We start from the raw sequence: 57,671 nt of genomic DNA, 5'->3' as shown, positions 1-57,671 counted from the left end.
GGCTCTGGCTACCCGGGTACCTCGGCTGGTTCGCGGTCGGGATGGGTTTCGCGTTGTGGCAGGTGGCTCGGAGCTCCGGCCGGTTGCAGGCGTCGCCGCTGGACACGCTGGCCAAGGTCCCTGGGACCGTCTGGGGCGCCGCCGCCGCGCTGCTGGTGATCGCGGCCACGCCGCTCGCCGGTCCGTACGCCCTCACCCCGCCGAGCGCGGCCCAGGCGTTCGTGAAGAGCCTGCTGTACACCGCGATCGCGGCCTGCGTGGTGTTCCCCGCGATCACGCCCACCCGGCGAGCGGCCGCGGTCCTCGGCGGCCGGGTCGGTCACGTCGCGGGCGACATCTCGTACGGGGTGTTCTGCTACCACCTGGTGGTGCTCGTCCTGGTCGAGCGGCTGTTCGGTGTCGAGCTGTTCACCGGCCGGTTCGCGGTGTTGTTCTGGCCGACACTGGTGGTGTCGATCGCGGTGGCGGCCGCGAGCTACTACCTGATGGAGCGGCCGATCATGCGGCTCGGCCGACGGGACCGGACCTACGACGTGTCGCCGGTCGGGCGGGACAGCAACGCGAGCGAGAGTCCGAGCAAGGTGGATCCCTGGACGACTCCGGACGTGACGCCCGCTCCCCCGTCCGGCCAGGGCTGAACGGCGGCGACCAGGGCACCGAGCAGGACGACCCCGGCCAGGACGCCGATCAGGGTGATCCGGCGACCCGCCAGGTACCAGGCGAGCACCGCGCCGATCACGGTCGCGGCCAGCCCGGCCCAGCCGGCGATGAAGGTGCCTGCGGCCACCACGAGGACCGAGGCCGGCCAGGCGCCGAGCCGGGTCGCCTCGCGGAGCCGGTGGCCCGAGTGCCGGGCCGCGTGACGCCGGGCGAAGACGGTGAGGCCGGCGACGAGGATCAGCCCGGCGAGACCGACCAGGAGGCCGGCCCGGTAGGTACGGTCGGGCATGAACCGGGCCGTGACGACCTGCTCGCTGCCCGCCGGGACCAGCCAGCCCTGCTGCCAGCCACCGACCCGGATCGCGACCAGCTTGCGGCCGCTGCTGTCGTACGCCTCCCAGCCCGGGTTGAAGTTCTGGGTCACGGTGAGCACCGACGGCTCCTCGGCCGGCGGGACCTCGACCGTCAAGCGGGCCGGGTCCCGGCGCCAGACGTTCAGGTCCTGCACCACGGAACCAGCAGGCTTCGTGAACCCGCTCTTGGTGAACTCGGCCTCGACCGGGACGAAGTCCTTGCTCGCGACGACGTCGATCGTATGCCGCCCACCCTGCAACGGCACGCCGTCACCCCCGCAGAGCGTGTACGTCACCGGGCGCCGCTGCAGGACGTCCCGCATCGTCGCCTTCACCTGCGTCGGCGCCGGTACGCCGTCCACGCGCACCGACGGACCGAACCCACAGGCCGCTCCCGTGGCCGCGCCGGGGTCGACCGCCTTGCGCAGATCGTTCGCCCCGAGGACCCGGACCTCGGCCACGCCGACCGGGAGCGTCCGGGTGTACCCGCTCGCCGAGTCCACGTCCACCAGCGGCTTCGTCGCGGTGAACCCGAGCTCGACCGTCCGGACCGCGCGGAACCGATCGGGGAAGGTCACGAACCCCTCGTCGGTCACCGCGAGCGTGACCGGCTCACCGCCGTCGAACCGGACCGCGACCTCGCTCGGCCGGGACGCGGCCAGGTACGGATCGCTGAGGAACTGCAGCCCCTGCAACTTCCTTGCCCCCGGCAACTGCAAGGTCAGCCGCGGCCGGGTGTCCCCGGCCGCCGCGATCCACCCGGTGCCGAGATCCTGATCGACGACAGCGCCTGGTCGTCCCTCGGGCGCGCTCACCGCTCGCGAGGACGCGGTGGCCGTGATCGAGCCCGGCACGACCAGCAACCGCTCCAGCGCCTCGCCGTCCCGTGGGAGTGCGGTGCCGCGCAGTTCGTACGAGGCACCGGTGGGCAGGTCGACGCTGCGGTACAACCCGGTCGGCTCCTCGGAGTCCTTGCCGAACGCCGAGCGGCACAACGGGCGTACTCTGGCGTGCAGGCAGCCCGATCGGCCGGCCTGCTGGTTACGGAAGACGAGCGCGTCCGGCTGCCGTTCGAGCCCACCCGGAACGGTCAGCCGGCTCGCCGGCGTCAGGCCGGGCAGCGCGATCTCGGCGATGGAGACGCCGTTCGGGTTCTTGCCGTCGGTGACACCGACGCTCAACCGCAGGCGCTGGGTGAGGCCGTCCGGCGCGGGCACGGCCTGCGGCTCGTCGTTCGCCGCGACGACCGTGGTCAGCGAGCCGTTGTCCGTGTCCACCTTCAGGGTACGGACCGGATCGGTCGTCGGCGTGGCCAGCGAGAACTGCACCTTGAGGTCGCTCACCTTGCGCGGCGCGACGAAACTCAGCTCGATCCACTCGCCGCCGCTGCGCCCGTACGTGCCCGAGATCCACCGCGTCGACGGATCACCGTCCACGGCCGCGAACGGCCCGTTGCCCGGCCCGGTCCGCAACGTGGCGTCCGCGTCGGCGGCCGACGAGGACGCGCGGACGTCGGCGACACCACCCGCCCACGATCTCGTCGTCCTGGCCGCGTCGGGCGCGAAGTCGTAATCGAGCGATCGGCGGCCCTGCCGGCCGGGATCGTCGGCGGACATCACGGCCGAGTAGTTCTCCGCCGGACGGCCGAACGACACCTCGCGCCGCTGCACGCCGTCGGTCTGGACGAGCGGAAGGTCGAGGCCGTTCGCGTCCGCACCGAGTACGGCCTCGCGGTCGCCGCCGATCGCGGTCAGAACGTCGGGCACGTCCTCGGGAGCGCCGCGGACCTCGACCAGCTGGGACTGCGGGACGAGTCGCGCGGCGCCGACCTCGCCGACATCGAAGATCTCCACACTCGGGTACGGCAGCCGGGTGCGCTCGTCCAGCGTCACGCCGGGCTGCTCGATCGGGCTGCCGACGACGGGACCGAACGACGCGACCCGCTGGACCCCGGACTCGGCCAGGCTCTCGTGCACGGCCAGCGTCGGCGTCACCTGGGCGTCGTCCCGCAGATCGTTGCGGACCACCACGTACCGCACCCCGGCACGCTGCAAAGCCTGCGGCAACGTCCGGTCCCCTACTCCCGAACCGAGGCGTCGCTCGATCTCGTCCAGCCAACGGGTCGCACCCGCCGAGCCGAGCGGTACCGCGTCGCGCACAGCCATCGGCCGCTTCAGCAACGCCTGGAACGGCTCGTCCTTCGTCGATCCCCACCCGAAGTCGGCGAACGACGCCGCCGGGACGACAAGGACGCTGCCCGTGGTCGACTGCCCGTCCAGCCAGGCGGCCGCCTCACGCCAGTGCGCCGGGATCGCGTCGTACCCCTCGGGGCGCGGCAGCTGCGCGAAGATCGCGGGCGTGGCCACCGACACGACCAGACAGGCCGCCAACGCGGGCACGATGCGCCTGTGGACGCCACGGGCCGACAACCAGGTCGTCAGGCGAGTCAGGGCGTGCGCCGCGGCCAGCATCAGCGGCAACCGCACGACCAGCTCGAACTTGTGGGTGTTGCGCAACGCGGCGAGCGGGCCGTCGAGCAAGTCCCGCACAGGGCCCGACAGCGGTGAGCCCGCGTGGCCGATCGTGAGTAGCAGCAGGCCGACCAGGACGGAGAGCTGCAGGAAGCCACGGTGCTTCAGCGAGCCCATCGCCAGACCCACCAGGCCCAGCAACGCGACCGCGGCGGTCGTGAGGATCAACGCGGGCTGCGTGACGTACAACCAACCGGCCGGCCACGTCGGTCCGTCGCCCGTGGAGAGGAAGTTGAGCCACTGCGACGTCCCGCGGAACGACTCGAACACGCTGGCCGATCCGGTCGTCACGGCGGCGTCCTCGATCCAGTCGAGGAACGGCGGGCTGTACCGGCCGAGCAGGAGCAGCGGCACCATCCACCACACCGACACGGCGGCCACACACCCCAGCCAGGCGACGGCGAGCTTCACCGTCGAGCGGTCCAGCTTCCTGGTCGCGATCCACAGCGCGGGCAGGATCAGGGTCGCTCCGGTGGCTACCGCGTTCACGCCACCGACCAGGGCGAACGCGGCCGCGGACCACCCGACCCGCCACCACCCGGACCGGGCCCGTGGACTCACCAGCGGCAGCAGTACCCACGGCGCCATCGCGATCGGCCACACCTCGATCGAGGTGATCGCCACCTCGCCGAGCATCCGCGGACTCACCGCGTACAGGAACGCGGCCACGAACCGCGCCCATGGTGCGCCGTACCCGAGGGCGCCGGCCAGCTTCCACACCCCGATGAACGCGACACACAGGACCAGCGACCACCACAGCCGCTGCGTCACCCAGTCGGGCACGGTGAGTGCGTCCAGCAACCAGTGGAACGGCCCCATCGGGAGCAGGTAGCCGTACGCCTGGTTCTGCAGTTGCCCGAACGCGCCCTGCGGGTCCCACAGGTGCAGCGACCTCGCCAGGAAGCCACCGGGTCCCGCGGTGAGGTCCAGCTTGGTGTCCGGCACGATCTTGCCGGGTGCCTGGTGGAAGCAGAGTGCGATCAGGACCAGGCAGCCCAGGACCAGCCGCGCCGCCCAGACCACCTGTTCCGTACCGCCGGTCTTCGGTCCCTTCATCGGCGCCGCAGAACCAGGACGAGATTCCAGGTCGCCACCTCGCGCACCCCCGGCACCGCGAGGACCCCGTACGCCCAGCGCGGGTGGTAGCGCGGGAAGGCGGCCACCAGTTCGGCGTCACCGCACTGCCGGGCCCAGCGCAGTCCGCCGGCGACCGTGATCGGGAACAGCGACTCACCGAACACGTTCTTCGGCCGGTGCCCGGTCCGTCGCTCGTACCGTCGCGCGGCCCGGTGTCCGCCGAGGAAGTGCCAGGGCGCCGTCTCGTGGCCGCCGTGCGGACCCCACCAACCGGTGTACGAGAGGAAGACCGTGCCGCCCGGCTTGGTCACCCGGACCAGCTCGTCGGCCATCAACCAGGGATCCGGGACGTGTTCGAGCACGTTGGACGAGAAGCAGATGTCCACCTGCGCGTCCCCGACCGGCAACGCCATCCCACTGCCGAGGACGGTGCCCGGGGCCGGCTCACCACGGCCGCTCAGCTCCCCGAGATCCGAGTCGATCGCGTAGTACGTGGCACCCGCGGCCCGGAACGCGTCGGCGAAGTACCCGGGTCCGCCGCCGACGTCGAGCAGCACCGAGCCGCGCAGCTCGGCGTACGCGGACAGCTGGCCGGCCGAGTCCGCGGCGAGCGTTCCGTAGAAGCGATCCGGGTCCGTCTGCTCGACCCCGAACGCCCGGAACAACCGCACGGCGCGACCCAGGTCGGCGGTCCACCGCGGGGTGGTCGGCGGGCTCGAGATCGCTTCGGACACAGGCGGGACGATAACGGATCTCGCGACCTCTGGCGGACATCGTTACTGCCTGGTAACCTCGCCGCCCATCACCCGGGGGCGGAACGACGTGAGGTGGGGGTAGTGGGGTGCGTGCATCCAGCGTGCTGATACTGAACTGGCGGGACACGACGAACCCGGAAGGTGGGGGCTCCGAACGGTACGTGGAGGAGGTCGCGAAAGGCCTTGCCGTACTGGGCTGGTCGGTCACCGTGCTGTGCGCGGCGTACCCGGGCAGTCCGCGCGAGGCGAACCGGGACGAGGTGCGCTACCTCTACCGGGGCAGCAAGGTGACCGTGTACCTGCGCGGCCTGCTGCACACGTGGTCGCGCCGCCCGGACCACGTGATCGACGTACAGAACGGGTTGCCATTCTTTACCCGCCTCGTACGTCGTGACGGCGTCGTCGTCCTCGTCCATCACGTCCACCAGGAACAGTGGCCCGTGGTGTACCCGGGCTGGCGCGGACGCTTCGGTTGGTGGCTGGAATCCCGCGTGGCGCCCCGCCTGTACCGCGACTGCCGGTACGTCACGGTGTCGTCGGCCTCACGGGACGAGCTGCTCGATCTACGGGTCGACGCGGCGCGGATCGACGTGATCCACAACGGGACCGACCCCGCACCGGCACGGCAGTTACCGCAGGCCTCCGTACCGACCGTGGTGTGCGTGGGCCGCATCGTGCCGCACAAGCAGGTGGAGCACGCCGTGGACGCGATCGGCGTCGCCCGTCGAACGATGCCGGACGCGCGGTTGATCGTGGTGGGCTCCGGCTGGTGGGAGGACTCGCTGCGCGCGTACGTCCGCGAGTGCGGGCTGGAGGACGCGGTGGAGTTCCGCGGCCACGTCAGCGAGGACGACAAGCACGCGGCGTACGACGAGGCGTGGGTGCTCGCGTTGCCGAGTCTCAAGGAGGGCTGGGGTCTCGTCGTCGGCGAGGCCGCGGGACACGGCGTACCGACGGTGGCGTACCGGAGTGCGGGTGGGCCGACCGAGTCGGTACGGGACGGACGGACCGGCGTCCTGGTCGACGACCGGGCCGAGTTCTGCGCGACGATCACGCGGTTGCTGGCCGAGCAGGGTGAGCGTCAGCGGTTGGCGGCGGGGGCGCTCGCGACCGCTGGGGCGTTCACGTGGGCGGCGACGGTACGGTCCTTCGACCGGATCCTCACCGGACTACCGGCTGCCGAGCCGGAGACAGCGGCGGCCGAGCAGGCGGCCGAGTTGGAGACAGCAGGGCCGGCCGACGTTCCCGCCGACCGGCCCGTGCCGCTCTGAGTTACTTGTCGCCGTAGTTCACGATCGGAACGTCGGCCTGCCCCTGGGTCTGGCCCGGGGGCGGCGCGGCCGGGTCGTCCTGCACGGTCTGCACGACGCCGACCACGGTGGTGGTGGCTACAGCCAGGCCGGCGAGCACGGCCAAGGCAGCACCGATCACTGTTCCCATGAAGCGAGTCCCCTCCTCGAACAAGTGCCCGGATGCTAGCAACCGGCCAGTAACTTTCGCTAGAGGCTGGAGCGTCGGCGGTGAAGATCACCGGCCAGGCCGGCGATCGCGGCGAGCAGGACCGCCACGGCAGCCGCCCACGCGGTGAAGACGAAGACCGCGACCCAGGGCGCGACGCGTTGTGGCGTCGGGGTTCCGTCGAGGCGATAGACCGCCACGGTCGGCCCGGTGAACACCTCGCTGAGACGCGGGATCAGCTGCCGCGGCTGCGGGCCACCGGCCTCGCGGTCGACGACGATCCAGCCGACGCCTTGGCCGAGCAGCTCGGAGGTGGGATCCGCGCCGGTCCGCACCGCCGTGCGGAGCGCGGTTGCGACGGCACTCGCCCGGGGATCCTCCCCCGCGAGCCGGTGGCCGCCGACGATCAGCTCGTCCGGGACCACGGCCGCCCGGTCGAAGTACCGCGGCATCGGGTCGAGTACGGGACGTCGCCCGTTCCACGTCGGCGCGCGGTACGACTCGAACGGCCACGGGATGAACTCGCCCGACGGCCCGCCCGCGGCGATGACGGTCCGCGCCTGCTCCCAGTCGGCCGGGTACTGCGAGACCTTGAGGCCGGCGCCGATCAGCTGCGGGAGAGCGGCGATCGGGAGCAGCGCGGCCGTGGCTCCGACCAACCACTTCAGCGGCGAGACCTTGAGCAGCGCGGCGACAGCGGCACCGAAGCCGATCGCCTCGAGCAGAGCCAGGGGGCCCAGGAAGCGCTGGCCGTCGCGGAACAGGCCCGCACCGGGGACGCGGTCCACCACGGTCGCGAAGGCGCTGGGTGCGAGCACACCGACCAGGCCGATGCCGACCGAGAGGACCGCGGCGAGGATCAACGCGATGACGATGCGGTCGCGGCGGTACCACAGGACGACGCCGACCACCGAGGCCGCGAGCATGACGAAGGCGAGGACGACGGGGACGAGGTCGCCGCGGCTGCCGGGAACCACGTTCGCGTTCCACACCCCACCGAGGGTGAGCAGGGTCGGCAGTACTCCCCCATACCCCTCGTCCCTGGCGGCGAAGGCGGGGACCGAGGCCGGGTCCGTGGTCGCTGCCGTCGTTCTGGCGAGGCCGGCGACGAGCCAGGGCAGGTTCAGGACGAGTGCGCCGACGAGGGGCCACCGCTTCGTACCGCCCGGCCAGAGCACGATCAGGCCGCCGACGAGCAGGCCGACCACGCCGCCCGACGCGGTGAGCGCGCAAAGCGCCGACGCGATCAGGAAGCCCGCCCACCCGTCACCGCGGCGCAGCTTCAACGCGGAGCGGACGAGCCACGGCAACGCGGCGTACCCGATCAGGAGCGCCCAGGCACCGAGCCGGAGCCGCTCGGCGACGAACGGGTTCCACACGTACAGCGCGACCGCGGCCGCGCCCGCGAGGGGGCCGCCGAGGCGGAGGTCGCGCCAGAGCGCGGTGACGCCGAGTCCGGCCAGTAACGGGACGGCTACCAGGACCGATTTGTTCAGTGCCTGCCCGCCGGCCAGCTCGTCGAGCAACGCCACGACGACGTCCGAGGGAACTGCGCGCGGTAAGGCAGTTGTGACACCGAAGAGGTCACGCCGTAGCGTGAGGTCAGGCACGAAGACGAGGTCGTAGCCGACCACGTACCCCGGAGCGAGCAGCGGAGCGGTGATCAGGACAGTGAGCAGGACCGGCCAGCCCCACGGCGCCAGCCGGGTCGACGGACCGGCCGACCGCCCCCGGGCGCGCCTGACCGGCCGGGTGGTTCCCCCCTCCACGACCGCCTCCTCGCAGTACTGTTCGTCCGCAACCTACCCGCCTGACCGACCTACCAGCAGAACAGAAGCCGGATGACCTCAGACACGACACCCGATCAGCAGCCGGCCACGGCGCCGAAGCTGTCCTTCCTCCGCAGCGCCACCGTGGTCGCGGTCGGTATGGCCATCATGAACGTGGCCGCCTACGGTTTCACCCTGGTTGCGGTGCACCGGCTGGTCCCGTCCGAGTTCGGCGCGGTCACCGCCCTGCTCGGACTGCTGCTGATCGGCAACGTGGCGGCCCTCGGCCTGCAGGCCTCCGGCGCGCGCCGGATCGCGACGCACACCGGCGCGGGCGAGGCGGCACTGGCCGACTCGATGCTCAAGGCCGGCCGGCTCGCGGCCCTCGGCCTGACCGTGTTCTGCCTGCTCATGACGCCGCTGATCATGTGGCTGCTGCACATCGACTCGCTGATCGCGGCGCTGCTGGTCGCTCCGACCCTCGGCTGCCTGACGATCATGGGCTCGCAGCTCGGCGTCCTGCAGGGCGGCAAGAACTGGACCGAGCTGGCCGCCGTCTACACCGCGACCGGTATCGGCCGGCTGGTGTTCGGTGGCGGCGCGCTGTTCGTCAGCCAGACCCTGACCGCCGCGATGGTCGGTCTCGCACTCGGCGCCGCGGTGCCGCCGCTGCTGGGCGGCTTCCTGCTGCGCGGATCGACCGGCGGAACGCCCGAGCAGGTCAAGGAGGTGTTGCGGGAGACCGTCCACGGCACGCACACCCTGCTCGCGTTCTTCGTCATCGCCAACGCCGACGTACTGCTCGCGCGTGGTCTGCTCGACCAGCAGCACAGCGGGTACTACGCGGCCGGCGTGATCGTGGCGAAGGCGTGCCTGTTCCTGCCGCAGTTCGTGATCGTCATCGTCTTCCCGTCGCTGGCCACGTCGCCCGGCGACACCCAGCGCCTGCGCCGCGCGATCCAGGCGGTCGCGGCGCTCGGCGTGTGCTGCGTACTAGGTGCCCTGCTGCTGCCGGACGTGGTGGTCAAGGTGGTCGGTGGTGAGGACTACGCCCCGGTCGGGCCGATCGCGTGGCTGTTCGCCCTCGCCGGTTCGTCGTACGCCGTGTTGCAGCTGGTCGTGTACGCCGCGATCGCCCAGCAGGAGAAGCGGGCCGCCGTCCTGATCTGGATCGGCCTGGTCAGCCTGGCCGTCGCCACCCTGATCATCCTCGGCACCGACATCGCCACCGACCTGACCGGCGTCAAGGTCCTCGTCGCGATGACCAGCACGTGCGCCTTGGCCCTCTCCGCCGCGCTGGCATCCGGTCTCCGGCGGCATTCCGTCGCCGATCAGGCGCCCACCGCCTGATGCGGATCTGCGTCCTCACGGTCAACCACGGCACCACACCGTACGCCGAACTGCTGTTGGCGTCCCTCCAGCACCACCATGACCGTGAGGACCTGGACGTCGTCGTTCTCGACAACACGTCCGACGAGCTCGACCGGCTGAACCGCTTCGCGTCGGTCGAGGTCGTCCAGACCGGGTACACGACGAACCACACGCTCACCACTCACGGCGAGATCCTGCGCGACGCGGTCCTGGCGAGGCCGGCCTACGACGCGTACCTGTTCGTCGACTGCGACGTGTGCTTCGTTGCCGACCGCACCATCGACGCGATGGAAGCGGAGCTCGCGGCCGACCCCGACGCCTTCGCCGTACAGGCCCGCTGGATCACCCACCAAGGCGACGAGCTCCACCCCACCGACAATGCGCCGCCGGTTGCCTACGTCCGGGAGTCGGTACGCAACAGCCCGGACGCCGACTGGCCGGCTCCGCTCGAGTACGCGCTCGCCATCCAGCTCAACGAGCGGGTCCACCCGTTCTGCGCCCTGGTCCGCAACGACGATGCGTTCCGGCTGACGGTCGAGCACGTCGGCCTCTCCCCCGCCGCGGTGCAGGCCGAGCGTGGCGGCAAATGGTGGGACACGCTCGGCCTGCTGACGCAGGTGATGAAGACGCACGGGCGGTACTGGACCCTGTCGGAGCAGGGCGTCCTCCACTTCGGCAATGTCAGCTGGAGTCCGGACTGGGCCGCCGAGAAGGCGGCCGCCCGGGACCAGCTGCTCGCGAAGTACCGCTGACCGCGTCGTGCAACACGGCGGAGGCTTTCTGGGCCAGTAGATCGAATCCGCAGGCGCCTGCGATCGACAGTGCTTCCTCGGCGGCTCGGGTTGCCGAGAGCGAGTCGCCGGCGGTGAGGCGTGCGGCGGCGAGGCCGACGAGTGCGCGGGCCTCGATGAAGGGGTAGACCTTGCGAGCGATCGCGAGGCTGTCGTCGAACCATTGCCGGGCCGCTGTTGCGTCGCCGAGAGCGAGATAGGTGTGTGCCACGGTCGCCGCGGTCTGCGCGGTCGCCTTCCGGTCCCGGACTGTGGTCGCCGGTTCGTGGGCGCGCGTGGCGACCTGCAGGGCGGTCACGGCGTCTCCCCGTTGCAGGTGCAGGCTGCTCCATTCGTCCAACGTCGACAGCTCGCCGCGAAGGTTGGACTTCTTGCGGTACTCCGCGAGTACTCCGGTCAGCAGTGCGGCAGCCCGCGTCTCCTCACCGGCTTGACGCAGTGCGCTCGCCAAGTTGCCGCGGTTGGCCAAGGCCGACAGCTCTCTGCCGTGCGTCTCGTTGATCTCGAGTGCCGACGTCAGCAGCGCGGCGGCGTCCCGGAGCCGCCCTTGGTCCAGGTTCATGACTCCGAGCGCGTTGAGCGCGACCGCTCGCACATGGCCTGCCTGGTCGTACTCGGTCAGCTCCAGCGCACGATCAAGCCAACGGCGCGCGCCCGCAAGCCTGCCGTGCTCCAGGTGGAGCCACCCGATGTGGTGGGACAGGTACGCGGCAGCCGTCGTCCATCCGGTGGAGAACGCGAGCTGTTCGCCGGCAAGACAGTCGGCCAACGCCTCGTCGTCGCGGCCGACCGACCAGAGCGCCTGGCCACGGCTGATCAGCATGGCGGTCCGCGCGATGTCGTTGCCGGCCTTGGTGGCGGCCCCGAGCCCGGCTTGTGCCGCGTCCAGCCAGCCATCGACGTGCCGCCGGATCAGGAAGTAGCCGCGCAGCTGGTCGGTGATCCGCCAGGACAGCGAGGGGTCCGCAGATCCGGCGGTGGCGCCGACCACGGTGAGCAAGGCCGGTAGCTCGACATCCAGCCAGGAGAGTGCGTCCGTCTCGGCCGCGAAGAACGCGTCTCGTTTCGGATGCCCGGCGAGCCGGACGAGCTGGGGATACGCCCATTCCATCGCCGCCGTCGCGGTTTCGGCGTACCAGGCGTACAGCCGGGCGCGCGCGGCGTCGGCCTCGCCGTCGTCGGTCAGCAGCCGGCGAGCGTAGAGACCGAGCAGATCGTGGAATCGGTAGCGATCCGGCGCGTACTGCATCACCATGTTCGCCTCGAGGAGGTTCTCCAGCAGGCGGTCGGCCTCGGCCGGACGCAAGCCGAGCAGCACAGCGGTGCCGTCGGCACCGAAGTCGTCGCCGGGATGGAGACTGCACAGCCGGAACGCGCGCTGCGCCGACGCGCTCAGGTCGGCGTAGCTGAGCTGAAAGCTGTTGAGCACACTCGACCCGTCGGTCGAGAGCTCGGCGAGCCGGTGGTTCTCGTCGCCCAGCCTGCGGGTCAGATCGCTGATCGTCCACGCCTGCCGCGTGGCCAGGCGCGCGCTCGCGATCCGCAGGGCCAGGGGCAGCCGGGCACAGGCCTCGGCGAGCTCACTCGCGGCGGCGGGGTCGGCGTCGACCCGCTGAGAGCCGGCGGTCGCCGCGATGAGGGCGACCGACTCCTCCTGGGCGAGCGGCCCGAGGTCGACCACGACCGCCCCCGCGAGGCCGTGCATCCGTCGCCTGCTGGTCACGATGACATCGCTGCCGCCCGCGCCTGGCAGCAACGGCCGGACCTGGTCCGCGTCGTGAACGTTGTCGAGGAGAATCAGCATCCGCCGATCGGCCAGCTCGCTGCGCAACAACGCCGCCGCTTCGGCCTGGTCGATCCCGATCTGCCGACTCGGTACGCCCAGGGCCCGCAGGAACCGCCCGAGCACCTGCATCGGTTCCGGCGCGGTCTCGGTGGCGCCGCGCAGATCGGCGTAGAGCTGCCCGTCCGGGTACTGCCCGCGCAGGCGCTGCGCGGCCGCCAGGGCCAGCGCGGTCTTGCCTACGCCCGCGATCCCGTCGATCAGGACGATCCGGCCCGCGGCCGGTCCCCGGCCGTCGGCCGGCCGGGCGAGAGCGGCCTCGACCCTGGTCAGTTCGCCGGACCTACCGATGAAGTCCGGCGGCGCGGCAGGTGTCTGCTGGACCGCGATCGGCCCCGCCCCCGGCCGCCGGCGCCAATCCTGCCGGCGGAGTACGGCGAGCTGGACCGACCGTAGTGCCTCGCCTGGGTCGATGCCGAGCTGCTGGGCAAGCGCGCCCCGAATCTGGTCGTACGCCGCGAGCGCCTCCGCCTGGCGACCACTCGCAGCCAGAGTCAGGATCAGCTCGACGTGCAAGGGCTCGTCCAGCTCGTACCGCCGCGCAAGTGCCCGCAACGGGGTCAGCACCTCGTCCGGCTTGCCGAGATCGCGAGCAAGTCCCGCGAGCGAACGGACGGCTGCGGCGTAGTCCGAAACTGCCGCGGCGTAGAGAGGGCTCGACGCCACCCGGTCGGCGTCGAGGTCACCGCGCCACAGCGCGACGGCATCCGCGAGCCGGGCGAACGCGACTTCCGGGCCACCGTTCGCCGTCGGTGTGGTGAGCTCCCGGAACGCCAGCAGATCGAGGTTGTCGGCACCGACCACGAGCCGGTACTCCTTCTGGCCGCCGACGAGAACGCTGCCGCTGCGCGCGCTGGAATCCAGCAACCGCCGCAACCTGGTGACGTGAGTGTGCAGCAGACTCACCGCGTCCCGGGATTCCCCCGGTCGCCACAGCAGCTCGACGAGCTCGTCCTGGGCGACCGCCGCGCCGGCCGCGAGCGCGAGCCGCGCGAGCAGTGTGCGTTGCCGGTCGGAGCCGAGCGGAGCCAGGACGTCGCCGTGCCAGACCTCGATGGGGCCGAGCACGCGGATACGCAGCGGACCGCTGCCGATCGCCGTTACGCCATGCCGAGCTACCTGACGGATTCCCGCACCAGCGTGAAGGATCGCGACATCAGCCTCGGTCAACCCCAGTGCGCTGGCGATCGCCTGCACCGATTCCCGCTTCGGGATTCTCGTCCGGCCCTGCTCGAGATCGCGGATCACCGACAGGCTCAGCCCGGCCAGGTCGGCGAGTTGCCGTTGGGTCATCCCGGTTCGCTGCCGATGAGTCCGCAGCAGCCCACCGATGTCGGTATCGATCACTCGCACCTACCCGGGGCGGACAGACGGTCGATCTGCGATTTCGTGGTGCCCGTCCATCGTAGCGACGCCCGCGACGGCTGGAACCCCCGAAGGCGCGCCAGGTTTGGGGGTGGTGGGAGTACCGGAGGAGTACTGGCGGAGTACTGCCAGTACGGCGCCAGCAGCGATCCCTAACGTCGACACCGAGTTGCCCGCACAGCGGGCGCGCACCGTCCGAGGTCGAAGGAGACGTGATGGGTACGGAAGTGACAGTGGGGTTGTCGCGGTCGGCTGACCTCCGGTTTCGAGCGAAAGCGGCGGCGTTGCTGTGCGCCGTACTGGTGGCGATCGGCGCGATCCCCCCAAGTCCGGCGGCCGCGGCCGAAGCCGGGACGAGCGCCGTCACCTTGTGCGATGTGGTGCTGGAGTACGGCGAGTCCGGGAGCTGCGTCGAGCGGTTGCAACGGCGACTCAACGAGCTGGGTCTCAACTGTGGCAACGTTCTGGCCGTCGACGGCGTGTTCGGGACGGCGACCCGGATGCGGGTCTTCGCCTTCCAGGGCCGGAACCGGCTGGACCTCGTCGGCGTGGTCGGACCGGTGACCCGGGCCAAGCTCGCCGACCCCGACGAGGGGCTGGCCGTCGCCTGTGACGCGACCGTCGAGAGACAGATTCGCGCCGTCTTCCCGGCCTCGATCGCGAACAAGGCGGTGCGGGTCGCCCGCTGTGAGTCCGGGCTCAACCCGATTGCCGTCGGCCTGAACACCAACGGGACCAAGGACGTCGGCGTTTTCCAGTTCAACACCGGCGGAACTCTCCAGGAGTTCCTGCCGGGACGCGACACCGGCGAGAAGATCGACCGGGCCCTGAGCTCGGCCGACAACATCCACGCCGCCTACGACCTGTACCGCGCGCGCGGCTGGCAGCCGTGGACCTGCCGCGACGCCTGACCGTCCAGCTGTACCCGCAGGGAACCCGCCCGAAAGGAACCGCATCATGCAATGGAAACGTGCCAGACGCAGTATCACGACCTTGGCCCTGGCCTTCGCCACCGCGGTCGCCGGCGCCGTCATGGTCGCCTCGCCCCCGGCGTACGCCGACGGATTGGCCAACCCGAGCGGAACGCTGACGGTCGAGTGTCCGGGCGCCAGCGCCTTCGTCCAGGTCGACTGGCTCGGCCCGAACCGGGTGACGATCCGCTGGCGCCTTGAAGACACCGGCACCGCGACCAACATCTCCCCGGTGATCCGTATCCAGGCGGTCGACGGAGACGGCACCGTGGCACCGATGACGTTCCCCAGTGGGGACACCTTCTTCGTCCTCCGGGGCGGCAACGGCCACAGCGAGGTCGGCCTGAAGGCGGACTGGAACCCCGGCAACATGGCGGATCTCAACCATCTGAAGGTGAAGGTCCAGAACGGAACGACCGACCAGGGCACCTCCTGCACCGAGTCCCGCAACATCTTCAACTGGAGCAGGATCGCTTACAACATCGCCCTCAGCCGGGAGGCCAAGGGCTACCGGCTCGGCGGACTGGGACCGGACTTCTACGACTGTTCCGGGCTGACGCTGACTTCGTACAACGCGATTCCGCTCTTCAACGACTTCAACCTCGGCACCGTCCGTACCGCCGAAGAGATCTACGACTGGGCAAGGACGCACACGTCTCCCGCGAAGGTGTACGCGAAGCGGGTTCCGCGGGCGGACGCGAAGGTCGGTGACCTGTTCTTCTACGAACGAACCGCCGCCAACGGCCGCGACATCACCCATGTCGGCTTCTACGCGGGCAACAACACCCAGTACGACGCCCTCAGCCCCGAGGCCGGGATCGACACGCACGACATCAGCAGTAGTTACTGGACCAGCAGGCTTGTGGAGGTCTACCGCATCCTCGGCGTCTCCACCGACGGCTGACGCACGCCTCGGTGCCCCGCCCGAACCACCGGGCGGGGCACCTGGAGCCGCGATGCACTCACCAGAGGCTGGACTTGGCGAAGCGGCGAGCCAGCGTGTTGGCGACGACCAGCAGGACCAGGCCCACCAGCGAGCGGAACAGGCCGATCGCGGCCGCGTAGCTGAACTGCGGGATCTGGGACACGAAGCCGAGCTTGTAGACGTAGGTGTCGATCACCTCGGACGTCTGCAGGTTCAGCGGGTTCTGCAGCAGCAGCACCTTCTCGAAGCCGACCGACATGATCGAACCGATGTTGAGGATCAGCAGGATCACCGCGACCGGCCGGATCGCCGGCAGGTCGACGTGCCAGACCCGGCGCAACCGCGACGCGCCGTCGACGATCGCGGCCTCGTGCTGCTCCGGCGACACGCTGGTCAGCGCGGCCAGATAGATGATCGCGGAGAAGCCCATCGTCTGCCAGGCCGCCGACCAGACGTACAGGTGCCGGAACCAGTCCGGGTTGCTCAGCACCTCGATCGGGCCGACCCCGAACAGGCCGAGGAACTGGTTCAGCACGCCGGTGTTCGGGTCGACCAGGACGACGATCAGCCCGACCACGACCACGGTCGAGATGAAGTGCGGCGCGTACGTGATCATCTGCACCGACCGCCGGTACCAGCGCCGCCGGGCCAGGTTCAGCCCGAGCGCGAGGATGATCGGCAGCGGGAAGGTGACCAGCAGCTCGTACCCGTGCAGGACCAGGGTGTTCTTGATCAGCCGCCAGAACTGGTACGACTCGACGAACCGCTCGAAGTGCTTCAGCCCGACCCAGCGGCTGCCGAGGATCCCGTCGATGACGTTGTAGTCCTTGAACGCGATGATCGCGCCGTACATCGGCCAGTACGCGAAGATCGCCAGCCAGACCAGCGGCAACGCGAGCATCAGGTACAGCTGCCAGTGCTTGCGCATCCGGGCGCGCAGACCGAGCGTGTGCTTGCGAACCGGGCGGGGCGCGGTGGTCGCCGCCGGGGCCCGCTCGAGCATTTCGGTGGCCATGGCGTCAGCCCTTCAGCGAGCCGACCATGGCCCCCTTGACGAAGTGCTTCTGCACGAAGGGGTAGATCAGCAGGGGTGGGATGGTGGCGATCACGATCAGCGAGAACTTCAGCTGCTCCTGGAGTTCCTTCATCCGGACCAGCTCGGCGACGTCACGGACCTGGGACGGGTCGACGTTGCTCTGGACAAGGATCTGGCGGAGTACCAGCTGGAGTGGGAACAGGTGCTCGCTGGTCAGGTAGATCAGCGCGTTGAACCACGAGTTCCACTGCGCGACCGCGTAGAAGAGCAGGTTCACCGCGATGATCGGTTTGCTCAGCGGCAGGACGACCCGCCAGAAGAAGCCGAGATCGTTGCAGCCGTCCATCCGGGCCGCCTCGGCCAGGTCCTCGGGGATCGTGGTCTGGAAGTAGGTCCGGGTGATGATCACGTTCCAGACCGCCATCGCGGTCGGCAGGATCATCGCCCACCGGGTGTCCAGCAGGCCGGTCCGGTCGACCACCAGGTAGTTCGGGATCAGCCCGCCGTTGAACATCATCGTGAACAGGAACAGCCCGAGGATCAGGCCCTTGCCGGGCAGGTCCCGCCGGGACAGCGGGTACGCCGCGAGCAGCGTCAGCGCGGTCGCCAGCAGCGCGCCGCCGATCGCGTAGACCACCGAGTTGCCGAAGCCCCGGACGATGCCGTCGTAGTCGAAGATCGACCGGAACGACTCCAGGCTCAACCCGACCGGCCACAACCAGACCTCACCGGACTGGACGTTCTTCGGTTCGCTGAAGGCCGCGCTCAGCACGTACACCAACGGATACAGGACCGCGAGCGAGAAGAGACCGAGCGCGGTGTAGTTGCAGACCAGCACGATCCGGTCGGCCCGCGTCTCCTTGACCGCGGCCGGCAGGTAGTCGTCGGACTCGCGCTCCGGTGCTGCCTGGGTCGTTGTCATGCGCTCACCCCTGGAAGCTCTCGTAGGCGGCCTGCTGGATGTCGAGGTACGGCCGCAGCCCGATCTTGTCCAGCCGGCCGAGGTAGTCGTTCCACTGCCCGTCGTCGGCCGGGTCGGCCTTACCGGTCACGAAACGCGCCATCGTCTGCACCACCTCACCGCTCAGGTCGAGCAGCAACGACGCGTCCAGCGCGGCCTGGTCGCCCTCCAGCGCGACCGGCGGGAACTGCTGATCGACCTCGACGGCGTACGGGAAGTACCGATCCCGAGTCTGCTCGTACAGCGGCTTCTCGAACGTCGGCTTGGCCGGGTCGACGCGCTCGGCCAGCCGGAAGTCGCCGGAGCGGTAGTTCGGGTTGCGCTGCGCCCAGGTGTCCTTGGTCTTGTCCGGCGCCCAGGTCCCGGAGATCCCGAACAGCGCCTGCTTGCCGCTGATCGCCTTGTCACCGCGCTTGGCGAAGCTCCAGCTGCCGGGACCGGCGTACGCCGCCATCATCACTTCGAGGTCGAGCTGGAAGTCGGCCCAGCGGACCAGGAGATCCGGGCGCCGGCACTTGCGGGTGATCACCAGCCGCGGATCGAAGCCGGTGTAGTGATCCCAGTTGGCGACCCGGAAACCGTCGGGGCCTTCCAGCGGCGGCACGGCTTCGTAGTCGTGCCAGCGCGCGGTCGGGTCCTCCACGTCGACGTCCATCGCGCTGCCCCAGTAGTTGCCCTGGAACACGCCGAGCAGGGGTCCGTCCTTGTTGTTCCCCGCGCGCTCCAGCTGCTCGGCGGTCATGCTGAACGCGTCGCGGTTCAGCAGGCCCTCGGCGTACAGGCTGTTCAGGTACTTCAGGCCTTCGCGCCAGCCTTCCTGGGAGTACGACGTCTTGACCTTGCCGCCGTCGACGACCAGCCAGGGCGAGCCCGGGTTGTAGAGGAACGCGTTCATCACGAACTTGTCGACGGTGACCTGGTTGCTGCCGTCCTCCTTGTAGCCGACGAACGGCAGGGTCCGTCCGCGGCCGGCCGGGTCGGCCTTCTTGAACGCCCGAAGGACCTCGCGGAACTCGTCGGTGGTCTTCGGCATCGCGAGTCCGACCTGCTGGAGCCAGCGGGCGTTGATCCAGGTCCGCGACTTGCCGGCCCGGCAGTGGTAGCAGTCGTTGAAGGACGGGTAGACGTACACGCCACCGTCCGGGGACGTCGACAACTTCTTGGCCAGCGGGTAGTCGTGGAACATCTGCTGCAGGTTCGGGGCGTACTTGTCCGTGTACTGCGTCTGGTCGACGAACAGGTTCTGCGCGCCGTACAGGTAGAGCTGTGAAGGGCTGAACTTCACGCCCATGAACGCGTCCGGGATGTCGCCGGCCGCGATCATCGCGTTGACCTTGATGGTCACGTCCTCGTCGGCGCCGGCCACCTGGCGGAACTCGATGGTGATTCCGGTCCGCTGCTCCAGCCATGCGGTGAACTTGTTCTTCGACCAGTCGCCGACGGTCAGGTCCTGCGGTACCACGACGACGAACTTCGTCGGCTCGGTGACGATCGGCCCGAGCTTGCGGGCCACCGGACCGACGTATCCGTCCGGGTACGGGATCCCGCTCGTCTTCGGTCCAGGTGTCACCGGCGGAGCCGCGAGACTGTCCGGACTCGCGCCGACCGCCTCGCCGGGACCACAACCGCTGAGCAGGCTCGCCGAGCCCGCCGCCGCGGTCACCCCCAATGTTCCTGCGACGAACCGCCGTCGCGTCAGCCCCCGGCCTTTCTCCTGCTGCATGCGTACCTCCTGGGCGTGGGAGTACGGATTCAATATCCGATAGGATCTACGGATAATCCGGGAGGATTGCACACAACTGCTCGATGCGGAAGGGCTCGGCGCAGCACCGCCGACTTCGGCCAGGGCTCTACCCCGGCGTGGCTGGAGCACTAGGCTGCGGGGCATGGCGACTCCGAAGTTCATCCTGCAGCTCCGGGAGAAGATCGGTCACGATCCGCTCTGGCTGCCGGGGATCACCGCGGTGGTGCTCGACGACGCCGAGCGGATCCTGCTGGTCCGGCGCGCCGACGACGGCCGCTGGAGTCTTCCGGCCGGCATCCTCGAGCCAGGTGAGGAGCCCGCGGTCGCGATCGTCCGCGAGATCCGCGAGGAGACCGCAGTCGAGGCCGCCGTCGACCGGCTGGTCAGCTTCGAGTCGTTGCCTCCGCACACCTATCCGAACGGCGACCAGGTCCAGTACCTCGACCTCTGCTTCCGCCTGCACCCGCTCGGCGGCGAAGCTCGCGTGAACGACGACGAGTCCCTCGAGGTCGGCTGGTACCCGCTCACCGACCGCCCGGCCCTGACCGACCGCGAGGAGCGCTGTATCGCCAACGCCCGCCGCGACGACCTCCTGCCCGTCTTCGCCACCACCGGCTGAAGCGGGTCACCGCCGCTTCAGCCGGGTGACCGAAGGTCGTGCTCTCCGTGCTTCGTCAGTGCGCGGCCTCGTGCCAGGTGCGGCCGACGCCGACGGAGACGTCGAGCGGGACGGCCATCTCGACCGCTGCGCCCATGTCGTGGCGGACCAGCTTCTCCAGCTCGTCGCGCTCGCCCGGGGCGATCTCGAAGACCAGTTCGTCGTGGACCTGGAGCAGCATCCGCGACTTCAGGCCGGACGTCCGCAGCGACGCGTCGACCTTGAGCATCGCCATCTTGATGACGTCCGCGGCCGACCCCTGGATCGGCGCGTTCAGCGCCATCCGCTCGGCCATCTCGCGGCGCTGCCGGTTCTCGCTGGTCAGGTCCGGCAGGTAGCGCCGGCGGCCCAGGATGGTCTCGGTGTACCCGCTCTTGCTGGCGTCGCCGACGATGCTGCGCAGATAGTCGCGGACGCCGCCGAAGCGCTCGAAGTACTCGTCCATCAGGCCCTTGGCCTCGTCCACGCCGATCTTCAGCTGCTGGCTCAGCCCGTACGCCGACAGCCCGTACGCCAGGCCGTAGTTCATCGCCTTGATCTTGGCGCGCTGCTCCTGGGTCACGTCGGCGGCCTCGACCGAGAACACCCGCGCGGCCGTCACCGAGTGGAAGTCCTCGCCGGAGTTGAACGCCGAGATCAGCCCCTCGTCCTCCGACACGTGCGCCATGATCCGCATCTCGATCTGGCTGTAGTCGGCCGACATCAGCGCCTCGAACCCGGCGCCGACGACGAACGCCTCGCGGATCCGGCGGCCCTCCTCGGTCCGGATCGGGATGTTCTGCAGGTTCGGGTCGGTCGAGCTGAGCCGCCCGGTCGCCGCGATCGTCTGGTTGAACGTGGTGTGGATCCGGGCGTCCTTCGGGCTGATCGTCTTCAGCAGCCCCTCGACCGTCTGCCGCAGCCGGGTCGCGTCCCGGTGCGCCAGCAGGTACGCCAGGAACGGGTGCTCGGTCTTCTCGAACAACGCCTGCAGCGAGTCCGCGTCGGTCGTGTACCCGGTCTTGGTGCGCTTGGTCTTCGGCATCTGCAGCTCGTCGAACAGCACCACCTGCAGCTGCTTCGGCGAGCCGAGGTTGATCTCCTTGCCGATCACTTCGTACGCCGAGGTGGCCGCCTCCCGGACCCCGGTCGCGAACCGCTCCTCGAGGTGCTGCAGGTACTCCCGGTCGACCGCGATGCCGTCCCGCTCCATCCCGGCGATCACGTCGATCAGCGGCAGCTCCACGTCGGCCAGCAACGCCGTCCCGGCCTGCTTCTCCAGCTCGGCGTCAAGGGTGTCGGCCAGGTCCGCGATCGCGCGGGCGCGCAGCATCGTGGCGTCCGCGGCCGGCCCGCCCTCGACATCGTCGAAGCTGAGCTGGCCCTCGGCGACGTCCTCGGTGCGCAACTCGCGACGCAGGTACCGCACGGTCAGGTCGGCCAGGTCGTACGAGCGCTGGTCGGGGCGCACCAGGTACGCCGAGAGCTCGGTGTCCGAGGTCAGTCCGGCCAGGATCCAGCCGCGCTCCAGGAACCCGAGCAGCGGGCCCTTCGCGTCGTGCAGCACCTTGGGCTGCGCGGGATCCGCGAGCCAGGCCTGCCAGGCCGCGTCGTCGTCGGGGGTCAGCGTGGCCGGGTCGAACCAGGCCGCCGCGCCGGTCGTGGTGGCCAGCGCGAGCCCGGTGATCTCCCCGGTCCCGCGGCCCCAGTGACCCTGCACCGCGACGCCGACCCGGTCGCCGGAGCTGACGTTCTCCTTCAGCCAGCCGGCCACCTCGCCCGGCTTCAGCTGCGCGCCCTGCAGCTCGAACCCCTGCTCGACGGTCTCGTCCACCTGCTCGTGCTCGGCGACGAGCCGCTCGCGGAGTACGCGGAACTCCAGGCTGTCGAACAGCGTGTGCACCTTGTCCCGGTCCCACGGCTGGCGAGCCAGGTCGTCGACTGTGACGTCCAGGCTGAGGTCGCGGACCAGCTCGTTGATCTGCCGGTTCCGGATCACGTCGGACAGGTGCTCGCGCAAGGACTCGCCGGCCTTGCCCTTGATCTCGTTCACCCGGTCGACCACGTCGTTCAGCGAGCCGAACTGGTTCAGCCACTTGGCCGCCGTCTTCGGGCCGACCCCGGGCACGCCCGGCAGGTTGTCGCTGGTCTCCCCCACCAACGCGGCCAGATCCGGGTACAGCCGCGGGGTGACGCCGTACTTGTCCTCGATCGCGGCCGGGTCCATCCGGGCGATCTCGGACACGCCACGCTTCGGGTACAGCACCGTCACGTCGTCGCTGACGAGTTGGAACGCGTCCCGGTCGCCGCTGCTGATCAGCACCTCGAAGCCCTGCCCGGACGCCTGCGTCGCGAGCGTGGCGATGATGTCGTCGGCCTCCCAGCCGTCGATCTCGGTGGTCGGGATCCGGAGCGCCTCCAGCACCTCCTTGACCAGCGAGACCTGTCCCTTGAACTCGTCCGGCGACTTCGACCGGCCGGCCTTGTACTCCGCGTACTGCTCGGAGCGGAACGTCTTGCGGGACACGTCGAACGCCACGCAGACGTGCGTCGGCTGCTCGTCGCGCAACATGTTGATCAGCATCGAGGTGAACCCGTACACCGCGTTGGTGTGCTGACCCGTCGTGGTGGAGAAGTTCTCCACCGGCAGCGCGTAGAACGCCCGGTACGCGAGCGAGTGCCCGTCCAGCAGCAGGATCCGCGGCCTCGGTCCGTCGCCGGCCGTCGGGTCCTTGGTCATCGTCGTCGTATTGGTCTCTGCAGCCACGTACCGACTCTAGTGGTTGCCGGGGACAGTTCCGGAACGCGCACGCGGGCGGCTGACGTAGTCTGCGAGTCGACGTGTCCGGCGACCCCGAGGAGACCCGCTGTGAGTGACGAACCGACCGCCGCGGCGCTGCCGGCCGGGATGGCGACCGAGAACACCCTGCTCGACCTGATGGGCATCATGGTCACCGAGGCGTCGCCCGAGCGGGTCGTCGCCACCATGCCGGTCAAGGGCAACGTCCAGCCGTACGGGCTGCTGCACGGCGGCGCGTCCTGCGTGCTCGCCGAGAGCCTCGGCTCGATCGGCTCGGCGCTGCACGCGGCGGCGTACGGGAAGGTCGCGGTCGGCGTGGACATCAACGCGACGCACCACCGCGCGGTCCGCGAAGGCGTGGTCACCGGTGTCGCCACCCCGATCTACCTGGGCCGCACCACCACGTCGTACGAGATCGTCATCACCGACGAGCGGGACAAGCGCGTGTGTACCGCGCGGATCACCTGTCAGCTGATTCAGACGCCGCCCGGCAAGCCGACGCCGTCGGAGTAGTCGCGCTCCTCGACGACCACGGGACGGCCGAGCTGGGCCCGTCGCGCGACCACGGAGCGTCGTGACGAGAGCAGGGCGAGCAACTTCGGCGCGTGCTCGGTACCGAGGCGGCGACGTACCGTGTGCGTGCTCGCGAAGCGCAGGACCGCGGCCTGGCCGAGTCCGAGACGGGCGAGGAACCGGTTCGCCTCCCGTGCGACCGCGGGGGCGACCACACCGAGGTGCGGGCAGTTGCTCTGCTCGGCCCACGCGGCGGCTTCTGCGAGCAGTGCCTTGCCGAGACCGTGCCGCCGAGCGCGCGCGGTGACATGGAGGTACTCGACCGTGACGGTGACCTCTTCGTGCAACGGGCTGATCGGGGTGCGGCGCAGGTACGCCATCCCGCAGACCCGGCCGTCGAGCTCGCCCACGACCAGCCGGCCGGTCGGGTCGTCGGTGAGCCGACCGAGCGCGGTCCGCGCGGAGGAGATCGTCGGCGGGGCGAGCATGCGCTGGTGCCCGGCCCCGAGGGACAGCTCACTCCACAGCATCACCACCGTGTCCGCGTCGTCCGGACAGGCGTCGCGAACCTCGATGGCTGGCGCCACGTCGGCCTCCTGGTCAGGTCCACCCCCGAGGTGAACAGGACGGGCGGATACGCTCGTCCCCGCGCAACAGTAGGGCCTTCACGGTCCGTTGCAAAGTGACGGCACCACCCACCCAGCGGCCGGATCCGGCCGCGTCGCGAGGAGCAGGCGTGTTCATCGGAATCGGTACGGTCGTGAACGTCGCGACCGTACTCGTCGGATCCGTACTCGGCGTCCTGATCGGGCACCGGCTGCCGCAGCGGACCCGGGACCTGGTCACCGACGCGCTCGGCCTGGTCACGTTGCTGATCGCGATCACCTCGGCACTCGCCGTCGGCGACCAGGTGCTGAGCGCGGCCGTCGGCGGCAGCGCACCGATCCTGATCGTGCTCGGCGCCATGCTGATCGGCGGGATCGCCGGCTCGCTGCTGCGGATCGAGCAGCGGCTGGAGGACTTCGGCGGCTGGATGCAGCGCCGGTTCAGCCGCGGCGAGAGCACGTTCGTCGAGGGATTCGTGACGGCGTCGATGGTGTTCTGCGTCGGCCCGTTGACCTTCCTGGGCTCGTTGTCCGACGGACTCGGCCGCGGCGCGGACCAGCTGTTGCTCAAGTCGGTCCTGGACGGCTTCGCCTCGATCGCCTTCGCCGCCTCCCTCGGCTGGGGCGTGGCCGCCTCCGCACTCGTCGTGCTCGTGGTGCAGGGCCTGATGACCCTGGTCGGCGCGCTGCTCGGCGACGTCCTGCCCGAGGCGCACGTCACCGCCCTCGGCGCGACCGGCGGCCTGCTCCTCATCGGCGTCGCGCTGCGGCTGCTCAAGCTCAAGCAGGTCGCCGTCGCGGACATGCTGCCCGCGCTGATCGTCGCCCCGCTGCTGGTGCAGCTCCTGATCGTCGTCCGCGGCTGACCCCCAACAGAACCGGAGCCCGGACAGCGCAAGAGCCCCGGTCCCTCGCGGGATCGGGGCTCTTGGCAACGGGTTTCAGTCCTCGCCGAGGTAGGCCTTGCGGACCTCGTCGTTGACCATCAACTCCCGGCCGGAGCCGTGCAGGACGATCTTGCCGACCTCCAGCACGTAGCCGTAGTCGGCCCGCTTCAGCGCCGCCTGGGCGTTCTGCTCGACCAGCAGGATCGTCGTCCCCTGCCGCTGCAGCTCGCTCACCGTCGACATGATCCGCTTCATCATGATCGGCGACAGCCCCATCGACGGCTCGTCCAGCATCAGCAGCTTGGGCTTGCTCATCATCGCCCGGCCCATCGCCAGCATCTGCTGCTCACCACCGGAGAACGTCCCGGCCGGCTGCTTGCGCCGCTCCCCCAGGATCGGGAAGAGGTCGTACGCCGCGTCCAGGTCGGTGCGGATCACCGAGTGGTCGTTGCGCGCGAACGCCCCGAGCATCAGGTTCTCCTCCACCGACAGCCGGGGGAAGATCCGCCGGCCTTCCGGCGAGTGCGCCAGCCCGCGCATGACGATGTCGTGCGCGGCCACGTTGTCGATCCGCTCACCCTGGAACAGGATCTCGCCGGACGTCGGCCGGAGCAGCCCGGAGATCGTCCGCAGCGTGGTCGTCTTGCCGGCCCCGTTGGTGCCGATCAGCGACACCACCTGGCCCTGCTCGACGGTGAAGCTGATCTTCTTCACCGCGACGATCTTGCCGTAGGCCACTTCCAGGTCCCGGACCTCGAGCATCGCGGTCATCGGCCGGCCTCCTCGTCCGCGGGCGGCGTGTCCTGCGGCCGCTCGTCCTCCTCGTCCTCGTCCTCGCCGGTGCCGATGTACGCCTCGATCACCCGCGGGTCCGACTGCACCTGTTCCGGGCTGCCCTCGACCAGCGCCTCGCCGCGGACCAGACACAGCACCCGGTCGCAGAGGTTGAAGATGAAGCGCATGTCGTGCTCGATCACGACCACCGACAGACCCGAGTCCCGGATCTTGAAGATCAGGTCACTGGCCTGCCGGGTCTCCTGCGGGTTCATCCCGGCCGTCGGCTCGTCCAGCAGGATGAGCTTCGGGTCGGTGGCCAGCGCCCGGGCGATCTCGAGCCGGCGCTGGTCGCCGTACGGCATGTTCCGGGCCAGGTGCTCCGACGACTTGCCGAGACCGACGAAGTCGAGCAGCTCCTGGGCGCGGGCCCGGGTGGCGGCCTCCTCCCGGCGGAACTTCGGGCCCCGCAACACCGAGGTGATCGGGCCCGCCGAGGTCCGGCAGTACCGGCCGACCATGACGTTCTCCAGCGCGGTCATGTTCGCGAACAACCGGATGTTCTGGAACGTCCGCGCCATCCCGGCCCGGACGACCGCCCGCGGCTTCGGCGGCAACGGCGTCCCGTCGAACCGGACCTCACCGCCGGTCGGCTTGTACAGGCCGGTCAGGCAGTTGAAGAACGTCGTCTTGCCGGCCCCGTTCGGGCCGATCAGACCGACGATCTCGCCCTCCCGGACGGTCAGGTTCACGTCGTTGACGGCCAGCAGACCACCGAACCGCATGGTCACCCCGGCGGCCTCCAGCACTGGCCGGCCGGTCGTCGGCGCCGCACTGGGCGCCGGTTCCGTGACGGTCATTTCGCCTCCTCGACCATTTCGCTCTCGATCGCCTCCGCGAGTTCCTCGTCCTCTTCGTGGAACTCCAGCGCCCGTCTCCGGTTCGCGACCAGGCCCTCGGGACGGAACCGCATCATCAGCACCAGCAGCAGACCGAACAGCAGCAGCCGGTACTCGGAGAAGAACCGCAGCTTCTCGGGCAGCAGCTTCAGGATCGTCGCCCCGAGCAGCACACCCGCGATGGTGCCCATACCGCCGAGCACGATCGCCGCGAGCAGGAACGCCGACTCCAGGAAGATGAACTGGTCCGGGCTCACCGCCACGTCCTGGTGCGCCTTGATGGTGCCGGCCAGACCGGCCAGGAACGCACCGACCGAGAACGCCAGCAGCTTCAGCCCGAAGACGTTCACGCCCATCGCCTCGGCGGCCTTCTCGTCCTCCCGGATCGCGATCCAGCCCCGGCCGATCCGGCTGTCGTTCAGCCGGGCGAAGACCAGGATGATGAACCCGATCAGGAGCAGCAGCAGGAAGTAGTAGTTCGCGAACCGGCCGAGCTCCAGGCCCAGCACGGTGTGGCTGTCGCCGAAGTTGAAACTGCCGATCTCCAGCTCCGGGATGCCCGGGATACCATTCGGGCCGTTCGTCAGCAGCGGGCCGTTGGTGCCGTCCAGGTTGAACATCGCCAGCCGGAAGATCTCACCGAAGCCCAGCGTCACGATGGCCAGGTAGTCACCCGAGACCCGTAGCGTCGGCGACCCGATGATCAGGCCCAGGGTCGCAGCCACGCCGGCGCCGACCAGCATCACGACGATGAACGGCGGGTGCCAGTCGATCGTCGAGAACGCCGACTGCGACAGCATCGCGGCCACGTACGCACCGGCGCCCAGGAACGCGATGTACCCGAGGTCGAGCAGGCCGGCCAGGCCGACCACGATGTTCAGGCCCATCGCGGTGGCCGCGAAGATCAGCACCTGGGTCGCGATCGACATGTTCGCGTCCGACCCGCCCTGGGTGAACGGGAACAGGAACGCGACCAGGAACGCCGACAGCGTGAGCACCTTGCGGTGCCGCTGGGAGACGTGGCCGAGCCAGCCGAACACCCCGGTCCGGAACATCCCCGCCACCACGGCGGCGATGAAGACCAGGCAGAGGATGAACGACCACGCTTCGGTCAGCCCGAGCGCGAACGCCGCGCCGAACAGCACGGCGCCCATCAGGATCGCGATGAACAGGATCTCCAGCCAGCCCGGCAGCCGGGCCTCGCTGAGGTCCCGCAGCTCCCGCAGCGGCAGCATCCGGGCGCTGACCAGGATCAGCACCGCGCCCACGGTCGAGACGTACCCGCCGGGGTTGACGTTGATCAGCCCGTCGGACTGGGTGGTGATCGCGATCAGGACCAGCACCATGTACAGCGTGAGCGTCAGGCCCATCGCCCGCAGCCCCGCGGTGGCGTCCAGCCACGGCCCGAGGCGGGCGGCCAGCGGACCCTTGACGGTCAGCAGCAGCACCAGGCAGAGCACGGCGACGATGATCGCCAGGATCTGCAGCGAGCCCGGGAAGAAGTTGATCGACAGATCGCCGAGGATCGTGCCGTCGTAGCTCCAGGACAGGAACGACCCGACGATCACCAGCGCGACCCCGGCCAGGCCGAGCGGCCACGCCGGTCCGGTCACGGCGGGTGCTTCCGGCAACGCGGCCGGTGTCTTCGCCTTCACGTCGGTCATGCGCGGTCCACCACCCTCGCTCCGAGCAGACCTTGCGGCCTGAACACCAGTACCAGGATCAGGATGACGAACGCCCAGACATCCTTCCAGGACCCACCACCGAACCGGCCCGGGATGTACTGCGTGGCCATCGCCTCGACGACGCCCAGCACCAGGCCACCGACGACGGCGCCGTAGATGTTGCCGATACCGCCGAGCACGGCCGCGGTGAACGCCTTCAGGCCGGCCAGGAAGCCCATCCGGAAGTCGATGTTGTTGTTCTGCAGACCCTGCGAGACGCCCGCGACCGCGGCCAGCACCGCACCGAGGGCGAACGCGACCACGATGATCCGGTCGACGTTGATCCCCATCAGCCGGGCCGTGTCCGGATCCTGCGACACCGCCTGCATGCCGCGGCCGAGCCGGGTCCGGTTGATGAAGAACCACAGCAGCACCGAGCAGATCCCCAGCGCGAGCACGGTGAAGATCGCCGACCGCTGGATGGTGACCCCGCCGACCTGCAGGGCGTTCCCGGTCACCACGTTGATCTGCGGGAACGGGATGCGCTGCTTGGCGCTCGGCCAGTCGATGCTCGCGATCAGCTTCTCGTAGGCGAGCCAGAACACCTCGAGCAGGACCGCCGACCCGAGCGCGGTCTGCCAGACCGGGCTGATCATCTTGCTCGCCCGCTCCGCGTCGACGCCGTACCGCGCGGCGACCCACCCGGCGGCCATACCGACGGCGGTGCCGGCCACGATCACCACGAGCGCGAGCACGATCGACAGCTCCGGCTGAATCAGCCGCAGCGCGATCCACACCACCAACGAGCCCCCCGCAGCGCCCAGCAGTGGTGCCCGGTCGCGCCACTTGGTGACCGGGTTGTTCAGGTTCACGTCGGTCCGGCGGCTGCCCCAGTAGTAGGCGGTTCCGGCCGCGAGTCCGGCCAGCACCGGGATGGTCCACTCCGGACGCTCGTAGAACAGCCGGACGAACTCCTGCAGGAACACCGAGATACCGATGGCGGTGATCAGTGGTGCTAGTCGTGGCGCGTTCCGCAGGGGACGGTACGCGACACGTTCCATCGCCACGGCCGTACCGACCGAGGCGATCATGGCTCCGACGATCATCACCGGAAGAATCCAGAACGATGTCTCACCGTCGAAGAACAACAAGTACGTGGTCAGTGCGCCGAACGCACCGATCATGAAGACCTCGCCGTGGGCGAAGTTGATCAGCTGCACGATGCCGTAGACGACGGTGTACCCGACCGCGATCAGGGCGTACAGCGATCCGAGAGTCAGCCCGTTCACGAGCTGCTGGAGAAACTGGTCCACGTCGACCTCCCAACTGCCTCAGATTTCGGCATGACACGGGGGTGGGACGACACGGCGTCCCACCCCCGGGGTCATGTGGTCGACTACTTCGCCTCGAAGTCCTTGGTCTCCACGGTGGTCCACTTGCCACCGGCAACCTTGTAGACGGTCAGGACCTTGGAGGTGGTGTCGCCGTACTGGTCGAACGAGACCTTACCGGTGACACCGTCGAACGAAACCTTGCCGAGGGCATCGACAGTCTTCTGCCGGGCGGACTCGACGTCGGAGGCGTCCTTCAGGGACTCCTTCAGCGCCGCGATGATCGCGTTCGCCGCGTCGTAGGAGTAGCCGCCGTACGCCGCGTACGGCTCCTTGAAGCCGGCCGCGTTGTAGTCCTCGACGAACTTCTTCGCCGACGGCAGCGCGTCGACCGGGGCGCCGACCGAGGTGGCCAGGTCGGTGTCGCTGGTCTTGCCACCCAGCTGGATGAACTTCGGGTCGTAGATGCCGTCGCCGCCCATCAGCGGGATGTTCAGGCCGGCGGCCTTCATCTGCTGCGAGAGCGGACCGGCCTGCGGGTACTCACCACCGTAGTAGAGCGCCTGCGGGGCGGACGGCTTGATCGCCGAGACGACGGCCTGGAAGTTGGAGTCGTCCGGGTTGATGGTCTCCGCCGCCACGACCTGACCGCCGAGCTTCTTGAACTCGTCGGTGAAGGTGCCGACCAGGCCCTGGCCGTACGCCTTCTTGTCGTGAATGGTGGCGACCTTCTTGATGCCGGCCGTCTCGTACAGGTACCGCGCCGCGAACGGACCCTGGACCGCGTCCGTCGTGCAGGTGCGGAAGTAGGTCGGGTACGGCCGCTTCGGGTCGCTCTGCCAGTTCGCGCCCTGGGTCAGGCCGGGGCCGGTGTTGGCCGGCGAGACCTGGACGATGTTCTTCGGCGCGAGGACCGGCTGGACCTGCTGCGACACGCTGGTGTTCAGGGTGCCGACGACCCCGATGACATTGGCGTCCGAGGACAGCGCGGTCGCGGCGTTCTTGCCGACGTCCGGCTTGGCCTCGTCGTCCTTGGCGTCGACCTCGAGCTTCCAGCCCGGGATCGCGTTCGAGTCGTTGGCCTGCTTGACGGCCAGTTCCACCGAGTGCTGGATACCCAGACCCAGCGCGGACAGGTCACCCGACAGGGGCGCGATGACGCCGATCTTGGCGGTCTTCGTCGCGTCGCCCGAGTTCCCGCCGTCGCTGTCGCCGCTGCGGGAACCGCAGGCAGTCAGGGCCAACGACGCAACGATCAGCGACGCGCCGACCCGTACTACGGAACGCTGTTGCACTGTTCCTCCCATGTCTGGATAGTCCGAGCCATCCCCCGGACTCCCGCGTTTGCCGCGAGCACCCGCAGATTAGACCTTGGGAATCTCTCCTGCGCACGTCACCCAGCGTGTGTTGTGAGGTCGTTACCGCTGTAAGCAGTGTGGGCACCAGTGACGGCTGTACCGTTACCGAACCCGGCCGAACCTGGTGTGCGCAGAGTGATTCAGTCGCTACCGCCAGCCTCGTCAACCACCAACTCCGCCACCTGGCGCATCGAAACTCGCTTGTCCATAGCGGTTTTCTGGATCCACCGGAACGAGTCCGGCTCGGACAGGCCGAACTTCGTCTGCAGGATCGACTTGGCCCGGTCGACCAGCTTGCGGGTCTCCAGCCGCTCGGCCAGGTCGGCGACCTCGCGCTCCAGCTCGGCCAGCTCGACGTACCGGCTGGCGGCGATCTCGATCGCGGGCAGCAGATCCGTCTTGGAGAACGGTTTCACCAGGTACGCCATCGCGCCCGCGTCCCGGGCCCGCTCGACCAGCTCCCGCTGCGAGAACGCGGTCAGCATCAGCACCGGAGCGATCCGCTCACCGGCGATCTTCTCGGCCGCGGACAACCCGTCCAGCTTCGGCATCTTCACGTCCAGGATCACCAGATCCGGCCGCAACTCCGAAGCCAGCCGAATGGCCTCCTCCCCGTCGCCGGCCTGCCCGACGACGTCGTACCCCTCCTCAGCCAGCATCTCGGCCAGATCCATCCGGATCAACGCCTCGTCCTCGGCGATCACCACACGCTTAGCAGTCACAGCCCACACTGTATCGATCGCGCCGTCAGCCCTTGGGACCGACGAACCCCTCCAGCGCGGCGACCCCTTCCCGCCGGCTCACGGCGATCGCGTTCCGCCGCGGCCGGCGCCACGGAATCCCGAGCTCGTCCAAGGCGTCGGTGAGGATCCGATGGATGTCGTCCGACTCGTTGGAGAACATGGAGCGGACGTACTCGTGCCGCCGCACTCTCCCCCGTCCGCGGTCGTGCGGGTGGCCCAGTTCACGAACCGGCACCCGTCGGAGTGGAACAGGCCACGCAGCAACCGTTCGGGGTACTCGGCAACTATCTCCCGCTGCCAGTCGACCAGCTCGATCCGGCGCAGATGTATACCCGCGCCGCGACGATGTGCCCGTCCCCCAGGTACCAACCGAGGAGCAGGGCGTACGCCTCCTCGTCCAGCGCCGCGCCGTCGCACCGAGGGCAGGGCGTCCCTTGGAAGCCCGCGTGCCGGGGCAGCCCGAGCTCGCGATACTGCCGCCGCCACCGCTTGACGGTCTTCACAGCCACCCCGTGGATCTCAGCGTTACGCCGGTCACTTATCACGGCGTCCGACATCCACAACGCGGAGTCGACGGTCTCCTGAGAACGAAAGTGCGCCATGACCGATGGTCTCTGCAGGCACCGACAGTTTCGTCTGCCCCGTGGTCACGGTCGTCCGATGGATACGCTAGGATCTGGCAAGCCAGCCCTGGTACTCCAATTGGCAGAGAGCGCGGATTCAAAACCCGTTCAGTGTGGGTTCGAGTCCCACCCAGGGCACACTTTCCCGAACTGTCGGTGGCTGCTGCCACGCTCTCCCTCGTGTACGAAGAGTCCCGACGGTCGGCTGCCCTGGCGGCGCTGCGCTCGGGTGAGAGTCTCAGCTCGGTCAGTCGCCGGCTCGGGCCGAGCCGGGCGACGCTGCGGGCCTGGCGGGAGGAGGCTCCACGTGACGCCGATCCGACCGCCTGCCCACGCTGTACCGGGCGAGGTCTGGACTCGGCGTCCTACGCGCACCTGATCGGGCTGTACCTGGGTGATGGCTGCTTGTCGAAGCTGGCGAAAGGTGTGTACTCCCTCCGCATCGCCTGCGACACCGCGTACCCCCGTCTGATCAGCGAGGCCACCGAGTCAATTGTTGCCGTCCACCCCACGCGCCCGGTACACCTCACCCGCGCCGCCGGGTGCACGCAAGTGACCTCGTACTGGAAGCACTGGCCGTGTCTGTTCCCTCAGCACGGCGCCGGGCCGAAGCATCTGCGGCTGATCGAATTGGCGGACTGGCAGCGGGAGATCGTTGCCGGGAGCCCCGAACGGTTCGTGCGTGGGCTGTTCGACTCGGACGGCTGCCGCGTTCTGAACTGGACCGGGCGGCAGGTCGCCGGACAGACCAAGCGCTACGAGTACCCGCGGTACCTGTTCTCGAACTCCTCCGGCGACATCATGCGCTGCTGCCAGTGGGCGCTGGATCTGCTGGAGATTCCTTGGCGGATGCCGCGGCCGACGCTGCTGTCGGTCGCGCGGCGGGAGGCGGTCGCCGCGCTGGACCGATTCGTCGGGCCGAAGACCTGACCCACTAATGCGGACTCGCCGGATCCGAGCGCCTCGGATCCGGCGAGTGGCAGTTTCAGGTCAGCTGCGGTAGCCCGGGGCGATGCCTTCGATGGCGTCGCCCATGCGGTGGATGCGGAGGGCGTTGGTGCTGCCCGGGATGCTGGGCGGGCTGCCGGCGACGATGACGACGAGGTCGCCCTTCTGGAGCTTGCCGAGTTCGAGCAGGCGCTGGTCGACCTGGCGGACCATCTCGTCGGTGTGGTCGACGGTGGGGACGATGTGGGTCTCGATGCCCCAGACCACGCTCAGCCAGGAACTGACCGACGGGACCGGGGTGAACGCGAGCACCGGGATCTCGGTGCGGTACCGGGCCAGCCGGAGCGCGGTGTCGCCGGACTGGGTGAAGGCGACCAGGTACTTCGCGTCCATCCGGTCGGCCACCTCGGCGGCCGCCTTCGCGATCACGCCGCCCTTGGTGCGCGGCTCCCACTCGATCTCCTGGACCCGGCCGAGACCGTGGTCCTCGGTCGACTCCACGATCCGGGACATCGTCTTGACCGTCTCGATCGGGAACCGGCCGACGCTGGTCTCACCGGACAGCATCACCGCGTCGGCGCCGTCGAGCACCGCGTTCGCGACGTCGGACGCCTCGGCCCGGGTCGGCCGCGGGGCGGAGATCATCGACTCCAGCATCTGGGTGGCGACGATCACCGGCTTCGCGTTCAGCCGGGCCTGGTCGATGATCAGCTTCTGCACCAGCGGGACCTCCTCGAGCGGGAGTTCCACGCCGAGGTCACCGCGGGCGACCATGAAGCCGTCGAAGGCCTCGATGATCTCGTCCAGGTTCGCGACCGCCTGCGGCTTCTCGATCTTGGCGATCACCGGGACCCGCAGGCCCTCCTCGTCCATGATCTTGTGCACCAGCTGGATGTCGCTGGCGTCCCGGACGAACGACAGCGCGATCATGTCGGCCGGCAGGTGCAGCGCCCAGCGCAGGTCCTCGGCGTCCTTCTCCGACATCGCGGGCACGCTGACCGCGACGCCGGGCAGGTTGATGCCCTTGTGGTTCGACACCGGCCCGCCGACGGTGACCCGGCAGATCACGTCGGTCTCGGTGACCTCCTCGGCGACCAGCGCGATCCGGCCGTCGTCGATGAGCAGCTGGTCGCCGGGCTTCACGTCGCCGGGCAGCCCGTCGTACGTCGTCCCGCAGATGGTGACGTCGCCGGGGACCTCGCGGGTGGTGATGGTGAAGCGCTCGCCGTAGGTCAGGGTGACCTTGCCTTCGGCGAACTCCGCCAGCCGGATCTTCGGGCCCTGCAGGTCGACCAGGATGCCGACGTTCTTGCCGGTCTCGGCCGCGGCCGTGCGGATCCGTTGGTAGATCCGCTCATGCTCGGCGTGGGCGCCGTGGCTCAGGTTGAGCCGGGCGACGTCCATGCCCGCTTGGACGAGTTCCAGGATGCGCTCCGGGGCGGCCGTAGCCGGGCCGAGCGTACAAACGATCTTTGCGCGACGCACGTCACAAAACCCTACTCCTACAAACCACTGGGCCCGCTGGTCCGCCCCCATTACTGGACGGTTAACAAGTTGTGACGAGCCGTGGATCCACCTGCCGCGGCAGCGATTTCGTCAGCCCGGCAAGGGTTTGTAGGCCCCGACGGTGACCTCGCCGGTCAGTTCCGCGGTCACCGTCTGGAGACCGATCGGCAACCCCTGCCGGTACGTGACCAGCGTGACCTCGCCCGGGCGGCGCAGGGTGTACCCGAGGGCGAACGCGTACGCCGCGCCGCCCGTGGTCCCGTTCGTGAAGGTGGTCACCGGCTTGCCGTCGACGACCTTGGTGTCCGGTCCGACCCGGCGGTGCAGGTGACCCGAGACCAGCAGCGTCGCGCACCCTCGGGCGGCGGTCTCCGCGAACGACGACGGGTCGTGCACCACCATCGTCGAGATCGGCTTGTCCTCGGGCTGGTCGCAGGCCACGTCGGCGAGTCGCTCGGACTGGTCCGCGATCGTCTCCTCCCCCGGGCTGTCGGCGCTGCCGAGACCGGTCCGGGTCGGGTCGCTGTCGCCGAGGAACCGGATCCCCTCCACCTCGACCGGTTTGCTGTCCAGCACGGTGAACTTGTTCTTCCGCATCGCGTCCTCGATGTTGCCGCCGGCGTCGTGGTTGCCCGCGACCGCGACCACCTTGAGGTCCTTGAAGTGCTGGGCCAGCGAGTTGATGCTGAACACCTCCCAGGACTGCCCGGACGAGGAATCGTCACCGGCGTCGATCAGGACCTTCGCGCCGGCCGTCTTGGCCACCTCGGCGGCGAACGGGTCCATCCCGATGTTGTCGTGCCGGTCGGACACCAGCAGCGCGACCGTCTCGTCGTCACCGGCGGCCCGGATCCGGCCGCCGACCCGGCTGACCTGGTCGCGCAGCCGCCCGTAGAAGTCCGTGGACCGCTCGTAGGTCTCCACCGCGGTCCGGATGATGCCGACGCCGCCCGTCGTCGAGAACCCGGAGGCCACCTCGACGGACTGCAACCGCGCGTCGAAGGTCAGCTCGGGCAGCAGGTCGGCGAGCGGGCGCCACTGGGTCGGCGGCGCCTCGGCGGCCCGCATCTGGCCCGGCCCGATCACCGAGGCGATCGTGATCAGGAACGCGACCAGCAGCACGATCGCGCGATGCCGGACCCGGCGTTCGTGCGAGTGCACCAGGACCCACAGCTCGCGGCGGCGGCGCGGGCCGAGCATCGCCCAGACGGTGGTCACCACCACCGCGACCAGCAGGCCGGACCCGGCCCCGGCGACCGCGTTGTCGACCGCCATGTCCTGGACCACCTGGCGGATCCGGGCGATCTCACCTTCGGGCTGGGACGCGATCAGCGCGTCCCGGGTGAGCAGGTCGGTGAGGTTGTTCGCGTCGGTCTCCTGGACGTCGAGGTCGACGCCCAGGTCGAGCGGCAGATCGGTCGGCAGCCGCAGCCGGGGCAGGACGGCGCCGAGGTCGAGCGTCGCATGCCCGTCGAAGGTCGGCGACACCTCGGCGGCGTGAGCGCCGATCGTCACCCGCTCGGAGTCGTTCACGAACCCGAACAGCCCGACGGTCGCCGAGACGACCAGCCACAACAGCACCAACCCGGCCCACGGCGCCGCCTTGCGGAGCCGGGACCGGGTCAGTAACCGTCTAGCCACGTGCACCAACCTATTGGGCCGCCACAAACGCCCGCGACAGGCGGCGCGGCGTTTCCCCGGTCACACTCCGGCGCACGGCGGGCACAGCGGACCGTTGCCTCAGACCACCAACGGCCGGGCGGTCGGCGGGATCGGGGTCGGCAGCGTGGACGAACCGGTCAGGAACGCGTCCACACCGTTCGCGCAGGACCGGCCCTCCGCGATCGCCCAGACGATCAGCGACTGGCCACGGCCGGCGTCACCGCAGGCGAAGACGCCATCGACCGAGGTCTGGTACGCCTTGTCCCGGCGGACGTTGCCGCGCTCGTCCAGCTCCACGCCGAGCTGCTCGAGGAACCCTTCCTTCTCCGGGCCGACGAAGCCCATCGCGAGCAGCACCAGCTGCGCCGGGATGGTCTGCTCCGACCCCTCGACCGGGGTGAACCTGCCGTCCTTGAGCTCGACCTCGACCAGTTCCAGGCCGGACACGTTGCCGTCGGCATCGGCGACGAAGTTCTTCGTCGACACCGAGTACACCCGCTCGCCGCCTTCTTCGTGCGCGGAGGCGACCCGGTAGATCATCGGGTACGTCGGCCACGGCTGCCCGCTCGGCCGCTCCTCCGACGGGCGCGGCATGATCTCCAGCTGGGTCACGCTGCGCGCGCCCTGCCGGTGCGCCGTGCCGAGGCAGTCGGCGCCGGTGTCGCCACCGCCGATGATCACCACGTCCTTGCCGGTCGCAACGATCTGGTCCTCGACCGTCGCGCCCAGGGCGACCCGGTTGGCCTGCGGCAGGTACTCCATCGCCTGGTGCACGCCGCCGAACTCCCGGCCCGGGACCGGCAGGTCGCGGGCCGCGGTCGCGCCGGTGGCGATGACGACGGCGTCGTACCGCTGCTTCAGCTGGGTGCCGGTGACGTCCGCGCCGACGTTGACGCCGGAGCGGAAGACGGTGCCCTCTTCCTTCATCTGCTGGATCCGGCGGTCGACCTGCGCCTTCTCCATCTTGAACTCGGGGATCCCGTACCGCAGCAGGCCGCCGGGCGCGTCGGCCCGCTCGTACACCGCGACCGTGTGACCGGCGCGGGTGAGCTGCTGGGCGACGGCGAGCCCGGCCGGACCCGAACCGACGACCGCGATCGTCTTGCCGGTCAGCCACTCCGGCGGCTGGGGCCGGACGTCACCGGACTCCCAGGCCTTGTCGATGATCGCGACCTCGACGTTCTTGATCGTCACCGGCTCTTGGTTGATGCCGAGCACGCAGGCCGGCTCACACGGCGCCGGGCAGAGCCGGCCGGTGAACTCGGGGAAGTTGTTCGTCGCGTGCAGCCGCTCGATCGCCCCGGTCCAGTCGTCCCGCCAGACCAGGTCGTTCCACTCCGGGATCAGGTTGCCCAGCGGGCAGCCGGAGTGGCAGAACGGGATACCGCAGTCCATACAGCGGCCGGCCTGCTTGCCGATGATCGGCAGCAGCGCCTTGCCCGGCCCACCGGGGTAGACCTCGTTCCAGTCCTGGACGCGCTCGGCCACCGGACGGCGCTCCGCGACCTCGCGTTGCGTGGTCAGGAATCCCTTCGGGTCAGCCATCAGATGGCCTCCATCATCGCTCGGGTGGTGGCGTCCTCGTCCAGCCCGTCCCGCTCGGCGGCCGCCTTGGCCGCGAGCACCCGGGCGTAGTCGCGGGGCATCACCGTGGTGAACCTGGCGGCCGCGGCGGGCCAGTCGGCGAGCAGCTTGGCCGCTCGTTCCGAACCGGTCTCCTCCTGGTGCCGGCGGACCAGGTCCTGCAACAGGGCGGACTCCTCGTCGCTGACCGGCTGGAGGTCGACCAGCTCGGGGTTGACCAGCGCGGGGTCCAGGTCGAGCACGTGGGCCACGCCGCCCGACATGCCCGCCGCGAAGTTCCGGCCGACCGCGCCGATCACGACGACGCGGCCACCGGTCATGTACTCGCACGCGTGGTCGCCGACCGCCTCGACGACCGCGGTGGCACCGGAGTTGCGGACACAGAACCGCTGCCCCGCTCCCCCGCTGATGAACAGCTCGCCCGACGTCGCGCCGTACGCGATCACGTTGCCGGCGATGATCTGGTCGGCCGCGTCGAACCGGGCGTGCCGGTCCGGCCGGATCACCACCCGGCCACCGGACAGGCCCTTGCCGACGTAGTCGTTCGCGTCGCCCTCGAGGCGCAGCGTCACCCCGCGCGGGACGAAGGCGGCGAACGAGTTGCCGGCCGACCCGGTGAAGGTCAGGTCGACGGTGCCGTCGGGCAACCCGGCCGCCCGGTACTTCTTGGTGATCTCGTGGCCGAGCAGGGTGCCGACGGTGCGGTTCACGTTCCGGATCGCGAGCTGGGCGCGGACCGGTTCGCCGTCCTCCAGGGCGGGCGCGCAGATCCGGATCAGCTCGTTGTCGAGCGCCTTGTCGAGGCCGTGGTCCTGCTCGACGGTCTGGTGCCGGGCCGCACCCTCGGGCAGCGCGGGCACGTGCAGGATCGGCGACAGGTCGAGCCCGTCGGCCTTCCAGTGCTCCATCGCCCGCTGGATGTCCAGCACCTCGGCGTGACCGATCGCCTCGTCCAGCGACCGGAAGCCGAGCTGGGCCAGGTACTCGCGGACCTCCTCGGCGATGAACTCGAAGAAGTTCACCACGAACTCCGGCTTACCCGCGAACCGGTCCCGCAGCACCGGGTTCTGGGTCGCGACGCCGACCGGGCAGGTGTCCAGGTGGCAGACGCGCATCATGATGCAGCCGGACACGACCAGCGGCGCGGTCGCGAAGCCGTACTCCTCGGCGCCGAGCAGGGCCGCCACGATGACGTCCCGGCCGGTCTTCAGCTGGCCGTCGGTCTGCACCACGATCCGGTCCCGCAGGCCGTTCAGCAGCAGGGTCTGCTGGGTCTCGGCCAGGCCGAGCTCCCACGGACCGCCCGCGTGCTTGAGCGAGGTGAGCGGCGCCGCGCCCGTCCCGCCGTCGTGGCCGGAGATCAGGACGACGTCCGCGTGCGCCTTGCTGACGCCGGCGGCGATCGTGCCGACGCCGACCTCGGAGACGAGCTTGACGTGGATCCGCGCCTTCGGGTTGGCGTTCTTCAGGTCGTGGATCAGCTGGGCCAGATCCTCGATCGAGTAGATGTCGTGGTGTGGCGGCGGCGAGATCAGGCCGACGCCCGGCGTGGAGTGCCGGGTGCCCGCCACCCACGGGTACACCTTGTGGCCGGGCAGCTGGCCGCCCTCGCCGGGCTTCGCGCCCTGCGCCATCTTGATCTGGATGTCGTCGGAGTTGGTCAGGTACTCCGCGGTCACGCCGAACCGGCCGGACGCGACCTGCTTGATCGAGCTGCGCCGGGCCGGGTCGTGCAGCCGGTCGGAGTTCTCGCCGCCCTCACCGGTGTTCGACTTGCCGCCGAGCCGGTTCATCGCGATCGCGAGTGTCTCGTGCGCCTCCGCGCTGATCGAGCCGTAGCTCATCGCGCCGGTGGAGAACCGCTTGACGATCGCCGAGACCGGCTCGACCTCGTCGATGCTGATCGGCTCCCGGTCGGAGGCGAACCCGAACAGGCCGCGCAGCGTCATCAGCCGCTCGGACTGCTCGTCGACCCGGTGCGTGTACTGCTTGAAGATGTCGTAGCGCCCGGTCCGGGTGGAGTGCTGCAGCCGGAAGACCGTCTCCGGGTCGAACAGGTGCGGCTCACCCTCGCGGCGCCACTGGTACTCGCCGCCGACCTCGAGCTTGCGGTGCGCGGGCAGGATGCCGTCGGCCGGGTACGCCCGCAGGTGCCGCCGGCGGACCTCCTCGGCGATGACGTCCAGGCCGACGCCGCCGAGCTTGCTCGACGTGCCGGTGAAGTAGGTGTCCACCAGCTCCGGCGCCAGGCCGGTCGCCTCGAAGATCTGCGCGCCGGTGTACGACGCGACGGTGCTGACGCCCATCTTGGACATCACCTTGAGCACGCCCTTGCCGAGCGACTTCACCACGTTCCGGACGGCCTGCTCCGGCTCGATCCCGGGCAGGTACGTGCCGCGCCGGCAGAGGTCCTCGACGGACTCCAGCGCGAGGTACGGGTTGATCGCGGCCGCGCCGTAGCCCATCAGCAGCGCGACGTGGTGGACCTCGCGGACGTCACCGGCCTCGACCACCAGGCCGACCTGGGTCCGGGTCTTCTCCCGGACCAGGTGGTGGTGCACCGCGGCGGTGAGCAGCAGCGACGGGATCGGCGCCTTGTCCGCGTTGGAGTGCCGGTCGGACAGCACCAGGATGCGGGCGCCGTCCGCGATCGCCGCCGACGCCTCGGCGCAGATCTCCTCCAGCCGGGTCCGCAGCGCGTCGCCGCCGCCCTCGACGTCGTACCCGCCGCGCAGCACCGTGGTCGCCAGGCCCGGCATGTCGCCGTCCAGGTTGATGTGGCGCAGCTTGGCGAGCTCGTCGTTGGTGATCACCGGGAAGGGCAGCACAACCTGCCGGCAGGACGCCGGGCTCGGGTTGAGCAGGTTCGACTCCGGGCCGAGGGACGACGACAGCGAGGTCACCAGCTCCTCGCGGATCGCGTCCAGCGGCGGGTTCGTCACCTGGGCGAACAACTGCGCGAAGTAGTCGAACAGCAGCCGCGGCCGGTCGCTGAGGACCGCGATCGGGGTGTCGGTGCCCATCGAGCCGATCGGCTCGGCGGAGGTCTTCGCCATCGGGGTGAGGATGACCCGGAGCTCTTCCTCGGTGTACCCGAAGACCTGCTGGCGACGGGTGACCGAGGCGTGGCTGTGCACCACGTGCTCGCGCTCGTGCAGGTCCTCGAACCGGATCAGGCCCGCGTGCAGCCACTCGTCGTACGGGTTCTCCTCGGCGAGCGCGGCCTTCACCTCGGGGTCGGTGATGATCCGGTGCCCCTCGACGTCGACGAGGAAGATCTTGCCCGGCTCGAGGCGGCCCTTCTGGGTCACGGTGGCCGGGTCGATGTCGAGCACGCCGGCCTCGGAGGCCAGCACGACCAGGCCGTCCTCGGTCACCCAGTACCGGGACGGGCGCAGGCCGTTGCGGTCCAGCACCGCGCCGACCTTGGTGCCGTCGGAGAACACGACCGAGGCCGGTCCGTCCCACGGCTCCATCAGGGTCGAGTGGAACTCGTAGAACGCGCGCCGCTTCGGATCCATCGTGGTGGCGTTCTCCCACGCCTCCGGGATCATCATCAGCATCGCGTGCGGCAGCGACCGGCCACCGAGGTGGAGCAGTTCCAGCACCTCGTCGAACGACGCGGAGTCCGACGCGCCCGGCGTACAGATCGGGTACAGCTGCTCCAGGTCACCCGGGATCAGGTCGCTGGCCAGCAGCGCCTCCCGGGCCCGCATCCAGTTCCGGTTGCCCTGGACGGTGTTGATCTCACCGTTGTGGGCGATGTACCGGTACGGGTGCGCCAGCGGCCAGGACGGGAACGTGTTGGTGGAGAACCGCGAGTGCACGACGCCGATCGCCGAGGCGAGGTCGGGGTCGGTCAGCTCGGGGAAGAACTTGTCCAGCTGGTCGGTGGTCAGCATCCCCTTGTAGGTGATGGTCCGCCCGGACAGCGACGGGAAGTACGTCGAGGTCTCCCGCTCGGCCCGCTTGCGCAGCCGGAACACCATCCGCTCCAGCGCCAGCCCGAGCACCCGGCCCGACTTGGCGGCCACGAACAGCTGACGGAACAACGGCATCACCGAGCGCGCGGTGGAGCCGAGCATCGACGCGTCGGTCGGCACGTCGCGCCAGCCGAGCACGGTCAGGCTCTCCTCGGCGGCGATCTCCTCGATCCGCGCGACCGCCTTCGCCGCGTCGTCGGGATCGGCCGGCAGGAAGGCGATGCCGGTGGCGTACCCACGCTGCACCGGGAGCTCGAAGTCGCAGACCTTGCGGTAGTACGCGTCCGGGACCTGGATCAGGATGCCGGCCCCGTCGCCGGAGTCCGGCTCGGCGCCGGAGGCACCACGGTGCTCGAGATTCCGCAGGGCGGTCAAAGCCTTGGCCACGATGTCGTGGCTGGGTTCACCGGTGAGGGTGGCGACGAACGCGACACCACAGGCGTCGTGCTCGTGCTGTCCGTCGTACAGACCCTCGCTCGGGAAAGGGGGGCGACCAAACATTCAGGGGCTCCCGTCGTCCTACGGTCAACAACTGGCCGCGGGACAACATTGGCCCAAGCCGGGAGTCCCGAGACTACCTCATGACGCCCGACAGATGGACAGCCGTTCCACCGTCACAACGCCTTGCGCACCTTCCGGTGACAGGGTGTAAGCAAGCGCTCACTCTCCCCGCCCATCCTCCCAGGTCACGAGGTCCACAACCACCCGAAACCAGGTGAATTCCTCGCGTCGTCTCCGCCAGGGTGGACCTCATGCGTCCGGACTGGGAACCCCTCACCAGCGGAACCGGCCAGCACAACGGCGGAGTCTGGCGGACCCCCGACGGGCTCGTCGTCAAACGCCTCCTGCCCGGTCCCGAGCAACCACGGCACCACGCGTACTGGCAACGGCAGGCCCTGGTCGCCGAATCCGGCCTCGTCGCCCGTACGCCGGGACTCCGCTCCCCCACGACCGTCAAGGTCGAGCGGGACGGATCCGGGATCACGGTGTGGACCTCCTGGGTCGAGCCGGTCGCGCTGACATCTGCTGAACTCGCGCACGCGCTCGGGCGGTTCGCGGCCTCGGTGGTCGCCGAGCCCGCATGGGGAGCCCGCGACGTCCTGCGGACCCGGCTGGCGACCGTCGAACGGCGTGGTGGGTGGCGTGCCCTGGATCGGATCGAGCTGCCGGCCGAGCTTCGGCACGCGGTTGAAGCGTTGTGGTCCCGCCGGGCGGAGGCGCTGGCCGAGCTGGACGCGTTGCCGCGGGTACCGACGCACGGTGACGCGCATCCGGTGAACCTCCTCGGCCGGGACGGCGACGACGTGATCGCGATCGACTGGGAGCAGTTCGGCGTCGGCCCGATCGGCTTCGACCTCGGGTACCTGCTCCTCGCCGAGGATCGCACCCTGGACGATTTGCTCGGCGCGTATGGCAACCGGCGGGGCGCTCGTCGTGGTGCCGTGATCACCGCGGCGTACACGGCGGTCTCGCGGGCGGCCTGGTCGCTCGATCAGCCCGAGCCCGGGGACCACGTCCGTCGGTTGACGGCGCTGGCGGACGTGGTGGACGAGGCGGCGCGCGCGAAGATGGGGTGAGGCGATCTGGACTGGAGGAACCATGAGACTGGCCGACTTTCCCCGGTATCCGCTGACGTTCGGGCCCAGCCCGGTCCATCCGCTCGACCGGCTCAGCGGGTACCTCGGCGGGCCGCGGATCTGGGCGAAACGGGAGGACTGCAACTCCGGGCTCGCCTACGGCGGCAACAAGACGCGCAAGCTGGAGTACCTGCTGCCCGACGCGCTCGCCCAGGGCGCCGACACGCTGGTGTCGATCGGCGGATACCAGTCCAACCACACCCGGCAGGTGGCGGCGGTCGCGGCCAGGGCCGGGCTGGACTGCGTGCTGGTACAGGAGAAGTGGGTCGACTGGCCGGACGCGGTGAACGACCGGGTCGGCAACATCCTGCTGAGCCGGATCATGGGCGCCGAGGTCCGGCTCGACCCGGCCGGCTTCGGGATCGGGTTCAAGGACAGCTGGAAGCAGGCGCTCGCCGACGTGACCGCGCGCGGCGGCACCCCGTACGCGATCCCGGCGGGCGCGTCGGACCACAGGCTCGGCGGACTCGGCTTCGCCAACTGGGCGTACGAGGTCGAGCAGCAGGAGCGGGAGCTCGGTGTCTTCTTCGACACGATCGTGGTCTGCGCGGTGACCGGGTCGACCCAGGCCGGCATGATCGCCGGGTTCGCCGGCCAGGACCGGCCGCGCCGGGTGCTCGGGATCGACGCCAGCGCCAAGCTGACCGAGACGCGCGAGCAGGTCGAGCGGATCGCGCGCGCCACCGCGGACCTGATCGAGCTCGGCCGGGATCTGCGCGACGACGAGATCGTCGTGCTGAACGGCTGGGCCGGCGAGTCCTACGGCATCCCGGTCCAGTCCACTCTGGACGCTATCCGGCTGACCGGGCAGCTGGAGGGGATGATCATCGACCCCGTGTACGAGGGGAAGTCGATGGCCGGCCTGATCGACCTGGTCCGCGCCGGCGAGCTCGGCAAGGACTCGAACGTCCTCTACGCCCACCTCGGCGGCCAGCCCGCCCTCAACGCCTACAGCGGCCTGTTCACGCACACCCAGCGGCTGGATGTCCCTGGACCTCACAGCTAGTGCCCCGGGTTGGAAGTTTCTTGAGTGATTGCCTTGTAGTCGTTCCCGGTCAGCGGCACGACAGGATCTGCTCGTGGTCGGACTTGTTGAACCCGTCGATGTACCGCTCGACGGTCTGCTTGTTGATGGACTGGCCGGCAGCCGGCATGATCTCTCCCTGGTTCGTCGTTGGTCACCGATCAGTCGGGGCCGGCCGAGCATTCTTGACGTGCCGCCCGAAGAAAGTTCGCAGCGATGCGCCGAAGGTCTACGAGGGAGTCAGATCCCCGGACCGACCAGGGTGCCGACGAAGTACGTGAGGCCGGCGGCCGCGGCGCCGAGCAGGAGCTGGCGGAGGCCGGAGTACCACCAGGAGCGGCTCGTGACCCGGCTGACCACGGCCCCGCAGGCGAACAACGCGGTCAGGGACAGAATCAGCGCCGGGATCACGCTGCCCGCGCCGAGCAGGTACGGCAGCAACGGGATCAGGGCGCCGATCGCGAAGCAGACGAACGACGACGCGGCCGCGGTCACCGGGGACGGGAGGTCGTTCGGGTCCAGACCGAGCTCCTCGCGGACGTGTTCCTCGAGCGCCTGGTCCGGGTCGGCGTGGAACTGCTTCGCCACCTTGCTCGCCAGGTCGGGGTCCAGGCCCTTCGCCCGGTACGTCTCGGCGAGCTCGTACTCCTCGTCGTGCGGGTGCGTCTCGATCTCGCGCCGCTCCACCTCGATCTCGGCCCGCGCCAGCTCCCGCTGCGAGGCGACCGAGGTGTACTCCCCCGCCGCCATCGAGAACGCCCCGGCCGCCAACCCGGCCAGCCCGGCGAGCACGATCACCTGCGATCCCGATCTGGTGCCGCCGTCCATGCCGGCGATCAGGGCGAAGTTCGACACCAGCCCGTCCATCGCCCCGAACACCGCCGGCCGCAACCACCCACCGGTCACATCCCGATGCGTGTGATCCCCCGAATGCTCCGCCGAACCACCCGCTGGAGGTGGGACGGGGCCTGCTGGAACCGGCGGCGTGATGGGTTCGGCGCCGTCGGTGGGGGTTGGTTCCTGCTCAGCCACGAGGCCTGTCAGTGGGAGCGTCTGCCGGGGCCGCGGCGGACTTCGCCCCGTCCGAGGCACTCTCCGACACCTTGTCCGGCGTCTCGTCAGACGCCTTGTCCGCGGTCTCCGCCTCGTCGGAAGGGCGCGCCTCGGCGTCCTCCGGGTCGGTCGGCTGATCGGGCTTCCCACCGCTGACGTCTTCCTGACCCGGACGCAGCTTGGCGCTGAGGACGAAGAAGACCACGGCCCCGGCGAAGACCAGGATCGACGTCCACACGTTCAGGCGCAGACCCGCGATGTGGTCCGCCTCGTCGATGCGCAGGTTCTCGATCCAGGCCCTGCCCGCGGTGTACCCGGCGACGTACAGCGCGAACGCGCGGCCGTGACCGAACTTGAAGCGCCGGTCCGCCAGGATCACCAGCGCGACGACGCCGAGGTTCCAGAGCGCTTCGTACAGGAAGGTCGGGTGGAAGGTGGCGAACTGCTCGAACCCGGCCGGCCGGTGCTGCGGGTCGATCTCCAGGCCCCACCAGTGCGTGGTCGGGCGGCCGAACAGCTCCTGGTTGAAGTAGTTGCCGAACCGGCCGAACACCTGCGCCAGCGCGATCCCCGGCGCCATCGCGTCCGCGACCGCCAGGAACGGCACCTTGTGCCGGCGGCAGGCGATCCAGGCCCCGAACGCGCCGAACGCGATCGCACCCCAGATCCCGAGCCCGCCGTTCCAGATCTTCAGTGCGTCGATCGGGTCGCCGCCGGCCCCGAAGTACCGCTTGTAGTCGGTCAGGACGTGGTAGATCCGGGCCCCGACCAGGCCGAACGGCACCGCCCACATGATGATGTCGGCCAGCACCTCGGGCGATCCGCCGCGGGCGACCCAGCGCTTCCGGCCGAGCCAGTACCCGGCGAAGATGCCGAGCAGGATGCAGATCGCGTACGCGCGCAGCGGCAGCGGACCGAGGTGCCAGACACCCTGGCTGGGACTGGGGATGAACGCCGGTACGACCACGGCGGGCAACAGACTAGACATGGCAAGCACGAACGCTACTCGACCACCCTCCCAGGAACCACCGAACCCGTGGTCACGAAGAGGACTCGGCCCGTCACGCCGGTACCCGATCGACTCGACCGGCTACCGCCCGCGACGGGCCGGCGGTCGTCAGCTGCCGTTGGAGGCCGCCGTGACGGCGTCGGTGATGCCTTCGGGCGTGAGCTGGTCGGCCTCGAGCATCTTGCCGTTCACGAACACGGTCGGCGTGCCCTCCACCTTGCGGTCGGTCGCGGCCTGCCCGACCGACTGCAGCCAGCCGCCGTAGGCGTTGTCCTTAATCGCGGTCTCGAACTTCGCGTCGTCGATACCGAGCTGCTTGCCCAGCTCGATCAGTTGGTCGTTGGTCCAGGACTTGGCGAAGTCGGCGTACATCTCGTCGGAGTAGCTGCGCGCCTTGCCGTTCGCGGCCGCGGCGGCGAACGCGTTCGCCAGCCGGGGCGAGGAGTCCGGGTTCACGAACATCAGCGGCCAGTAGGTCAGCGTCGCGGTGCCGTCGTCGACCAGCTTGTTGATCGCCGGGCCGGCCTCGTCCTCGAAGTCCTTGCAGTGCGGGCAGCGGAAGTCCAGGTACAGGTCGATGTGGGCCTTGGCGCCCTCCTTGCCGACCGTGACGCCCTTGCCGGCCGTGCCCGGGCCGGTGATCACGGTGGGCTCGGGGTTGCCGTTCGAGCTCACCTCGACCTTGGAGTTGCTCCGCCAGTACTGCACCCCGACCCCGGCGCCGAGCGCCAGCACGAGGATGACCACGACGACGACACCGGGGCCGATCCGGCGCTTCTTCTGCGCCAGCAGCGGGTTCATGGGGGGTTTGGTCTTGCTCACGACGCGGCTACTCCTGTCGATACGTGCGGATCCGATTCGAGCGCGAACTTGCTGTGCGGGCTGAACCACAGCCAGCCCGCGAGTACCAGCAGACCGACGTCCCGCAGGATCTCCTGCAGGTACTTCGTCTGGCCGGGTGCGACCTGACCGCCGCCGCCGAAGCAGCCGCAGTCGATCGACAGACCACGAGCCCAGGCGGAGGACACCGCGGCGACGAACACCACCATGAAGAGCCCGGCGGCCAGTGCGGCCACCCGGACTCCGAAACCGACGACCAGCAGCAGGCCGATCGCCATCTCCAGGAACGGCAGGCCCCACCCCACCGGGGTCACCAGCGCCTCCGGGAGCAGCTCGTAGGCACGGACCGCCTGCGCGGCCGTCGCCGGATCGGTCACCTTCAGCGCCCCGGCCACCAGCATCACGCCGCCCAGCACCAGCCGGGCCGCCGTCGACGCCCAGGCAGGCCAGGACGACCGGCTCACTGGTTGTCCTCGACCAACTTGCCGAAGTCGTGGGCCAGATCGCCGATGGCCGCGTTCTCCAGCCACAGCACGGTCGCCTTGTCGTCGGCGCCGAAGCCGAGCGTCTGCGCGCCGTGCCCGACCTCGTACCCGCCGGACGGCAGCTTCTTCATCCCCTCGACCGGGACGCCGACCGTCTTCGCGATGTCCTTGATCTCCTCCAGCGGCCCGGTCAGCCCGACGAACGACGGGTCGAACCGGTCCAGGTACTTGCGGATCACCGCCGGGTTGTCCCGGGCCGGGTCGGTGGTGATGAACACCATCTGCACCTGGTTCCGCACCGACTCGTCCACCTTGGTCAGCGCGGAGGCGATGTCGGCCATCACGGTCGTGCAGACGTCCGGGCAGTTGGTGTACCCGAAGAACACCAGGGTGACCGGCTTCTTCGTCGAGGTGACCAGGTTGAACTCGTTGCCCCCGGTGTCGGTCAGCGACTTCGCGGGCAACGCGTACGGCCGGTCGAGCGTGGCCCCGCGCATCCCGTTCGGGTCGCCGGCCGGGGTACGGATGATCGCCCCGCCCGGGTTGTTGGGTTCTTCCTTCTGACCGCCTCCGCAGCCCGCGAGGGCCAGCAGAGCCACCGCGGCGAACAGGACGGCCGCGTTCCTGGATCGACTCACGCGCACTCTAACGATCGGCGCGCGCGCGAGGTTCCCGACGGACCCCTTCGGCGAGGCTCGCGGTGAGCTCCCGGACCCCCGCCGGACCGCCACCTGCCTCGAGCACCTTGACGAACGCGGACCCGACGATCACCGCGTCCGCGTACGCGGCGAGACCGGCCGCCTGGTCCGCGTTGGACACGCCCAGGCCGACCCCGACCGGCAACCCGGTGGCCGCCTTCGTCCGGGCGACCAGCGGCGCGGCCAGGTCGGAGGTGGACTCACGAGCGCCCGTGACACCCATCACAGCGGTCGCGTAGACGAAGCCGCGGCAGTTCGCCGTGGTCAGCGCGATCCGCTCCTCGGTCGACGACGGCGACACCAGGAACACCTTGTCCAGCTCGAACTTGTCGGCGGCCGCGATCCACTCCACGCCCTCTTCGGGGATCAGGTCGGGCGTGATCAGCCCGGCTCCCCCGGCCCCGGCCAGGTCCGCGGCGAACCGGTCCACGCCGTACCGCTCGATCGGGTTCCAGTACGTCATCACGAGCACCGGCACCTCGGAGTACGAGGCAACCTTCTCCACCGTGCTCAGCACGTCGCGGATCCGCAGCCCACCGGCCAGCGCCTGCTCGGTGGCGCGCTGGATCGTGACCCCGTCCATCACCGGGTCCGAGTACGGCAGGCCGATCTCGATCACGTCGGCGCCGCCGTCGACGAGCGCCTTGATCGCGTCCACGCCACCCTCGTACGTCGGGTAGCCGGCCGGCAGGTACCCGACCAGGGCGCCGCGGCCGGCGTCGTTCGCGGTCCGGATCGCGGCTCCGGCCTTGCCCAAGGCAACCAAGTCGCTCATGCCTTCCCGCCTTCGATCAGGCCGAACCATTCCCCGGCCGTGTCCATGTCCTTGTCGCCACGGCCGGACAGGTTGACCAGCAGCACCGCCTCGGGACCGAGCTCACGGGCGATCTCCAGCGCGCCGGCGATGGCGTGCGCGGACTCGATCGCGGGGATGATGCCCTCGGTCCTGGCCAGCAGCTTCAGCGCGTCCATCGCGGCCGCGTCGGTCGCCGGCCGGTACGTCGCCCGCCCGGTCTCCGCGAGCCACGCGTGCTCCGGACCGACGCCGGGGTAGTCCAGGCCGGCCGAGATGGAGTGCGACTCGATCGTCTGGCCGTCCTCGTCCTGCAGCAGGTACGAGCGGGCGCCGTGCAGGACACCGACCTGGCCGGCCGTGATCGTCGCGGCGTGCCGGCCGGTGTCGTACCCGTCGCCGCCGGCCTCGATGCCGTACAGCTTCACGGTGGTGTCCGGGACGAACGCGGCGAACAGGCCGATCGCGTTCGAACCGCCGCCCACACAGGCGATCGCGGCGTCCGGCAACCGGCCGAGCAGCTCGAGCGACTGGGCCCGGGCCTCGTCGCCGATGCCGCGGACGAAGTCGCGCACCATCGCCGGGAACGGGTGCCCGCCGGCCGCCGTGCCGAGCAGGTAGTGGGTGTCGTCGACGCTGGCGACCCAGTCCCGCAGGGCCTCGTTGATCGCGTCCTTCAGCGTCCGGCTGCCGGTCTTCACCGGGATCACCTCGGCGCCGAGCAGCTTCATCCGGGCCACGTTCAGCGCCTGCCGCTCGGTGTCGACCTCGCCCATGTAGACGACGCACTCGAGATCCAGGTACGCGCACGCGGTGGCGGTGGCGACGCCGTGCTGGCCGGCGCCGGTCTCGGCGATCACCCGGGTCTTGCCCATCCGCTTGGTCAGCAACGCCTGGCCGAGGACGTTGCGGACCTTGTGCGCGCCGGTGTGGTTGAGATCCTCGCGCTTGAGCAGGATCCGCGCCCCGGCGACCTCGGACAGCCGGGTCGCGTCGTACAGCAGGCTCGGCGTGCCCGCGTACTCCCGCAGCATCCGCTCGAACTCGGCGGTGAAGGCGGGATCGGCCATCGCCTCCTGCCACGCCTTGGTGAGCTCGTCGAGCGGCGCGATCAGCGCCTCCGGCATGAACCTGCCGCCGAAGCGGCCGAAGTGCCCGAGCTGGTCGGGCAGCACTACGGTCATGGTGAAGCCTTCCGTGACCCGTCGTGGGTCGAAAACCGTTCGAGCGGGCTCAACGGTCTCGTTGAACCCGCTCGTGAACCGAGTGACCCGGGTTGGAAGCGGGTCACCTCTGTTGTCAGTGGCGCTGCTGGATGGCGGGATGCGATCCCGCAGCGACCAGGTCGGCGACCGAGGAGCGGGGATCGCTGCCGGTCACCAGGGTCTCACCGACGAGGACGACATCGGCCCCGGCGCGCGCGAACTCGATTACATCATGCGGGCCACGGACGCCGGACTCCGCCACCCGGACCACGTTGGACGGGATGACCGGGGCGACCCGGGCGAAGGTGTTCCGGTCGACCTCGAGGGTCTTCAGGTTGCGGTTGTTCACGCCGATCAGCTGGGCTCCGGCGTCCACCGCACGCCGGGTCTCCTCCTCGTCGTGCACCTCGACCAGCGGGCACAGACCGATCGAGTGCGCGCGCTCGATCAGCGAGACCAGGGCCTCCTGCTCCAGCGCCGCCACGATCAGCAGCACCATGTCGGCGCCGGCCGCCCGGGCCTCCCACAGCTGGTACGAGGAGACCACGAAGTCCTTGCGCAGCACGGGAACGTCGACCCGGCCGCGGACCTCGCGCAGGTCCTCCAGGCTGCCGTTGAACCGGCGCTTCTCGGTTAGCACCGAGATCGCGGCCGCGCCGCCCTCCTCGTACTCCGAGGCGAGCGCGGCCGGATCGGCGATGTCGGCCAGCGCGCCCTTGGACGGGCTGGACCGCTTCACCTCGGCGATCACCGCGATGCCCTCGCCGCGGAACTTCGGCATCGGGTCCTTGGCGTCGGGCTTGCGGTGTGCCTCCACCTTGAGGTCGTCCAGGCTGATCCGCGCCTGGCGCTCCGCCAGGTCCTCCCGGACCCCGGCGAGGATGTCGTCAAGCACAGTCATCGAGTCGTCCGTCCGTCAGTGGTGGTCGCTGGACTTGGCGCCGAAGCCGAGCAGCTGCATCACCTTGCCGACCAGGCCGCCGACGAGGGCGATCGCGACGGAGATCCAGAACAGCACCCAGTTCGGCCCCATCACCATCGCGATGGCTCCGAGGGTGAAGCCGAGCAGCACGATCACCACGGCGGTCCAGGCCGCCGGAGTGCTTCCGTGCAGGCCGCCCGCGTGACCTTCGTCGCTCTCGAATGCCACCGGCTGATCAGCGGTCGTCTTGTCCATAGTTGGCGCCACTCCTCCTGTCGTCCCGTCCTATTGTGGCGGTAGGCCGCCGCGATCAGATCGTCGGGTCCTCACCCGCGTCGATCGCCTTCCACTGATCGGCCGGTGTGGCGGCCGGATCCCGGTCGTACTTCGCCGTCGGTCGCCGCCAGTGATGGGCCGTCGACAGCGCGATCACCCCCGCCGTGACCAGGGCCACTCCCCCGGCCAACGCGAACCACGGCGCCGGTCCCGTCGTCAGCACCACCTGGTCGGTCACGGCCTGGCTGAGCTCCGGCCGCAACCGGCTCAGCTCCTCCGCGTTCGGCCGGACCTGCAGCGCGACACCGATCGCGGCCACACCCATCAGCACGACGAGCACGGCCAGGACTCGGCGCAACGCCGTCCCGGCCAGCTTGGTGACGACGACCGCGACCAACGCGGCCAGCGCCAGCGTGACCGGGGCGCGCGTGACCGAGTACCCGCTGAACTCCACCCGGGGCCGGCCGCTGCCCGGGTCGCCGTACGACCAGTTCAGGTAGGCCGACAGCGCGAGCAGGGCCAGCGCCAGGACGGCGAGCAGATCGACCAGACGTTGTGAGCGCATCAGACCTCGGAGAACGTTCCGGCCACGGCGATCGCGTTCAGCACCGCCGCCGCCTTCGTCCGGCACTCGGCGTCCTCGGCCGCCGGGTCCGAGTCCGCCACGATGCCCGCACCGGCCTGCACGTACGCGGTCTTCCCGCGCAGGACGGCGGTACGGATCGCGATCGCGGTGTCCGCGTCACCGGCGAAGTCGAGGTAGCCGACCACCCCGCCGTACACGCCGCGTCTGGTCACCTCGAGCTTGTCGATGATCTCCATCGCGCGCGGCTTCGGCGCCCCCGACAAGGTACCGGCCGGGAACGCCGCGGTGAGCGCGTCGAAGGCGGTCTTGCCGGCCGCGAGCCGCCCGGTCACGGTCGACTCCAGGTGCATCACGTGGCTGTACCGCCGGACGTCCATGAAGTCGACCACCTCGACCGTGCCCGGCGCGCAGACCCGGCCGACGTCGTTGCGGCCGAGGTCGACCAGCATCAGGTGCTCGGCCCGCTCCTTCGCGTCGGCGCGCAGCTCCTCCTCCAGCGCGTGGTCCTCCTCCGGGGTCGCGCCACGGCGACGGGTTCCGGCGATCGGGTGCAGGATCACCTTGTTGTCGGTGACCTTGACGAGCGCCTCCGGGCTGGACCCGACGATGTCGAAGCCGTCCAGCCGGACCAGGTACATGTACGGGCTCGGGTTCGACCGGCGCAGCACCCGGTAGATGTCCAGCGCGCTCGCCGACGTCTCCAGCTCGAACCGCTGGGACACGACGATCTGGAACGCCTCGCCGGCCCGGATCTCCTCCTTGGCGTGCTCGACGGCCTCCCGGTACTCCGCGCTGGACCGCTGCCGGTGCGGCTCCGGGATCGCGGTCCGGTCCGCGCGCACCACGTACGACGGGGTGGGCTGGGCCAGGTCCTTCTCCATCGCGTCGAGCCGGCGGACCGCGTCGGCGTACGCGTCGTCCACCCGGTCGTCGGAGTCGTCCCAGTTCACCGCGTTCGCGATCAGCCAGATCTCGCCGGTCTCGTGGTCGAGCGCGGCCAGATCGGTGGCGAACAGGAACGTCAGCTCGGGCAGGCCGAGGTCGTCGACCGTTGTGTCCGGCAACTTCTCCAGCCGGCGCACCGCGTCGTACCCGAGGAAGCCGACCATGCCGCCGGTCAACGGGGGCAGGTCGGGAAGGCGCGGCGTGTGCAGGATCTCCAGCGTCTCGCGCAGCGCCCGCAACGGGTCACCGTGCTCGGGCAGGCCGACCGGCGGGTTGCCCGTCCAGACCGCCTCGCCGTTGCGTTCGGTCAGCGTCGCGGCGCTGCGGACCCCGATGAACGAGTACCGCGACCAGACGCCGCCGTTCTCCGCGGACTCGAGCAGGAAGGTGCCGGGGCGCTCGGCCGCGAGCTTGCCGTAGACCGCGATCGGCGTCTCCGCGTCGGCCAGCAGCCGGCGGGTGACCGGGATGACCCGGCGGTCCTTCGCGTACTCGCGGAAGGTCTCCAGGGACGGGCTCGTCGTCATGCCTTGACCTCGATCTCACCGTGCTCGAAGCAGCTGCGGGTCCCCTTGTGACAGGCCGGCCCTTCCTGGTCCACCAGCACCAGCAGGGTGTCGGCGTCGCAGTCGACGAGGATCTGCTTCACGTGCTGGCGATGACCGCTGGTCTCGCCCTTCACCCAGTACTCCTGCCGGCTGCGGGACCAGAACGTACTCCGGCCGGTGGCCGCGGTCCGGCGGACGGCTTCGGCGTCCATCCAGCCGACCATCAGGACCTCGCGGGTGTCGTACTGCTGCACCACGGCCGGGATCAGCCCGGCCGCGTCGAACGTCAGCTCCTCGATACTCACGGGCCCATTGTCGCCGATCGGTGTCGCGGTCCCGACCAGCAGGGTGACGGCTCGACGGGCACGGCAGCGCCGAACCCGCGAGCCTGACAGGATGAGCGGATGACGACGAGCGTTGCCCGGGTGCAGACCCTGCTGCAGGACCATCCGCTGATCGACGGCCACAACGACCTGCCGATCGCCTTTCACGAGCTCTGCGACTACGACCTGGACGCGGTCGACCTGAGCATCTCGGTGCCGAAGCTGCACACCGACCTGCCCCGGCTCCGGCTCGGCCAGGTGGCGGCCCAGTTCTGGTCGCTGTGGGTGCCGCAGGACGACGACGCGGTCCGGCGCACGTTCGAGCAGATCGACTTCGTCCGGCGGTTCGTCGCACGGTTCCCGGACTCGCTCGCGCTCACCCCCACCGCCGACGACGTGGAGGCCGCGTTCAAGGACCGGCGGATCGGCTCGCTGATGGGGATGGAGGGCGGGCACTCGATCGGCGAGTCGCTCGGCGTGCTCCGGATCATGCGCGAGCTCGGCGTCCGGTACATGACACTGACCCACAACAACAACGTCTCCTGGGCCGACTCGGCGACCGACGAACCGGTGCTCGGCGGGCTGAACGAGTTCGGCGAGCAGGTCGTCGCGGAGATGAACCGGCTCGGCATGCTCGTCGACCTGTCGCACGTCTCCGCCGACACGATGCGGCACGCGCTCCGCGTCACCACGGCGCCGGTGATCTTCAGCCACTCCTCGGCCCGCGCCGTCTGCGACGTTCCGCGGAACGTCCCGGACGACGTGCTGCGGACGCTCAGCGGAAACGGCGGCGTCTGCATGGTCACGTTCGTCCCGTACTTCGTCTCGCAGCCGTTCGTCGACTGGGTGGCCGGGGCGCGCGCGGCGTACCCCGACCTCGACCCGCTGCGCCCGGCCGACCAGAAGAAGCTGAAGACCGAGTACGACGTACCGCGGCCACAGGTCACCGTGGACGACGTGGTGGCGCACGTCGAGCACGTCCGCGAGGTGGCCGGCATCGACCACATCGGCCTCGGCGGCGACTACGACGGCTGCCCGCAGTTCCCGATCGGGCTGAGCGACGTCGCGACGTACCCGACCCTGTTCCGCGCCCTGGCCGATCGCGGCTGGTCCGACCCCGAGCTCGCGAAACTTGCCGGCGGCAACATCCTCCGCGTCCTCCGCGCCGCCGACGAGGCCTCCGCGTAGTTCCAGGGAACCTCGGGTCATGCGGCCGCCCGGCGGCACCGTGGTGTCGCCGGGTCGGCTCAGCCCTTCCGGACCAGGTCGCGCGTCTCGGGCAGCGGCGCGAACCCGGCCGCGCGGTACGTGGCGACCGCGCCGACGTTGAAGCTCGGCGTACAGACCACCGCAGTCGACGCCCCGAGCTCCCGCAACATCGCCGCCGCGGCCACCGTGATCGCGCGGCCGTACCCGTGACCGCGATGCGCGCGGTGCACCCCCATCGGCTCGATCAACCCAGGCTTCCCCCGCCCCGCGGACCACACGGTCACCCCGGCCACCGCAGTACCGTCGCCGTCGCGCCCCAGCAGGCACCGCGCCCCCGCGTACGGAGTCCCGGCCGCCATCGCCTGCCAACGCTCGTCGGTGAACGTGGACCCGTCGAACGAAGCCCGCTGCACCGCGGTCCGTTCGGCCGAGGTCGCCGGTGTCACCGGCTCCACCCGCATCCCCGAATCCTCGACCGGCTCGGTCAGATCCCGGCGCAGCGGCGTCCACGGCTCGTCGAGGTCCCACCCCTCCTTGAACAACAGGTCCTGCACCCGCGAACCCATCGGGGCCTCGACGTACACCTTCCCCTCGATCAGCACCCCACGCTCCGGATCAGCGCAGTCCGCCGCAAGCACCCGCGCGAACTCCTCGTCCTGCTGCAACTCGGGCGCGATCGCGATCCGCACCAGATCAGGCTCGTCCAACATCCCGACCGCCCCGATCACCCCGTCCACCCGCCAAGTCCGCACCGCACCAGCAGTCCGCTCGACCCCGAACCGCCAGTACCACCCCAAGTCCCCAGGATGCAGCTGCACCGACCCCCGATCCCCCTGCCAGTCCCCCAACACCCCCACAACCTCCGCCAACCCACCGACACCAGGCGTCCCCAACTCGATCCTCATCCCCCGATCCCACACCACCCCATCGACAATCCGCACCCGAGTTTCCCCAGACCCACCCCCGCGCCCTCGCGCCCCCGCGCCCCCCGCGCCCCCGCGCCCCCGCGCGCCCCGCGCCCTCGCGCGCCCCGTGCCCGGCGCGCTCGTGCCCGGCGCGCTCGTGACCCCGCGCAGCGCCCCGGCAGCCACCTCCACTTTGAGCACCCATCGGTCACCCGTCCCCGACTTTGGGCACGCATCAGCCAAACTCAGCCTCAGATCGTGACTGGCCCGCGCACAAAGAGCTGCGCATCAGGTGAATCCACGCGGCTTGTCCACAGACGCGAGAAGGGTGCGTGGCGGGCAGTGGAACGACGGCACATTGCCCGTGTGGATCGACTGGATACAACAACGCGGGCGCTCGTCGTCACCGCGGCCCAAGCACCGCGCCGCCGCCACGAACTGCGGGCAGCCGGCCTGGAGGATCACGACCTGCGCCGACTGGTCCGGCGCGGCCACCTGCACCACGTCAACCGGTACTACCTCGACGGCACGACCGACCCCGAATGGGCCCGCCTCGCCTGCCTCCAAGCGGCGTACCCAGGATCCGTACTCAGCCACCTCAGCGCGGCTCGTCTGGCCAACCTGAGGTACTGGGTGGAGGCGCAACGTCCGGACGCGCCGCCGGCCAACGCGGTCTGGCTCACCCGTCGGCCGACCGCGACACGCAATCACTACCGCCCAGACGTGGTACTCCGCCGCGCGGGCCTCGTGAAAGGCGACCTCGACCAACGCGGCATTCTCCGCCGAACCACCGACGCGAGAACCGTCGTCGACCTGGCGCGGGAGCTACCCGTCCAGGAAGCGCTCGTCACGGTCGACCACGCCCTCCGACTCGGTACGTCGATGGCCGACCTCGACGCCGTCCTCACCCGGCAACGACGCTGGCCGGGCATCCAACGCGCCCGCCGCACGATCGCGCTAGGCGACCCGCGCGCAGAGTCGGCCCTCGAATCCATCGCCCGCGCCGTGTTCGATTCAGCCAAGCTCCCTCGCCCGATCCTGCAGGCGAGATTCGGCGACGGGATCGACTGGATGCCCGAACGCGTC

The 57,671-nt window shown here is 70.0% G+C and carries 49 protein-coding genes and 1 tRNA gene (2 of these 50 only partly in view); 15 read left to right on the top strand and 35 right to left on the bottom strand.

What is annotated here, in order from left to right; genetic code table 11:
- Positions 1 to 638 carry the 3' portion of an acyltransferase family protein gene (locus FB561_RS24195; protein ID WP_145810552.1) on the top strand. The gene continues 586 nt to the left of window position 1, outside the view, so the window shows 638 of its 1,224 coding nt (coding positions 587-1,224); its start codon lies beyond the left edge, outside the window; it ends in the stop codon at positions 636 to 638.
- On the opposite strand, the gene FB561_RS24190 is transcribed toward FB561_RS24195, so the two are convergent.
- Positions 527 to 4,600 (bottom strand): alpha-(1->3)-arabinofuranosyltransferase, encoded by a 4,074-nt coding sequence (locus tag FB561_RS24190; RefSeq protein ID WP_145810550.1) that lies wholly within the window; start codon positions 4,598 to 4,600, stop codon positions 527 to 529. The two genes, FB561_RS24195 and FB561_RS24190, sit on opposite strands and share 112 nt — an antisense overlap.
- On the bottom strand, positions 4,597 to 5,355 hold the full coding sequence (locus tag FB561_RS39040; protein WP_272952563.1) for a class I SAM-dependent methyltransferase: 759 nt from the start codon (positions 5,353 to 5,355) through the stop codon (positions 4,597 to 4,599). The genes FB561_RS24190 and FB561_RS39040 overlap by 4 nt, the downstream gene beginning before the upstream one ends.
- A 107-nt stretch (positions 5,356 to 5,462) precedes the next feature.
- On the opposite strand from FB561_RS39040, the gene FB561_RS24180 reads away from it, so the two are divergent.
- Positions 5,463 to 6,647 (top strand): glycosyltransferase family 4 protein, encoded by a 1,185-nt coding sequence (locus FB561_RS24180; protein WP_238335025.1) that lies wholly within the window; start codon positions 5,463 to 5,465, stop codon positions 6,645 to 6,647.
- Position 6,648: 1 nt separating this feature from the next.
- On the opposite strand, the gene FB561_RS24175 is transcribed toward FB561_RS24180, so the two are convergent.
- Together FB561_RS24175 and FB561_RS24170 are read right to left on the bottom strand one after the other, a co-directional pair.
- The gene (locus FB561_RS24175) at positions 6,649 to 6,816 is read right to left on the bottom strand and encodes a DUF2613 family protein (RefSeq protein WP_145810545.1); all 168 of its coding nucleotides are present in this window, start codon (positions 6,814 to 6,816) and stop codon (positions 6,649 to 6,651) included.
- A gap of 59 nt (positions 6,817 to 6,875) precedes the next feature.
- Complete coding sequence (locus tag FB561_RS24170) at positions 6,876 to 8,603, bottom strand: MmpA family trehalose lipid delivery protein (RefSeq protein WP_238335023.1); 1,728 nt, start codon at positions 8,601 to 8,603, stop codon at positions 6,876 to 6,878.
- A gap of 72 nt (positions 8,604 to 8,675) precedes the next feature.
- On the opposite strand from FB561_RS24170, the gene FB561_RS24165 reads away from it, so the two are divergent.
- Together FB561_RS24165 and FB561_RS24160 are read left to right on the top strand one after the other, a co-directional pair.
- Complete coding sequence (locus FB561_RS24165; protein ID WP_145810539.1) at positions 8,676 to 9,953, top strand: lipopolysaccharide biosynthesis protein; 1,278 nt, start codon at positions 8,676 to 8,678, stop codon at positions 9,951 to 9,953.
- Positions 9,953 to 10,726 (top strand): glycosyltransferase family 2 protein, encoded by a 774-nt coding sequence (locus FB561_RS24160; protein ID WP_145810532.1) that lies wholly within the window; start codon positions 9,953 to 9,955, stop codon positions 10,724 to 10,726. Before FB561_RS24165 ends, FB561_RS24160 begins: the two co-directional genes overlap by 1 nt.
- Here the strand turns inward: FB561_RS24160 and FB561_RS24155 are convergent.
- The gene (locus FB561_RS24155) at positions 10,656 to 13,955 is read right to left on the bottom strand and encodes a helix-turn-helix domain-containing protein (RefSeq protein WP_145810524.1); all 3,300 of its coding nucleotides are present in this window, start codon (positions 13,953 to 13,955) and stop codon (positions 10,656 to 10,658) included. The two genes, FB561_RS24160 and FB561_RS24155, sit on opposite strands and share 71 nt — an antisense overlap.
- Before the next feature lie 233 nt (positions 13,956 to 14,188).
- Between FB561_RS24155 and FB561_RS24150 the strand changes: the two genes are divergently transcribed.
- Both FB561_RS24150 and FB561_RS24145 read left to right on the top strand, forming a co-directional pair.
- Positions 14,189 to 14,884, top strand: a complete 696-nt coding sequence (locus FB561_RS24150) for a peptidoglycan-binding protein (RefSeq protein WP_145810517.1) — start codon at positions 14,189 to 14,191, stop codon at positions 14,882 to 14,884.
- A 46-nt stretch (positions 14,885 to 14,930) separates the two neighbouring features.
- On the top strand, positions 14,931 to 15,848 hold the full coding sequence (locus FB561_RS24145; RefSeq protein WP_145810515.1) for a C40 family peptidase: 918 nt from the start codon (positions 14,931 to 14,933) through the stop codon (positions 15,846 to 15,848).
- 58 nt (positions 15,849 to 15,906) lie between these two features.
- Here the strand turns inward: FB561_RS24145 and FB561_RS24140 are convergent, their stop codons facing one another.
- From FB561_RS24140 to FB561_RS24130, 3 genes are read right to left on the bottom strand one after another with little or no spacing between them, the layout of a single operon-like run.
- Positions 15,907 to 16,884: an ABC transporter permease gene (locus FB561_RS24140; RefSeq protein WP_145810513.1), complete on the bottom strand. Its 978-nt coding sequence runs from the start codon at positions 16,882 to 16,884 to the stop codon at positions 15,907 to 15,909.
- Between the two features lie 4 nt (positions 16,885 to 16,888).
- The gene (locus tag FB561_RS24135; RefSeq protein ID WP_145810511.1) at positions 16,889 to 17,827 is read right to left on the bottom strand and encodes a carbohydrate ABC transporter permease; all 939 of its coding nucleotides are present in this window, start codon (positions 17,825 to 17,827) and stop codon (positions 16,889 to 16,891) included.
- A gap of 4 nt (positions 17,828 to 17,831) precedes the next feature.
- Entirely contained in the window at positions 17,832 to 19,589 is a 1,758-nt protein-coding gene (locus FB561_RS24130; protein ID WP_170284752.1) for an extracellular solute-binding protein, read from the bottom strand.
- Between the two features lie 163 nt (positions 19,590 to 19,752).
- Between FB561_RS24130 and FB561_RS24125 the strand changes: the two genes are divergently transcribed.
- Positions 19,753 to 20,229 (top strand): NUDIX hydrolase, encoded by a 477-nt coding sequence (locus tag FB561_RS24125; RefSeq protein WP_145810506.1) that lies wholly within the window; start codon positions 19,753 to 19,755, stop codon positions 20,227 to 20,229.
- Positions 20,230 to 20,284: 55 nt separating this feature from the next.
- Here FB561_RS24125 and polA read toward each other — a convergent pair whose 3' ends face one another.
- Positions 20,285 to 22,987, bottom strand: a complete 2,703-nt coding sequence (gene polA, locus FB561_RS24120; RefSeq protein WP_145813313.1) for a DNA polymerase I — start codon at positions 22,985 to 22,987, stop codon at positions 20,285 to 20,287.
- A gap of 129 nt (positions 22,988 to 23,116) precedes the next feature.
- Here polA and FB561_RS24115 point away from each other — a divergent pair, with 129 nt between their 5' ends.
- On the top strand, positions 23,117 to 23,560 hold the full coding sequence (locus tag FB561_RS24115; protein ID WP_145810504.1) for a hotdog fold thioesterase: 444 nt from the start codon (positions 23,117 to 23,119) through the stop codon (positions 23,558 to 23,560).
- Here the strand turns inward: FB561_RS24115 and FB561_RS24110 are convergent.
- A complete protein-coding gene (locus FB561_RS24110) occupies positions 23,524 to 24,147 on the bottom strand; it encodes a GNAT family N-acetyltransferase (protein ID WP_145810502.1) in 624 nt (207 codons plus the stop codon). The genes FB561_RS24115 and FB561_RS24110 overlap by 37 nt on opposite strands.
- A 149-nt stretch (positions 24,148 to 24,296) precedes the next feature.
- On the opposite strand from FB561_RS24110, the gene FB561_RS24105 reads away from it, so the two are divergent.
- The gene (locus FB561_RS24105; protein ID WP_145810500.1) at positions 24,297 to 25,031 is read left to right on the top strand and encodes a DUF554 domain-containing protein; all 735 of its coding nucleotides are present in this window, start codon (positions 24,297 to 24,299) and stop codon (positions 25,029 to 25,031) included.
- A 75-nt stretch (positions 25,032 to 25,106) separates the two neighbouring features.
- Here the strand turns inward: FB561_RS24105 and FB561_RS24100 are convergent, their stop codons facing one another.
- From FB561_RS24100 to FB561_RS38765, 8 genes are all read right to left on the bottom strand, one after another.
- Entirely contained in the window at positions 25,107 to 25,823 is a 717-nt protein-coding gene (locus FB561_RS24100) for an ABC transporter ATP-binding protein (RefSeq protein ID WP_145810498.1), read from the bottom strand.
- Positions 25,820 to 26,686 (bottom strand): ABC transporter ATP-binding protein, encoded by an 867-nt coding sequence (locus FB561_RS24095; protein WP_145810496.1) that lies wholly within the window; start codon positions 26,684 to 26,686, stop codon positions 25,820 to 25,822. Before FB561_RS24095 ends, FB561_RS24100 begins: the two co-directional genes overlap by 4 nt.
- Positions 26,683 to 28,389, bottom strand: a complete 1,707-nt coding sequence (locus FB561_RS24090) for a branched-chain amino acid ABC transporter permease (protein WP_145810495.1) — start codon at positions 28,387 to 28,389, stop codon at positions 26,683 to 26,685. The genes FB561_RS24095 and FB561_RS24090 overlap by 4 nt, the downstream gene beginning before the upstream one ends.
- Positions 28,386 to 29,702 carry a branched-chain amino acid ABC transporter permease gene (locus FB561_RS24085; protein ID WP_238335022.1) on the bottom strand — a complete coding sequence of 439 codons (1,317 nt, stop codon included), beginning with the start codon at positions 29,700 to 29,702 and terminating at the stop codon, positions 28,386 to 28,388. Before FB561_RS24085 ends, FB561_RS24090 begins: the two co-directional genes overlap by 4 nt.
- Positions 29,703 to 29,785: 83 nt before the next feature.
- The gene (locus FB561_RS24075) at positions 29,786 to 31,027 is read right to left on the bottom strand and encodes a branched-chain amino acid ABC transporter substrate-binding protein (RefSeq protein WP_238335020.1); all 1,242 of its coding nucleotides are present in this window, start codon (positions 31,025 to 31,027) and stop codon (positions 29,786 to 29,788) included.
- Between the two features lie 191 nt (positions 31,028 to 31,218).
- Positions 31,219 to 31,809, bottom strand: coding sequence for an ANTAR domain-containing response regulator (locus FB561_RS24070; RefSeq protein ID WP_145810493.1), 591 nt, complete (start codon positions 31,807 to 31,809; stop codon positions 31,219 to 31,221).
- Positions 31,810 to 31,825: 16 nt separating this feature from the next.
- The gene (locus tag FB561_RS38770) at positions 31,826 to 32,056 is read right to left on the bottom strand and encodes a hypothetical protein (protein ID WP_238335019.1); all 231 of its coding nucleotides are present in this window, start codon (positions 32,054 to 32,056) and stop codon (positions 31,826 to 31,828) included.
- 49 nt (positions 32,057 to 32,105) lie between these two features.
- Positions 32,106 to 32,330: a hypothetical protein gene (locus FB561_RS38765; RefSeq protein WP_337692320.1), complete on the bottom strand. Its 225-nt coding sequence runs from the start codon at positions 32,328 to 32,330 to the stop codon at positions 32,106 to 32,108.
- 178 nt (positions 32,331 to 32,508) lie between these two features.
- On the opposite strand from FB561_RS38765, the gene FB561_RS24060 reads away from it, so the two are divergent.
- Positions 32,509 to 32,582: transfer RNA gene (locus FB561_RS24060), tRNA-Leu, on the top strand.
- A gap of 42 nt (positions 32,583 to 32,624) precedes the next feature.
- Entirely contained in the window at positions 32,625 to 33,374 is a 750-nt protein-coding gene (locus tag FB561_RS24055) for a transcriptional regulator (RefSeq protein WP_145810491.1), read from the top strand.
- Positions 33,375 to 33,434: 60 nt separating this feature from the next.
- Here FB561_RS24055 and pyk read toward each other — a convergent pair whose 3' ends face one another.
- From pyk to gltB, 4 genes are all read right to left on the bottom strand, one after another.
- On the bottom strand, positions 33,435 to 34,877 hold the full coding sequence (gene pyk, locus FB561_RS24050; protein ID WP_202880724.1) for a pyruvate kinase: 1,443 nt from the start codon (positions 34,875 to 34,877) through the stop codon (positions 33,435 to 33,437).
- 111 nt (positions 34,878 to 34,988) lie between these two features.
- Positions 34,989 to 36,539 (bottom strand): metallophosphoesterase family protein, encoded by a 1,551-nt coding sequence (locus FB561_RS24045; RefSeq protein WP_145810487.1) that lies wholly within the window; start codon positions 36,537 to 36,539, stop codon positions 34,989 to 34,991.
- A 99-nt stretch (positions 36,540 to 36,638) separates the two neighbouring features.
- Entirely contained in the window at positions 36,639 to 38,105 is a 1,467-nt protein-coding gene (locus FB561_RS24040) for a glutamate synthase subunit beta (protein WP_145810485.1), read from the bottom strand.
- The gene (gene gltB, locus FB561_RS24035) at positions 38,105 to 42,628 is read right to left on the bottom strand and encodes a glutamate synthase large subunit (protein WP_145810483.1); all 4,524 of its coding nucleotides are present in this window, start codon (positions 42,626 to 42,628) and stop codon (positions 38,105 to 38,107) included. Before gltB ends, FB561_RS24040 begins: the two co-directional genes overlap by 1 nt.
- A gap of 251 nt (positions 42,629 to 42,879) precedes the next feature.
- On the opposite strand from gltB, the gene FB561_RS24030 reads away from it, so the two are divergent.
- Positions 42,880 to 43,704, top strand: coding sequence for a phosphotransferase (locus tag FB561_RS24030; RefSeq protein ID WP_145810481.1), 825 nt, complete (start codon positions 42,880 to 42,882; stop codon positions 43,702 to 43,704).
- A 22-nt stretch (positions 43,705 to 43,726) separates the two neighbouring features.
- Positions 43,727 to 44,770, top strand: coding sequence for a 1-aminocyclopropane-1-carboxylate deaminase (locus FB561_RS24025; protein WP_145810479.1), 1,044 nt, complete (start codon positions 43,727 to 43,729; stop codon positions 44,768 to 44,770).
- Positions 44,771 to 45,028: 258 nt separating this feature from the next.
- Here the strand turns inward: FB561_RS24025 and FB561_RS24020 are convergent, their stop codons facing one another.
- The 12 genes from FB561_RS24020 to hisI all read right to left on the bottom strand — a co-directional run bounded on the left by FB561_RS24020 (position 45,029) and on the right by hisI (position 54,453).
- Positions 45,029 to 45,694 carry a VIT1/CCC1 transporter family protein gene (locus FB561_RS24020; protein ID WP_145810477.1) on the bottom strand — a complete coding sequence of 222 codons (666 nt, stop codon included), beginning with the start codon at positions 45,692 to 45,694 and terminating at the stop codon, positions 45,029 to 45,031.
- Between the two features lie 118 nt (positions 45,695 to 45,812).
- Positions 45,813 to 46,829, bottom strand: a complete 1,017-nt coding sequence (gene lgt, locus FB561_RS24015; protein WP_145810474.1) for a prolipoprotein diacylglyceryl transferase — start codon at positions 46,827 to 46,829, stop codon at positions 45,813 to 45,815.
- Positions 46,830 to 46,958: 129 nt separating this feature from the next.
- On the bottom strand, positions 46,959 to 47,651 hold the full coding sequence (locus FB561_RS24010) for a DsbA family protein (RefSeq protein WP_238335017.1): 693 nt from the start codon (positions 47,649 to 47,651) through the stop codon (positions 46,959 to 46,961).
- A 17-nt stretch (positions 47,652 to 47,668) separates the two neighbouring features.
- The gene (locus FB561_RS24005; RefSeq protein ID WP_238335016.1) at positions 47,669 to 48,154 is read right to left on the bottom strand and encodes a MauE/DoxX family redox-associated membrane protein; all 486 of its coding nucleotides are present in this window, start codon (positions 48,152 to 48,154) and stop codon (positions 47,669 to 47,671) included.
- On the bottom strand, positions 48,151 to 48,813 hold the full coding sequence (locus FB561_RS24000) for an SCO family protein (RefSeq protein ID WP_145810468.1): 663 nt from the start codon (positions 48,811 to 48,813) through the stop codon (positions 48,151 to 48,153). The genes FB561_RS24005 and FB561_RS24000 overlap by 4 nt, the downstream gene beginning before the upstream one ends.
- A gap of 7 nt (positions 48,814 to 48,820) precedes the next feature.
- A complete protein-coding gene (trpA, locus tag FB561_RS23995) occupies positions 48,821 to 49,648 on the bottom strand; it encodes a tryptophan synthase subunit alpha (protein WP_145810466.1) in 828 nt (275 codons plus the stop codon).
- Complete coding sequence (gene trpB, locus FB561_RS23990; protein ID WP_145810464.1) at positions 49,645 to 50,850, bottom strand: tryptophan synthase subunit beta; 1,206 nt, start codon at positions 50,848 to 50,850, stop codon at positions 49,645 to 49,647. Before trpB ends, trpA begins: the two co-directional genes overlap by 4 nt.
- A 115-nt stretch (positions 50,851 to 50,965) precedes the next feature.
- Positions 50,966 to 51,772 (bottom strand): indole-3-glycerol phosphate synthase TrpC, encoded by an 807-nt coding sequence (gene trpC, locus FB561_RS23985; protein ID WP_145810462.1) that lies wholly within the window; start codon positions 51,770 to 51,772, stop codon positions 50,966 to 50,968.
- A gap of 15 nt (positions 51,773 to 51,787) precedes the next feature.
- Entirely contained in the window at positions 51,788 to 52,048 is a 261-nt protein-coding gene (locus FB561_RS23980) for an HGxxPAAW family protein (RefSeq protein ID WP_145810460.1), read from the bottom strand.
- Between the two features lie 55 nt (positions 52,049 to 52,103).
- A complete protein-coding gene (locus tag FB561_RS23975; RefSeq protein ID WP_145810458.1) occupies positions 52,104 to 52,634 on the bottom strand; it encodes a Trp biosynthesis-associated membrane protein in 531 nt (176 codons plus the stop codon).
- Complete coding sequence (locus FB561_RS23970; RefSeq protein ID WP_145810456.1) at positions 52,634 to 54,127, bottom strand: anthranilate synthase component I; 1,494 nt, start codon at positions 54,125 to 54,127, stop codon at positions 52,634 to 52,636. The genes FB561_RS23975 and FB561_RS23970 overlap by 1 nt, the downstream gene beginning before the upstream one ends.
- Complete coding sequence (gene hisI, locus FB561_RS23965) at positions 54,124 to 54,453, bottom strand: phosphoribosyl-AMP cyclohydrolase (RefSeq protein WP_145810454.1); 330 nt, start codon at positions 54,451 to 54,453, stop codon at positions 54,124 to 54,126. Before hisI ends, FB561_RS23970 begins: the two co-directional genes overlap by 4 nt.
- Positions 54,454 to 54,552: 99 nt before the next feature.
- Between hisI and FB561_RS23960 the strand changes: the two genes are divergently transcribed.
- A complete protein-coding gene (locus FB561_RS23960) occupies positions 54,553 to 55,659 on the top strand; it encodes a dipeptidase (RefSeq protein WP_145810452.1) in 1,107 nt (368 codons plus the stop codon).
- Positions 55,660 to 55,718: 59 nt separating this feature from the next.
- On the opposite strand, the gene FB561_RS23955 is transcribed toward FB561_RS23960, so the two are convergent.
- Entirely contained in the window at positions 55,719 to 56,477 is a 759-nt protein-coding gene (locus FB561_RS23955; protein WP_238335014.1) for a GNAT family N-acetyltransferase, read from the bottom strand.
- A gap of 474 nt (positions 56,478 to 56,951) precedes the next feature.
- On the opposite strand from FB561_RS23955, the gene FB561_RS23950 reads away from it, so the two are divergent.
- On the top strand, positions 56,952 to 57,671 hold the 5' portion of the coding sequence (locus FB561_RS23950; protein ID WP_145810447.1) for a hypothetical protein. It continues 285 nt past the right edge of the window; 720 of the gene's 1,005 nt are visible here — the first part of the coding sequence; the start codon lies at positions 56,952 to 56,954; the stop codon falls past the right edge of the window.

This window comes from Kribbella amoyensis (assembly GCF_007828865.1).
GTDB classification, from domain to species: Bacteria; Actinomycetota; Actinomycetes; order Propionibacteriales; family Kribbellaceae; genus Kribbella; species Kribbella amoyensis.
The sequence above is the reverse complement of the archived record's forward strand: the minus strand, read 5'-3'. Positions and strand labels throughout refer to the sequence as shown.

Bases quoted from the DNA above. Each gene is read 5' to 3' on its own strand.
- FB561_RS24150 (WP_145810517.1), top strand. From the start codon at position 14,189: ATGGGTACGGAAGTGACAGTGGGGTTGTCGCGGTCGGCTGACCTCCGG.
- gltB (WP_145810483.1), bottom strand. From the start codon at position 42,628: ATGTTTGGTCGCCCCCCTTTCCCGAGCGAGGGTCTGTACGACGGACAG.
- FB561_RS24130 (WP_170284752.1), bottom strand. From the start codon at position 19,589: ATGCAGCAGGAGAAAGGCCGGGGGCTGACGCGACGGCGGTTCGTCGCA.
- polA (WP_145813313.1), bottom strand. From the start codon at position 22,987: ATGACCAAGGACCCGACGGCCGGCGACGGACCGAGGCCGCGGATCCTG.
- FB561_RS24190 (WP_145810550.1), bottom strand. From the start codon at position 4,600: ATGAAGGGACCGAAGACCGGCGGTACGGAACAGGTGGTCTGGGCGGCG.
- trpA (WP_145810466.1), bottom strand. From the start codon at position 49,648: ATGAGCGACTTGGTTGCCTTGGGCAAGGCCGGAGCCGCGATCCGGACC.
- FB561_RS23980 (WP_145810460.1), bottom strand. From the start codon at position 52,048: ATGGACAAGACGACCGCTGATCAGCCGGTGGCATTCGAGAGCGACGAA.
- FB561_RS24090 (WP_145810495.1), bottom strand. From the start codon at position 28,389: ATGACCGACGTGAAGGCGAAGACACCGGCCGCGTTGCCGGAAGCACCC.
- trpB (WP_145810464.1), bottom strand. From the start codon at position 50,850: ATGACCGTAGTGCTGCCCGACCAGCTCGGGCACTTCGGCCGCTTCGGC.
- FB561_RS24135 (WP_145810511.1), bottom strand. From the start codon at position 17,827: ATGACAACGACCCAGGCAGCACCGGAGCGCGAGTCCGACGACTACCTG.
- FB561_RS24075 (WP_238335020.1), bottom strand. From the start codon at position 31,027: ATGGGAGGAACAGTGCAACAGCGTTCCGTAGTACGGGTCGGCGCGTCG.
- lgt (WP_145810474.1), bottom strand. From the start codon at position 46,829: ATGTCTAGTCTGTTGCCCGCCGTGGTCGTACCGGCGTTCATCCCCAGT.
- FB561_RS24040 (WP_145810485.1), bottom strand. From the start codon at position 38,105: ATGGCTGACCCGAAGGGATTCCTGACCACGCAACGCGAGGTCGCGGAG.
- FB561_RS24140 (WP_145810513.1), bottom strand. From the start codon at position 16,884: ATGGCCACCGAAATGCTCGAGCGGGCCCCGGCGGCGACCACCGCGCCC.
- FB561_RS24160 (WP_145810532.1), top strand. From the start codon at position 9,953: ATGCGGATCTGCGTCCTCACGGTCAACCACGGCACCACACCGTACGCC.
- FB561_RS24025 (WP_145810479.1), top strand. From the start codon at position 43,727: ATGAGACTGGCCGACTTTCCCCGGTATCCGCTGACGTTCGGGCCCAGC.
- FB561_RS24125 (WP_145810506.1), top strand. From the start codon at position 19,753: ATGGCGACTCCGAAGTTCATCCTGCAGCTCCGGGAGAAGATCGGTCAC.
- FB561_RS23960 (WP_145810452.1), top strand. From the start codon at position 54,553: ATGACGACGAGCGTTGCCCGGGTGCAGACCCTGCTGCAGGACCATCCG.
- FB561_RS24100 (WP_145810498.1), bottom strand. From the start codon at position 25,823: ATGACCGCGATGCTCGAGGTCCGGGACCTGGAAGTGGCCTACGGCAAG.
- FB561_RS24010 (WP_238335017.1), bottom strand. From the start codon at position 47,651: ATGAACCCGCTGCTGGCGCAGAAGAAGCGCCGGATCGGCCCCGGTGTC.
- FB561_RS24175 (WP_145810545.1), bottom strand. From the start codon at position 6,816: ATGGGAACAGTGATCGGTGCTGCCTTGGCCGTGCTCGCCGGCCTGGCT.
- FB561_RS24165 (WP_145810539.1), top strand. From the start codon at position 8,676: ATGACCTCAGACACGACACCCGATCAGCAGCCGGCCACGGCGCCGAAG.
- FB561_RS23975 (WP_145810458.1), bottom strand. From the start codon at position 52,634: ATGCGCTCACAACGTCTGGTCGATCTGCTCGCCGTCCTGGCGCTGGCC.
- FB561_RS23970 (WP_145810456.1), bottom strand. From the start codon at position 54,127: ATGACGACGAGCCCGTCCCTGGAGACCTTCCGCGAGTACGCGAAGGAC.
- FB561_RS24030 (WP_145810481.1), top strand. From the start codon at position 42,880: ATGCGTCCGGACTGGGAACCCCTCACCAGCGGAACCGGCCAGCACAAC.
- trpC (WP_145810462.1), bottom strand. From the start codon at position 51,772: ATGACTGTGCTTGACGACATCCTCGCCGGGGTCCGGGAGGACCTGGCG.
- FB561_RS24095 (WP_145810496.1), bottom strand. From the start codon at position 26,686: ATGACCGTCACGGAACCGGCGCCCAGTGCGGCGCCGACGACCGGCCGG.
- FB561_RS24145 (WP_145810515.1), top strand. From the start codon at position 14,931: ATGCAATGGAAACGTGCCAGACGCAGTATCACGACCTTGGCCCTGGCC.